The 55368-nt window shown below is 73.2% G+C and carries 55 protein-coding genes (1 of these 55 only partly in view); 22 read left to right on the forward strand and 33 right to left on the reverse strand.

What is annotated here, in order from left to right:
- Window positions 1-14: 14 nt before the first annotated feature.
- The 3 genes from thrS to OUY22_RS08205 are packed head-to-tail and all read right to left on the reverse strand — an operon-like array spanning window position 15 to window position 3585.
- Window positions 15-1979, reverse strand: a complete 1965-nt coding sequence (thrS, locus tag OUY22_RS08195) for a threonine--tRNA ligase (protein WP_270154203.1) — start codon at window positions 1977-1979, stop codon at window positions 15-17.
- 43 nt (window positions 1980-2022) lie between these two features.
- Window positions 2023-2643, reverse strand: coding sequence for a glycoside hydrolase family 25 protein (locus OUY22_RS08200; protein ID WP_270154204.1), 621 nt, complete (start codon window positions 2641-2643; stop codon window positions 2023-2025).
- Window positions 2644-2673: 30 nt separating this feature from the next.
- Window positions 2674-3585: a TIGR03564 family F420-dependent LLM class oxidoreductase gene (locus tag OUY22_RS08205; protein ID WP_270154205.1), complete on the reverse strand. Its 912-nt coding sequence runs from the start codon at window positions 3583-3585 to the stop codon at window positions 2674-2676.
- A 99-nt stretch (window positions 3586-3684) separates the two neighbouring features.
- Here OUY22_RS08205 and pgm point away from each other — a divergent pair, with 99 nt between their 5' ends.
- Window positions 3685-5322, forward strand: a complete 1638-nt coding sequence (pgm, locus tag OUY22_RS08210; RefSeq protein WP_270154206.1) for a phosphoglucomutase (alpha-D-glucose-1,6-bisphosphate-dependent) — start codon at window positions 3685-3687, stop codon at window positions 5320-5322.
- Here the strand turns inward: pgm and OUY22_RS08215 are convergent, their stop codons facing one another.
- A complete protein-coding gene (locus OUY22_RS08215) occupies window positions 5323-6564 on the reverse strand; it encodes a hypothetical protein (protein ID WP_270154207.1) in 1242 nt (413 codons plus the stop codon). It abuts the gene before it with no gap.
- Between the two features lie 478 nt (window positions 6565-7042).
- Here OUY22_RS08215 and OUY22_RS08220 point away from each other — a divergent pair, with 478 nt between their 5' ends.
- Entirely contained in the window at window positions 7043-8179 is a 1137-nt protein-coding gene (locus OUY22_RS08220) for a cytochrome P450 (RefSeq protein ID WP_270154208.1), read from the forward strand.
- A gap of 16 nt (window positions 8180-8195) precedes the next feature.
- Complete coding sequence (locus OUY22_RS08225; protein WP_408638126.1) at window positions 8196-8609, forward strand: DUF4031 domain-containing protein; 414 nt, start codon at window positions 8196-8198, stop codon at window positions 8607-8609.
- Here OUY22_RS08225 and OUY22_RS08230 read toward each other — a convergent pair.
- A complete protein-coding gene (locus tag OUY22_RS08230) occupies window positions 8586-10052 on the reverse strand; it encodes an AAA family ATPase (protein ID WP_270154209.1) in 1467 nt (488 codons plus the stop codon). The genes OUY22_RS08225 and OUY22_RS08230 overlap by 24 nt on opposite strands.
- A 112-nt stretch (window positions 10053-10164) precedes the next feature.
- Entirely contained in the window at window positions 10165-10770 is a 606-nt protein-coding gene (locus OUY22_RS08235) for an HD domain-containing protein (protein WP_270154210.1), read from the reverse strand.
- Between the two features lie 122 nt (window positions 10771-10892).
- Between OUY22_RS08235 and OUY22_RS08240 the strand changes: the two genes are divergently transcribed.
- The gene (locus OUY22_RS08240) at window positions 10893-12053 is read left to right on the forward strand and encodes an alpha-hydroxy acid oxidase (RefSeq protein WP_270154211.1); all 1161 of its coding nucleotides are present in this window, start codon (window positions 10893-10895) and stop codon (window positions 12051-12053) included.
- Between the two features lie 43 nt (window positions 12054-12096).
- Here OUY22_RS08240 and OUY22_RS08245 read toward each other — a convergent pair whose 3' ends face one another.
- The 8 genes from OUY22_RS08245 to OUY22_RS08280 form a co-directional block, all read right to left on the reverse strand.
- Complete coding sequence (locus OUY22_RS08245; protein WP_270154212.1) at window positions 12097-12756, reverse strand: 3-oxoacid CoA-transferase subunit B; 660 nt, start codon at window positions 12754-12756, stop codon at window positions 12097-12099.
- Window positions 12753-13427, reverse strand: coding sequence for a 3-oxoacid CoA-transferase subunit A (locus OUY22_RS08250; RefSeq protein WP_270154213.1), 675 nt, complete (start codon window positions 13425-13427; stop codon window positions 12753-12755). The genes OUY22_RS08245 and OUY22_RS08250 overlap by 4 nt, the downstream gene beginning before the upstream one ends.
- A complete protein-coding gene (locus OUY22_RS08255) occupies window positions 13424-14608 on the reverse strand; it encodes a thiolase family protein (protein ID WP_270154214.1) in 1185 nt (394 codons plus the stop codon). Before OUY22_RS08255 ends, OUY22_RS08250 begins: the two co-directional genes overlap by 4 nt.
- A gap of 215 nt (window positions 14609-14823) precedes the next feature.
- Entirely contained in the window at window positions 14824-16368 is a 1545-nt protein-coding gene (locus OUY22_RS08260; protein WP_270154215.1) for a FadD3 family acyl-CoA ligase, read from the reverse strand.
- Window positions 16365-17540, reverse strand: a complete 1176-nt coding sequence (locus OUY22_RS08265; protein WP_270154216.1) for a lipid-transfer protein — start codon at window positions 17538-17540, stop codon at window positions 16365-16367. Before OUY22_RS08265 ends, OUY22_RS08260 begins: the two co-directional genes overlap by 4 nt.
- A complete protein-coding gene (locus OUY22_RS08270) occupies window positions 17537-17962 on the reverse strand; it encodes a MaoC family dehydratase (protein WP_270154217.1) in 426 nt (141 codons plus the stop codon). The genes OUY22_RS08265 and OUY22_RS08270 overlap by 4 nt, the downstream gene beginning before the upstream one ends.
- Complete coding sequence (locus tag OUY22_RS08275) at window positions 17959-18903, reverse strand: bifunctional MaoC family dehydratase N-terminal/OB-fold nucleic acid binding domain-containing protein (protein WP_270154218.1); 945 nt, start codon at window positions 18901-18903, stop codon at window positions 17959-17961. The genes OUY22_RS08270 and OUY22_RS08275 overlap by 4 nt, the downstream gene beginning before the upstream one ends.
- Window positions 18904-19001: 98 nt before the next feature.
- Window positions 19002-19610 (reverse strand): TetR family transcriptional regulator, encoded by a 609-nt coding sequence (locus OUY22_RS08280; RefSeq protein ID WP_270154219.1) that lies wholly within the window; start codon window positions 19608-19610, stop codon window positions 19002-19004.
- Between the two features lie 150 nt (window positions 19611-19760).
- Here OUY22_RS08280 and OUY22_RS08285 point away from each other — a divergent pair, with 150 nt between their 5' ends.
- A complete protein-coding gene (locus tag OUY22_RS08285; RefSeq protein WP_270154220.1) occupies window positions 19761-20318 on the forward strand; it encodes a flavin reductase family protein in 558 nt (185 codons plus the stop codon).
- Window positions 20319-20381: 63 nt separating this feature from the next.
- Here the strand turns inward: OUY22_RS08285 and OUY22_RS08290 are convergent, their stop codons facing one another.
- The 5 genes from OUY22_RS08290 to OUY22_RS08310 form a co-directional block, all read right to left on the reverse strand.
- Window positions 20382-21185 (reverse strand): IclR family transcriptional regulator, encoded by an 804-nt coding sequence (locus tag OUY22_RS08290; RefSeq protein ID WP_270154221.1) that lies wholly within the window; start codon window positions 21183-21185, stop codon window positions 20382-20384.
- A gap of 150 nt (window positions 21186-21335) precedes the next feature.
- The gene (locus tag OUY22_RS08295) at window positions 21336-22160 is read right to left on the reverse strand and encodes an acyl-CoA thioesterase domain-containing protein (RefSeq protein ID WP_270154222.1); all 825 of its coding nucleotides are present in this window, start codon (window positions 22158-22160) and stop codon (window positions 21336-21338) included.
- On the reverse strand, window positions 22157-23869 hold the full coding sequence (locus tag OUY22_RS08300; protein ID WP_270154223.1) for a UGSC family (seleno)protein: 1713 nt from the start codon (window positions 23867-23869) through the stop codon (window positions 22157-22159). The genes OUY22_RS08295 and OUY22_RS08300 overlap by 4 nt, the downstream gene beginning before the upstream one ends.
- Window positions 23866-24111, reverse strand: coding sequence for a hypothetical protein (locus OUY22_RS08305; RefSeq protein ID WP_270154224.1), 246 nt, complete (start codon window positions 24109-24111; stop codon window positions 23866-23868). The genes OUY22_RS08300 and OUY22_RS08305 overlap by 4 nt, the downstream gene beginning before the upstream one ends.
- A 172-nt stretch (window positions 24112-24283) precedes the next feature.
- Window positions 24284-25030 (reverse strand): FadR/GntR family transcriptional regulator, encoded by a 747-nt coding sequence (locus OUY22_RS08310; protein WP_270154225.1) that lies wholly within the window; start codon window positions 25028-25030, stop codon window positions 24284-24286.
- A 35-nt stretch (window positions 25031-25065) separates the two neighbouring features.
- Between OUY22_RS08310 and OUY22_RS08315 the strand changes: the two genes are divergently transcribed.
- The 4 genes from OUY22_RS08315 (at window position 25066) to OUY22_RS08330 (ending at window position 29311) form a co-directional block, all read left to right on the forward strand.
- Window positions 25066-25632, forward strand: a complete 567-nt coding sequence (locus tag OUY22_RS08315) for a VOC family protein (RefSeq protein ID WP_270154226.1) — start codon at window positions 25066-25068, stop codon at window positions 25630-25632.
- Between the two features lie 103 nt (window positions 25633-25735).
- On the forward strand, window positions 25736-28036 hold the full coding sequence (locus OUY22_RS08320) for a xanthine dehydrogenase family protein molybdopterin-binding subunit (RefSeq protein ID WP_270154266.1): 2301 nt from the start codon (window positions 25736-25738) through the stop codon (window positions 28034-28036).
- Window positions 28026-28493, forward strand: coding sequence for a (2Fe-2S)-binding protein (locus OUY22_RS08325; RefSeq protein WP_270154227.1), 468 nt, complete (start codon window positions 28026-28028; stop codon window positions 28491-28493). Before OUY22_RS08320 ends, OUY22_RS08325 begins: the two co-directional genes overlap by 11 nt.
- On the forward strand, window positions 28490-29311 hold the full coding sequence (locus tag OUY22_RS08330) for an FAD binding domain-containing protein (RefSeq protein WP_270154228.1): 822 nt from the start codon (window positions 28490-28492) through the stop codon (window positions 29309-29311). Before OUY22_RS08325 ends, OUY22_RS08330 begins: the two co-directional genes overlap by 4 nt.
- A gap of 50 nt (window positions 29312-29361) precedes the next feature.
- On the opposite strand, the gene OUY22_RS08335 is transcribed toward OUY22_RS08330, so the two are convergent.
- Together OUY22_RS08335 and OUY22_RS08340 are read right to left on the reverse strand one after the other, a co-directional pair.
- Window positions 29362-29751, reverse strand: coding sequence for a nuclear transport factor 2 family protein (locus tag OUY22_RS08335; RefSeq protein WP_270154229.1), 390 nt, complete (start codon window positions 29749-29751; stop codon window positions 29362-29364).
- Entirely contained in the window at window positions 29748-30959 is a 1212-nt protein-coding gene (locus OUY22_RS08340; protein WP_270154230.1) for a cytochrome P450, read from the reverse strand. The genes OUY22_RS08335 and OUY22_RS08340 overlap by 4 nt, the downstream gene beginning before the upstream one ends.
- A 200-nt stretch (window positions 30960-31159) precedes the next feature.
- Between OUY22_RS08340 and OUY22_RS08345 the strand changes: the two genes are divergently transcribed.
- The 4 genes from OUY22_RS08345 (at window position 31160) to OUY22_RS08360 (ending at window position 34339) form a co-directional block, all read left to right on the forward strand.
- Complete coding sequence (locus OUY22_RS08345) at window positions 31160-32380, forward strand: cytochrome P450 (protein ID WP_270154231.1); 1221 nt, start codon at window positions 31160-31162, stop codon at window positions 32378-32380.
- Window positions 32377-32595, forward strand: coding sequence for a ferredoxin (locus OUY22_RS08350; RefSeq protein WP_270154232.1), 219 nt, complete (start codon window positions 32377-32379; stop codon window positions 32593-32595). The genes OUY22_RS08345 and OUY22_RS08350 overlap by 4 nt, the downstream gene beginning before the upstream one ends.
- Before the next feature lie 87 nt (window positions 32596-32682).
- Window positions 32683-33423, forward strand: coding sequence for an SDR family oxidoreductase (locus tag OUY22_RS08355; protein ID WP_270154233.1), 741 nt, complete (start codon window positions 32683-32685; stop codon window positions 33421-33423).
- A 136-nt stretch (window positions 33424-33559) separates the two neighbouring features.
- The gene (locus tag OUY22_RS08360; protein ID WP_270154234.1) at window positions 33560-34339 is read left to right on the forward strand and encodes an SDR family NAD(P)-dependent oxidoreductase; all 780 of its coding nucleotides are present in this window, start codon (window positions 33560-33562) and stop codon (window positions 34337-34339) included.
- Window positions 34340-34395: 56 nt separating this feature from the next.
- Here the strand turns inward: OUY22_RS08360 and OUY22_RS08365 are convergent, their stop codons facing one another.
- The 4 genes from OUY22_RS08365 to OUY22_RS08380 form a co-directional block, all read right to left on the reverse strand.
- A complete protein-coding gene (locus OUY22_RS08365) occupies window positions 34396-35091 on the reverse strand; it encodes a ThuA domain-containing protein (protein WP_270154235.1) in 696 nt (231 codons plus the stop codon).
- A gap of 65 nt (window positions 35092-35156) precedes the next feature.
- Complete coding sequence (locus tag OUY22_RS08370; RefSeq protein WP_270154236.1) at window positions 35157-35849, reverse strand: SDR family NAD(P)-dependent oxidoreductase; 693 nt, start codon at window positions 35847-35849, stop codon at window positions 35157-35159.
- Between the two features lie 52 nt (window positions 35850-35901).
- Window positions 35902-36957: an amidohydrolase family protein gene (locus OUY22_RS08375; RefSeq protein ID WP_270154237.1), complete on the reverse strand. Its 1056-nt coding sequence runs from the start codon at window positions 36955-36957 to the stop codon at window positions 35902-35904.
- Window positions 36950-38311, reverse strand: coding sequence for a metal-dependent hydrolase family protein (locus tag OUY22_RS08380; RefSeq protein ID WP_270154238.1), 1362 nt, complete (start codon window positions 38309-38311; stop codon window positions 36950-36952). Before OUY22_RS08380 ends, OUY22_RS08375 begins: the two co-directional genes overlap by 8 nt.
- Window positions 38312-38430: 119 nt before the next feature.
- Here OUY22_RS08380 and OUY22_RS08385 point away from each other — a divergent pair, with 119 nt between their 5' ends.
- From OUY22_RS08385 to OUY22_RS08410, 6 genes are all read left to right on the forward strand, one after another.
- Complete coding sequence (locus OUY22_RS08385; protein WP_270154239.1) at window positions 38431-39327, forward strand: TrmB family transcriptional regulator; 897 nt, start codon at window positions 38431-38433, stop codon at window positions 39325-39327.
- Between the two features lie 243 nt (window positions 39328-39570).
- Entirely contained in the window at window positions 39571-40431 is an 861-nt protein-coding gene (locus tag OUY22_RS08390; protein WP_270154241.1) for a branched-chain amino acid ABC transporter permease, read from the forward strand.
- A complete protein-coding gene (locus tag OUY22_RS08395) occupies window positions 40431-41441 on the forward strand; it encodes a branched-chain amino acid ABC transporter permease (RefSeq protein ID WP_270154242.1) in 1011 nt (336 codons plus the stop codon). Before OUY22_RS08390 ends, OUY22_RS08395 begins: the two co-directional genes overlap by 1 nt.
- On the forward strand, window positions 41438-42208 hold the full coding sequence (locus OUY22_RS08400) for an ABC transporter ATP-binding protein (protein WP_270154243.1): 771 nt from the start codon (window positions 41438-41440) through the stop codon (window positions 42206-42208). The genes OUY22_RS08395 and OUY22_RS08400 overlap by 4 nt, the downstream gene beginning before the upstream one ends.
- A complete protein-coding gene (locus OUY22_RS08405) occupies window positions 42189-42896 on the forward strand; it encodes an ABC transporter ATP-binding protein (RefSeq protein ID WP_270154245.1) in 708 nt (235 codons plus the stop codon). The genes OUY22_RS08400 and OUY22_RS08405 overlap by 20 nt, the downstream gene beginning before the upstream one ends.
- Window positions 42897-42993: 97 nt before the next feature.
- Window positions 42994-44223, forward strand: coding sequence for an ABC transporter substrate-binding protein (locus OUY22_RS08410; RefSeq protein ID WP_270154246.1), 1230 nt, complete (start codon window positions 42994-42996; stop codon window positions 44221-44223).
- Between the two features lie 45 nt (window positions 44224-44268).
- Here the strand turns inward: OUY22_RS08410 and OUY22_RS08415 are convergent, their stop codons facing one another.
- Complete coding sequence (locus OUY22_RS08415) at window positions 44269-45033, reverse strand: SDR family NAD(P)-dependent oxidoreductase (protein ID WP_270154247.1); 765 nt, start codon at window positions 45031-45033, stop codon at window positions 44269-44271.
- A gap of 184 nt (window positions 45034-45217) precedes the next feature.
- On the reverse strand, window positions 45218-45514 hold the full coding sequence (locus tag OUY22_RS08420) for a hypothetical protein (protein WP_270154248.1): 297 nt from the start codon (window positions 45512-45514) through the stop codon (window positions 45218-45220).
- Window positions 45515-45649: 135 nt separating this feature from the next.
- Here OUY22_RS08420 and OUY22_RS08425 point away from each other — a divergent pair, with 135 nt between their 5' ends.
- On the forward strand, window positions 45650-45880 hold the full coding sequence (locus OUY22_RS08425; RefSeq protein WP_270154249.1) for a hypothetical protein: 231 nt from the start codon (window positions 45650-45652) through the stop codon (window positions 45878-45880).
- Window positions 45881-46020: 140 nt separating this feature from the next.
- Here the strand turns inward: OUY22_RS08425 and OUY22_RS08430 are convergent, their stop codons facing one another.
- A complete protein-coding gene (locus OUY22_RS08430; RefSeq protein WP_270154250.1) occupies window positions 46021-48585 on the reverse strand; it encodes an ATP-dependent Clp protease ATP-binding subunit in 2565 nt (854 codons plus the stop codon).
- Window positions 48586-48705: 120 nt separating this feature from the next.
- Between OUY22_RS08430 and OUY22_RS08435 the strand changes: the two genes are divergently transcribed.
- Window positions 48706-49863 carry a low temperature requirement protein A gene (locus tag OUY22_RS08435; RefSeq protein WP_270154251.1) on the forward strand — a complete coding sequence of 386 codons (1158 nt, stop codon included), beginning with the start codon at window positions 48706-48708 and terminating at the stop codon, window positions 49861-49863.
- On the opposite strand, the gene OUY22_RS08440 is transcribed toward OUY22_RS08435, so the two are convergent.
- The 3 genes from OUY22_RS08440 to OUY22_RS08450 all read right to left on the reverse strand — a co-directional run bounded on the left by OUY22_RS08440 (window position 49864) and on the right by OUY22_RS08450 (window position 52843).
- Window positions 49864-50640, reverse strand: coding sequence for an enoyl-CoA hydratase/isomerase family protein (locus OUY22_RS08440; protein ID WP_270154252.1), 777 nt, complete (start codon window positions 50638-50640; stop codon window positions 49864-49866).
- A gap of 24 nt (window positions 50641-50664) precedes the next feature.
- Entirely contained in the window at window positions 50665-51693 is a 1029-nt protein-coding gene (locus OUY22_RS08445; RefSeq protein ID WP_270154253.1) for a TIGR03617 family F420-dependent LLM class oxidoreductase, read from the reverse strand.
- 229 nt (window positions 51694-51922) lie between these two features.
- A complete protein-coding gene (locus OUY22_RS08450; RefSeq protein ID WP_270154254.1) occupies window positions 51923-52843 on the reverse strand; it encodes an SDR family NAD(P)-dependent oxidoreductase in 921 nt (306 codons plus the stop codon).
- 339 nt (window positions 52844-53182) lie between these two features.
- Here OUY22_RS08450 and OUY22_RS08455 point away from each other — a divergent pair, with 339 nt between their 5' ends.
- Entirely contained in the window at window positions 53183-53815 is a 633-nt protein-coding gene (locus OUY22_RS08455; RefSeq protein ID WP_270154256.1) for a TetR family transcriptional regulator, read from the forward strand.
- Window positions 53816-53819: 4 nt separating this feature from the next.
- On the opposite strand, the gene OUY22_RS08460 is transcribed toward OUY22_RS08455, so the two are convergent.
- Together OUY22_RS08460 and OUY22_RS08465 are read right to left on the reverse strand one after the other, a co-directional pair.
- Window positions 53820-54578, reverse strand: a complete 759-nt coding sequence (locus OUY22_RS08460) for an SDR family NAD(P)-dependent oxidoreductase (protein WP_270154257.1) — start codon at window positions 54576-54578, stop codon at window positions 53820-53822.
- 137 nt (window positions 54579-54715) lie between these two features.
- On the reverse strand, window positions 54716-55368 hold the 3' portion of the coding sequence (locus OUY22_RS08465; protein WP_270154258.1) for an acyl-CoA dehydrogenase family protein. It continues 457 nt past the right edge of the window; only the last 653 of its 1110 coding nucleotides appear in the window; the start codon falls outside the window, past its right edge; it ends in the stop codon at window positions 54716-54718.

Here is a 55368-nt window from a genome sequence, read left to right on the forward strand (position 1 = left end):
GCCGGACCGGCCGGTCAGACCTGGATGCGGCGCTCGACGGCGTCGACGATCTCGGCGACCGCCTGGTCGACCGCGACCCCGTTCTTCTGCTCGCCGTCGCGGTAGCGGAAGGACACCGCCCCGTTGGCGATGTCGTCGTCGCCGGCCAGCAGCATGAAGGGCACCTTGGCCTTCTGCGCGTTGCGGATCTTCTTCTGCATGCGGTCGTCGGAGGCGTCGACCTCGACCCGGATGCCGCGCTCGCGCAGCTTCTTGGCGACGTCCTGCAGGTAGGGCACGTGGGCGTCGGCGATCGGGATGCCGACCGCCTGGACGGGCGCGAGCCAGGGCGGGAAGGCGCCGGCGTAGTGCTCGGTCAGCACGCCCAGGAAGCGCTCGACCGAGCCGAACAGCGCCCGGTGGATCATGACCGGGGTCTGGCGGCTGCCGTCGGCGGCCTGGTATTCGAGCCCGAACCGCTGCGGCTGGTTGAGGTCGAGCTGGATGGTGGACAGCTGCCAGGTGCGGCCGATCGCGTCCTTGGCCTGGACGGAGATCTTGGGGCCGTAGAAGGCCGCGCCGCCCGGGTCGTCGACCAGCTCCAGGCCCGACTCCTCGGCCGTCTCGCGCAGCGCCTGGGTGGCCTCGTCCCAGGCGGCGGGGTCGCCGATGAACTTCTCGGAGTCGTCGCGGGTGGACAGCTCCAGGTAGAACTCCGACAGGCCGAAGTCGCGCAGCACGCTGAGCACGAAGCCGAGCAGGCTCTTGATCTCGCCGACCATCTGCTCGCGGGTGCAGTAGATGTGGGAGTCGTCCTGCGTCATGCCGCGCACCCGGGTCAGGCCGTGGACCACGCCGGACTTCTCGTAGCGGTAGACGCTGCCGAACTCGCACAGCCGCAGCGGCAGCTCGCGGTAGGAGCGCCCGCGCGCCCGGAAGATCAGGTTGTGCATCGGGCAGTTCATCGGCTTGACGCGGTACTCGACGCCCTCCAGCTCGAAGGGCGGGAACATGTCGTCGGCGTACCACGGCAGGTGGCCGGAGGTTTCGAACAGCGTCGACTTGGTGATGTGGGGCGTGTTGACGAACTCGTAGCCCGCCTCGGCCTGGCGGCGGCGCATGTAGTCTTCCATCTCCTTGCGGATGATGCCGCCCTTGGGGTGGAAGACGGGAAGGCCGCTGCCCAGCTCCGGCGGGAAGCTGAACAGGTCGAGCTCGGCGCCGAGCCTGCGGTGGTCGCGCTTCTCGGCCTCCTCCAGCAGCTTGAGGTAGGCGTCCTGCTGGTCGCGGGACTCCCAGGCGGTGCCGTAGATGCGCTGGAGCTGCGGGTTCTTCTCGCTGCCGCGCCAGTAGGCGCCGCCCGAGCGCATGAGCTTGAACGCGGGGATGGACCGGGTGGACGGCACGTGCGGGCCGCGGCACAGGTCCTTCCAGCGCAGCGCGCCGGTCTTGGCGTCGAGGTTGTCGTAGATCGTGAGCTGGCCCGCGCCGACCTCGACGGACTCCTCGTCGGCGGCGCCGCCCTTGAGGCCGATCAGCTCCAGCTTGTAGGGCTCGCCGGCCAGCTCCTCGCGGGCCTCGTCGTCGCCGACGGGGCGGCGGGAGAACAGCTGGCCCTCCTTGACGATCTCGCGCATCCGCTTCTCGATGCGCTTGAGGTCGTCGGGCTGGAAGGCCTCGGGCACGTCGAAGTCGTAGTAGAAGCCGTTGTCGACCGGCGGGCCGATGCCGAGCCTGGCCTCGGGGAACAGCTCCTGCACGGCCTGGGCCATGACGTGCGCGGTGGAGTGGCGGACGATCGCCCGGCCCTCCTCGCTGGAGATCTCGATCGGCTCGACCGCGTCGCCGTCGGCCAGCGGGCAGGCCAGGTCACGCGCCTCGCCGTTGACCCGGGCGGCGATCACGGTGCGGCCGTCGGCGTCGAGCGCCTGGCCGGCCGTCGTGCCGGCCGCGACCACACGCTCGGCTCCGGCGAGGGTGATGCGTAGCTCGGCTGACACGATGGCTCCCTTGGATGACGTCGGCGGGTGACGAAAATCGATGCTATCGCGGGTCGAACCCCATCCTGGTCAGCCTTTTGCGCCCGCCCCTGAACACGTTCCGGTCGATGGGGCTGTTGGCGTGCTGGTGGATCGTCCAGTCATGCCACGGCCGGGGCACGACCGGCCGGCCGCGGGGCCGGTGCGGGCTGGCGATCCACAGCGGGTAGTCGCTCAGGCCCGCGCAGTTGCCGTCCTCGGCGAAGTTCTGGAAGGTGTAGACGAACGGCCGCACCCCGGTGCGCCGCTCCACGATGCCGCACCAGTAGCGGGCGAAGCGGGCGACCCGGTCGGGTCTCAGCCCGTCGTCGGTCTCGAGGTCGAGCGCGAGCAGGTCGCCCCGGCGCAGCCCGCCCGACGCCCTGATCGTGCCCAGGAAGTGGCGCGCCTGCTCCTCGGGATCGCCCTTGGGGCGTGCGAAGTGGTACGCGCCGCAGACGATCCAGTTCGCCCGCATCCGGTCCCAGTTGCGGGCGAACCAGTGATCGGTCCAGTCGCCGCCCTCGGTGGCCTTGACGAAGGCGAAGGCCACGCCCTTGCGGGCATGTTCGGCCCAGTCGACCGAGCCCTGCCAGTTGGACACGTCGATGCCGTGCAGCAGGCCATTGTCCCTGTCGGAGTACACCCTGCCGGAGTTTATGGGGACCTCTCCGGATCACCCCTTCGACGCGCCGATGAGCAGCTTGTGAGCACGCTCGCGGTCTCCGTACACCGCGGCCACGAAGTCGGTGACGCCCGCCCGGGCCAGGGCGTCGAGCTGGTCGCGCACCGCGTCCTCGTCGCCGACCACGGCGACGCCGCCGGGGCTCTCGACGCCTTCGCGGTCGAGCATGGCGCGGTAGGACGGGAGCTGGCCGTACATGACGAAGAGCTCGTCGGCCCTGGCCCTGGCGGCCTGCGGTTCGTCGGTGACGCAGACGGGGAGGGTGCAGACGACGCGCGGGGCGGGCCGGCCCGCCGCCTCGGCGGCGGCGTTGATGGTGGGCGCGATGTGCTCGGCGACGGTCCTGCGGCCGGTCATCCAGAGCACGGTCCCGTCGGCGACGGTGCCTGCCAGCTTGAGCATGCGCGGGCCGAGCGCGGCGACCAGCACCGGCAGGCCCGTCCCCGGCGTGCCGAGCCCGAGGCTGGCCCTGAGCGTCTCGCCGGTGTGATCGACCTGCTCACCGCGGGTGAGAGGCAGCAGGATCTCCAGGTACTCCTTCATGTGCCGGGCGGGGCGGTCGAAGCTGTAGCCGTACATGCCCTCGATGACGATCTGGTGCGACAGGCCGATGCCGAGGGCGAGCCGCCCGCCGAGCGCGGCGTTGACGGTCATGGCCTGCTGGGCGAGCACGGCGGGGTGGCGCGGGTAGGTGGGCACGACGCCGGTGCCGAACTCGATGTCCCGGCCGCCGGCCAGGGCGGCACTGCCGGCCACGGCGAGCGCGGTGAGCGCGTCCAGTCCGAAGATCTGGGACATCCAGACCGAGTCGAAGCCGTCGTCCGCGGCGCGGGCGATCCTGTCGCGCAGCGCGGGGAACGGGTCCTGGCCGGAGGGCTCGTTGATCAAGAGTCCGAATCGCATGCTTACAGAACTCCATTCTGGTCGGCTGGGGCGAGTGTAACCCCGGCGGCCCCGGGTGGCTCCGGAGCCGGGCCGGACCCCCGTTTGTAAAGTGGTCCCATGACCCACGAACGCGCGGGGCAGCCCGCTCAGCCCGAGGACCTGGTGGACGTGGCCCGGCTGGTGACCGCCTACTACGCGCTGCGCCCCGACCCCGCGGACCCCGGCCAGCGGGTCGCCTTCGGCACCTCGGGCCATCGCGGGTCGTCGTCGGCCTCGGCCTTCAACGAGCACCACATCCTGGCCACGAGCCAGGCCATCTGCGAGTACCGCCGGATGCAGGGCACCGACGGGCCGCTCTTCCTGGGCATCGACACGCACGCGCTGTCGGAGCCCGCGCGGGTGTCGGCGCTGGAGGTGCTCGCGGCCGGCGGCGTGGAGGTGCTGATCGACTCCCGCGACGGCTACACGCCGACGCCGGCCGTCTCGCACGCGATCCTGACCCACAACCGAGGCAGGACGTCGGGGCTGGCCGACGGCGTGGTGATCACGCCGTCGCACAACCCGCCGTCCGACGGCGGCTTCAAGTACAACCCGCCGCACGGCGGCCCCGCCGACACCGAGGCCACCTCGTGGATCCAGGACCGCGCCAACCGGCTGCTGGCCCAGGACCTCGACGGGCTGCGGCGGGTGCCCTACGCCGAGGCGCTGCGCACGGCCGGACGCTACGACTTCCTCGGCGCGTACGTGGACGACCTGCCCTCCGTCGTGGACCTCGACGCCATCAGGTCGGCCGGCGTGCGGATCGGCGCCGACCCGCTGGGAGGCGCGAGCGTGGCCTACTGGGGCGAGATCGCCGAGCGGCACCGCATCGACCTGACCGTGGTCAACCCGCTGGTCGACCCTGCGTGGCGGTTCATGACGCTCGACTGGGACGGCAGGATCCGGATGGACTGCTCGTCCCCGTACGCGATGGCGTCCCTGATCGGCGGCCGTGACCGCTTCCAGATCGCCACCGGCAACGACGCCGACGCCGACCGCCACGGCATCGTCACCCCCGACGGGCTGATGAACCCCAACCACTACCTGGCGGTCGCGACCTCCTACCTGTACGGCCACCGTGACGGCTGGCGGCGTGACGCCGGGGTGGGCAAGACCATGGTCAGCAGCGGCATCATCGACCGGGTGGCCGCGTCACTGGGACGGCGGCTGTACGAGGTGCCGGTGGGCTTCAAGTGGTTCGTGCCGGGGCTGCTCGACGGCTCGCTGGGGTTCGGCGGCGAGGAGAGCGCGGGAGCGTCGTTCCTGCGCCGCGACGGCTCGGTGTGGACCACCGACAAGGACGGGATCATCATGGCCCTGCTGGCGGCCGAGATCCAGGCGGTCACGGGGCGCTCGCCGGGCGACCACTACCGGGACCTGACCGAGCGGTTCGGCGAGCCCGCCTACGCCCGGGTGGACGCGCCGGCCACCCGCGAGGAGAAGGCGGTGCTGGGCAGGCTGTCGGCCGAGCAGGTGACGGCGTCCAGTCTGGCCGGGGAGCCGATCACCGCGGTCCAGACGGCCGCGCCGGGCAACGGGGCGTCGCTGGGCGGCGTCAAGGTCTCCACCGAGAGCGCCTGGTTCGCCGCCCGCCCGTCGGGCACCGAGGACGTCTACAAGATCTACGCCGAGTCGTTCCGCGGCCCGGACCACCTCGCCAAGGTGCAGGAGGAGGCCCGGTCGCTGGTCTCGGCGGCGCTCGGCCGCGACTCCTGATCAGGACTTGGCGAGCACCCGGCCGTCGTCGGCGATGGCCGGGAACGCGCCGGTGTCGACGATGCCGTGCTGCTGGTAGAGCTGTTCGATGAGGGCGTGGGCCGCGGGCTCCAGCTTCCACAGCGCCCGCCACTCCCGGGCGAGGGGCAGCGGGATGCCGACCTCCTGGGCGATGTCCACGGTGCGCGGCACCATCCCCTTGGCGATCCGCCGATCCCAGTAGGCGCGGGCCTGCCGCAAGAGCACGGCCCGCTGGGCGGTGTCGACGACCTGCGGGGCCGGGTCGATGACCGGGATCTCCTCGTCGTCCTCCTCCCGCACCAGCTCGGCGAGCGCGGGCGGCAACTCGGGCCGGGCGGGCACCGGCCGGTGGTCGCGCTCGGGCTCCCACGGCACCCGCGGGTCGGCGTCGATGAGCGCGGTGGTGTTGTAGAGGGCGGCGATCTGGGCCAGCAGCGCCTCCTGGCGGCCCGCGTCGACGGCCAGGCCGGTGTGCTCGACGGCCTGGTCCATGGCCTTGTCGAGCTTGGCCAGCGCGGCGCGCATCTTGCGGTCGGGGGCGCCCGCCTCGCGCAGCGCCTTGGCGCGCTTGGCCGCCAGCGCGACCCGGGTGAGCCTGCGGTGCGCGTCGACCTCGCTCGTGGTGCGGTCGCTGACCTCGGCCAGGCCGAGCCGGACCAGCAGCCGCTCGGGGGTGAGCCGCCAGTTGATGCGGCCGGTGCCGCGGATGCGGTGGCGCTCGATGGCCATGCCGCGCTCCCACAGCCAGGCGGCCACCAGCGGCGCGGCGAGCCGGAAAACCGCCTCGGGGAAGCTGCCGGCGTCCATGCTGGACAGCACCGCCGTCAGGCAGGTCAGCGCCCACACGGCGATGCCGTCGATGCCGGCCGAGAAGTTCTCCCGCATGTTGCGGCGGGCGCGCACGGCCGACGTGATGATGGCCACTTCGATGAAGGCGAACAGCAGCAGCCTCAGCGGGCCGTCCAGGCCCAGCACGTCACCGGAGAAGCGCCACATGCCCTGCGCGGACACGCCGGTCGCGATGGAGGCGGCCACGATGGTCAGCACGTCCTCGATGGGGCGGGGCGCGACGTAGCGGGAGAACAGCCAGGCGGTGGCCCGCCAGATGACGCGGAGCACCAGGAAGGCCAGGGCCAGCGCGGCCAGGCTCGCCAGCGCGATCACCGCGGTGGCGAGGGGCTTCTCGGTGATGAAGGTAGTGATTTCCTCAAATGTAGGCATCAGTCACTATCCGTGGAGGCTCAGTCTTGGGCTAACGATGACGAGATCATTGCAGACGGTAGCGGGCTTGTACGCCGAACTCCGGCTGCCGCACCGTTAGCCCCTGATTCCTCGTACGTCCCGGCGGCACTCCCGCCCTCACCCGCGGCGCACCCGCCGGTGACGGTCCGTCGCGACTCCCGGAGGGCGGGGCCGCAAGCCCGCGAATCGGGGGACCCTACCCGGCAGCCGGGGCGAGGGGCTCGAACCCGCCCGTCTACTCTCATCACCGGACGGTTCCGCCAGCAAGGTGGATGACCAGGGCGCTTACAGGAGACCGCGTACCTGAGACGGGATCTCATCTCGTCCTTCAGGAGGTCACCCGCACGGCCGCCGAGGTGGGACCATCTAGCCGGTGGATTATCCCAACGTGGTGTGATGCCTCCCAGCAGGACGGAATTTGATGTCAATCTCAGATGAGTTCCCCCTCGTTCAGTTCATGCGCGAGAAGTTCGACCCGGCGGAGGAGCTGCTCCGCATCCAGGCCGAGCATCCCGTCTACCCGATGAAGATCCCCGGTGACCAGACCGTCTACCTCATCACCCGCTGGGACGACGTCCGCGGCGTGCTGGGTGACCACGAGCGGTTCAGCAACGACTTCGCCGGCGTCATCGGCCTCGGCTCCAACCAGGAGGACCCCGGCGGCCTCGGCTTTCGCGACCCGCCCGAGCACACCCGGCTGCGCCGCTTCCTGACGCCCGAGTTCACCATGCGACGGCTGCGCCGGCTGGAGCCGCGCATCGAGGCGCTGGTCGCCGAGTGCCTGGACCGGATCGAGTCCAAGGGCTCGCCCGCGGACCTCATGGAGGACTTCGCGCTCCCCATCCCCTCGCTGGTGATCTCCGAGCTGCTCGGCGTCCCGTACGAGGAGCAGGCGGACTTCGTCAAGGTGAGCACGGACCGGTTCGACTTCACCGCCGGCCCCGAGGCGGCGCTGCAGGCGGTCAACGAGGCGATGACGTACCTGACCGACCTGGTCGCCCGCGAGCGGCGCCACCCCGGCGACGGGCTGCTCGGCCAGCTGCTGCAAGACCACGGCGACGAGCTGGACGACCGCACGCTGGCCAGCATGGCCGACGGCATGCTGACCGGCGGGCACGACACCAGCACGAGCATGCTCGCGCTCGGCAGCCTCTGGCTGCTGGAGAACCCCGAGCACGCCGCCAAGGTCCGCGAGGTCGACGGATACGTCGACGGGGTGATCGAGGAGCTGCTGCGCTACATGACCGTGGTGCAGGTGGCCTTCCCGCGCTTCGCCCGCCACGACCTGGAGCTGCACGGCCAGGAGATCAAGAAGGGCGAGCTGGTGCTGTGCTCGCTCGCCGCGGCCAACCGCGACCCGAACCTGGGCGAGGACATGGACCAGATCAAGCCGGGCCGCCAGACCGGCGGCTCCCATCTGGCGTTCGGGCACGGCATCCACCGCTGCATCGGCGCGCCGCTGGCGCAGATGGAGCTGCGCATCGCGTACCCGATGCTGCTGCGCCGCTTCCCGACGCTGCGGCTGGACGGCGAGCCGTCCTGGCGCAAGCTGGCCATCATCTACGGCGTGGACAAGCTGCCCGTGGCGTGGTGATGCGGTCACGTTCGGAGTGAGCCGGCCTGTCATCGGCCTGAGTGTGATCGTCGCCGTCGACCCCGGCGGCACGGTCACCGACACCGCGCCTACCCCGGCCGACGCCTACACCGGCCGACGCCTACCCCGGCCGACGCCTACCCTGGACGACGTGACGGTGCTCATCGATCCCCCGCAGTGGCCGGGGCCGCGCGGCCTGATGTGGTCGCACCTGGTCAGCGACGCGTCCCTGGACGAGCTCCACGCCTTCGCCGACCGGCTGGGCGTGCCCGGCCGGGCGTTCGACCGCGACCACTACGACGTGCCCGAGACCGTGCACGCGTTCGCCGTGTCGCTGGGCGCGCAGGCGGTCAGCTCCCGCGAGCTGCTCCAGCGGCTGATCGCCGCCGGGCTGCGGCGCCGTAAGCTACCCGCCCGGGCCGTGAAATGACGCCCCGCTGACGTACGGGAGGGCGTAGGCGCCCTCCGGCGGCGGCTCGTCGTCGGCGCCCGGCTCTCCCGAGCCGAGCAGGGTGCGGGTGAGCGCCGCGCGTTCGTGCAGCATCTCGTCCAGCGCCCGGTTCAGGTGGTCGTCGGTGATCGCCGGCAGGCCGGCGTCGTGCGCGAGCGCCTCCAGCGCCGCCCGGCGCAGCAGCTCCTTGAAGAACGAGGCGGTCGCGCCTTCCGTACGCGTCACGACGGGATCGAGGTCGGCCCGCAGCGGCAGGTCGCGCGCGTAGAGGCGCAGCAGCGCGGCCCGCCCGGCGGCGTCGGGCCTGGGGATCTCCACGGCCAGGTCGACCCGGCCGGGCCGATCGGCCAGTGCGCGTTCGAGCACGTCGGCCCGGTTGGTGGTGAGCACGAACGTCACGTCGGCGTCGGAGCCGACCCCGTCCATGGCGTCGAGCAGCGCGAACAGCACCGGATTGCCGTCGTCGGCGAACGCCCGGTCGCGCGCCACCAGGTCGACGTCCTCCAGCACCACGATGGCCGGCTGGAGCCTCCTGGCGAGCCCGGCCGCCTGCGACACGTACTGGATCGCCGTGCCGGTCATCACGATCACGGTGCAGCCGGTCATCCTGGCCAGGAGGTAGCGGACGGTGTGGGTCTTGCCGGTGCCGGGCGGGCCGTGCAGCAGCAGGCCGCGCTTGAGGTGCTGGCCGTGCGCGCGCAGCCGCGCGGCCTGCTCGGCGATGCCGACGATGTGGCGTTCGATCGTGTCCAGCACGCCGTCGGGCAGCACCACCTGGTCGGCCCCCAGCCGGGGGCGGGGCAGGAAGGTCACCAGGTCGTTGCCGCGGTGCTCGCTCCACGCGAACGACAGGACCTGCCCGCGGTAGATGTCGTGCTCGCGCATCAGGCGCTCGATCTCGTCGCGGGTGTCCTTGGCCGCCTGCCTGCCGGGCGCCAGCACGACCACCTGGCAGTGCGTCGGCAGGTGCTCCTGCGGGCCGCGCAGCGCCAGGACCACCGGCGTGCCGCCGGGGGCCCGGGTGAGCACCAGCCCCAGCGAGATCACCTCGGTGGTCTCGTCGGGGCCGATCGCGGCGGTCTCGTAGTCGACCGCGCCCGGCTCGTACTGCTCCCAGCCGCGGGCGGCGCGGGCCAGCATGTTGACGATGTCGTCGTGCTCGCGGCCCTGACCGGCGATGCCGAACCACTCCGCGTCGGGGGTGCGCGCGGCGAGATAGGCGTCGACGCCGCGCTGCAGGTTGACGTGCTCCCAGCCGGGGAAGCCCGCCACCACGTTGACCACGTGCTTCAGCTCGCAGCCCAGGTGGGCGGTCACGCGGGTCACCAGCTCGGGCTGTTCGTCGCCGGCGAGGGCGCGGTGGGCGTCGTGGATCAGCTCTTGCAGCGCCCGGGCGAGTGACCGGGCGTCGGCGATGTCCATCCCCCCACCCTGACAGACGGCGGTGCCGCGTGCCCCTGGTTGGCGGCAGGCTCTCCTCAGCGCTCCAGCCTCAGCGCTCCAGCCTCAGCGTTCCAGCCTCAGCGTTCCAGCCTCAGCGTTCCAGCGCGGCCAGCTCCGCGCTCATGGCCCGCCGGGCGCGCGCCTCCCACAGCTCCCGCGCCGGGGGCGTCCGGTAGAGGCGGGGCGCGGCGAGCAGGCGGCGCAGCACCCCGGCCCGGCCCCGCCTGAACAGCTCGTCGGGCACGTGCGCGTACTCCTGCCGGATCCTGGCCGCGTAGCCGGCGTAGCCGTCCGCGCCCAGCACCGCCAGGTCGGCGTCGCAGAGCACGGCCCCGTCGCGGTCTCCTTCGGCCAGGGTGTCGTGCGCCGCGGTCAGCCGTACCAGCCTGGCCACCTGCGCCACCCGGCCGGCGGGCACGCCGCAGCGGGGCAGGCGGGCCTGGGCGAGCTGGGCGCTGCGCTCCTCGTCCCATCCGGGCCTGCCGTCGTAGACGGCGTCGTGGAACCAGGCGGCCAGCCGCACCGTCACGGGGTCGCCGGCCCACTCCTCGATGAGGTCGACGGCGCGCAGCACGGCCCGCAGGTGATCGAGGTCGTGGTAGCGCCGGTGCGGCTGCGACCACCGGGCCACCAGCTCCGCCCCCACCGCGTCGCCGGCCCGGGACTCGCCGACGAGTTCGCGCCATCCGTCCAGCACGCGGCCCACTCTAACCGTGCCGATCGGTTCACCTGTGGCCGCGGGCTTGTTAGCGTGGCGGCATCGAGCATGGGCCGGGCGCGGGTCGGCGGCTGCCGCGGTGGCGGGAGCTGCGGGCCTTCGTGCCCAGGAGGCGGGCGGGGGGCGGGCCGGCCGGGGTGTCCGGGGCGGCCGACCTGGCGGACGTCCGGCGGCTGGCGCGGCGGCGGGCGCCTCGGGTGGTGTTCGACTACGTCGACGGCGCCGCCGAGGGCGAGCTGTCGGCGGCGCGTGCGGCGGAGGCGTTCGCGCGGGTGGAGTTCCGGCCGCACGTGCTGCGTGACGTGGCGCGGGCCGACACCGGGACCCTCGTCCTGGGGCGGCGGGTCGCGATGCCGGTGGTGCTCGGGCCGACGGGGTTCACCCGGATGATGCACCGGGCCGGTGAGCCGGCCGTGGCCAGGGCCGCGGCCCGCGCCGGAGTCCCGTACACGCTGTCCACCATGGGCACCACGAGCGCGGCGGACGTGGCCGCGGCGGCGCCCGGCGGGTGGAACTGGTTCCAGCTGTACGTGGTGCGTGACCGGGGCCGGGTCAGGGAGTGGCTGGCGCAGGCCCGCGCGGCGGGCATGGACGTGCTGGTGGTCACCGTGGACGTGCCGGTGGCCGGCGGGCGGCTGCGTGACGTGCGCAACGGCATGACCATGCCGCCGTCGCTGCGCTGGAGCGGGCTGGCGCAGGCGCTGACCCGGCCGGCCTGGTGGTTCGACTTCCTGACGAGCGAGCCGTTGCGGTTCGCGACGGTGGAGGGGGCGCCGGAGGACCTGGCGGGGATCACGAACCTGATGTTCGACCCGACGGTGACGGTCCGCGACCTGGAGTGGATCCGCGCGGAGTGGGGCGGGCGGCTGCTGGTGAAGGGGGTGCAGCGGGTCGACGACGCCAAGGAGCTGGCGGCGGCGGGGGTGGACGGCCTGGTGGTGTCCAACCACGGCGGCCGGCAGCTCGACCGCGCGCCCACGCCGCTGGAGCTGCTGCCGGAGGTGGTGGCGGCGGTGGGCGACAGGACCGAGGTGTTCCTCGACGGCGGCGTCCGCAGCGGCGCGGACGTGGCCGCGGCGGTGGCGCTGGGCGCGCGGGCCTGCCTCGTCGGCCGCGCCTACCTGTACGGCCTCATGGCCGGGGGCGAGGCGGGCGTGGACCGGGTGCTCGCGATGCTCCGCGCCGAGCTGGTCCGCACGCTCCAGCTGCTGGGCGTCGGCGGGGTGGGCGAGCTGGACCGGGACGCGGTCCGGCTGCGCTGAACCCGGCTGCGCTGATCGCGACGCCGGTCCCGGCCGCCCGCGGTCAGCTCCGGCGGACGGGGATCTCCAGCCGCTCGGCCAGCTCGTCGAAGCCGATGCCGTACGTCTCCGCCACCGTGACGCCTTCTGGGCCGAGATGGAAGATCGCCCGGTCGGTGTAGAGGCGGCTCACGCACGCCAGCCCGGTGAGCGGGTAGGTGCACGCGGGGACGAGCTTGGGCGTGCCGTCCTTGGCGAACAGCGTCATCATGACGAACACGTTCTTGGCGCCGATGGCCAGGTCCATGGCCCCGCCGACGGCGGGGATGGCGTCGGGGGCGCCGGTGTGCCAGTTGGCCAGGTCGCCGCGCTGTGACACCTGGTACGCGCCGAGCACGCACACGTCGAGGTGGCCGCCGCGCATCATGGCGAAGGAGTCGGCGTGGTGGAAGTAGGACGCGCCGGGCAGCTCGGTGACGGGGATCTTGCCGGCGTTGGTGAGGTCCGGGTCGACGTCGTCGCCCGTGGCGGCGGGGCCCATGCCGAGCATGCCGTTCTCGGTGTGCAGGATGACGCCCGAGTCGGCGGGCAGGTGCTCGGCGACCGTGGTGGGCTGGCCGATGCCGAGGTTGACGAAGGCGCCGCGCGGGATGTCGCGGGCGACCACGGCCGCCAGTTCCTCGCGGCCGAGCGGCCCGCGGTCCAGGTGCTCGACGGTGCTCATGCGACCTCCTCGGCCTTCGTGTCCAGGATCCGGTCGACGTAGACGCACGGGGTGACGACCGCCTCCGGGTCCAGGTCGCCGACCTCGGCCACGCGGCGCACCTGTGCGATCGTCAGGGCGGCCGCGGTCGCCATGACGGGGCCGAAGTTGCGCGCGGTCTTGCGGTAGACGAGGTTGCCGAGCCGGTCACCGACGTGCGCGGCGATGAGCGCCACGTCGCCCCTGATCGGGTACTCCAGCACGTGCTCGCGGCCGTCGATGACGCGCGTCTCCTTGCCCTCGGCCAGCGGCGTGCCGGCGCCGGTCGGGCAGTAGAACGCGCCGATGCCGGCCCCGGCGGCGCGCAGCCGTTCGGCGAGCGTGCCCTGCGGCACCAGCTCCAGCTCGATCCGGCCCGCGCGGTAGAGGCCGTCGAACACCCACGAGTCGCTCTGCCTCGGGAACGAGCAGATCATCTTGCGCACCCGGCCGGCGGCGAGCAGCGCCGCCAGGCCGGTGTCGCCGTTGCCGGCGTTGTTGCTGACCACGGTGAGGTCCTCGGCGCCCTGCCGGATCAGCGCGTCGACGAGCGTGACGGGCATGCCGGCCATGCCGAAGCCGCCGATGAGGACGGTCGAGCCGTCCTGGACGCCGGCGAGCGCCTCGTCCGGGTCGGTGAAGATCTCGGTCATGCGGCGCTCACGTTCTCCAGGACGACGGCCAGGCCCTGGCCGACGCCGATGCAGATGGCGGCGACGCCCCACCGCTCGCCCCGCTCGCGCAGGACGTGGGCCAGCGTGCCGAGGACGCGCCCGCCGGAGGCGCCCAGCGGGTGGCCGAGGGCGATGGCGCCGCCCTTGACGTTGACGATCTCCGGGTCGATCCCCCAGGCGTCCACGCAGGCCAGCGACTGCACGGCGAAGGCCTCGTTCAGCTCGACCGCGCCGACGTCGTCCCAGCCGATCCCGGCCCGTCTCAGCGCCTGGTTGGCCGCCTCGACCGGCGCGTACCCGAAGGCCTGGGGTTCGAGCGCGGCGGCGCCGCGTCCGGCGACGCGCGCGAGCGGCGCGCCCAGCCGGTCGGCGGCCCGCTCGGAGCCGAGCACGAGCGCGGACGCGCCGTCGCTGAGCGGCGAGGCGTTGCCGGCGGTGATCGTGCCGTCGGGCCGGAACGCGGGCTTGAGCCTCGCCAGCACCTCGGGCGTGGACCCGGGCCTGATGCCCTCGTCGCGGGCCAGGTCGGCGCCCTCGACCGGCGTCACCAGGTCGTCGTAGAACCCGGCGGCCCAGGCGTCGTCGGCCAGCGCGTGCGAACGGGCCGCGAAGGCGTCCTGGCGCTCCCTGGAGATGGAGAACTTCTCCTGGAGCTGCTCGTTGGCCTCGCCGAGAGAGACCGTCCACTCCTTCGGCATGCGCGGGTTGACCAGCCGCCAGCCGAGCGTGGTGGACACGGCGGTGACGTCGCCCGCGGGGAAGGCCCGCGACGGCTTGGGCAGCACCCACGGCGCCCGCGTCATCGACTCCACCCCGCCGGCCACCACGACGTCGGCGTCGCCGCTCTCGACCGTGCGCGAGGCCGCCATGGCGGCGTCCAGGCTCGATCCGCACAGCCGGTTGACGGTGACGGCGGAGATCGTCACCGGCAGTCCCGCGAGCAGCACGGCCATCCGGCCCACGTTGCGGTTGTCCTCGCCGGCGCCGTTGGCGTTGCCCCACACCACGTCCCCGATGTCCGCCGGGTCCAGGCCGGGCACCTTGGCCAGGACGCCGCGCAGCGCGGCGGCGGCCAGATCGTCCGGCCGGACACCGGCGAGCGCGCCGTCGAACCTGCCGAACGGCGTCCGGGTGGCGGCGTAGACGAAGGCCGAACCCATCACGTCCTCCCCTTCTGTTCGCTATGCGAACAAGGGTTCCTTATGCGAACAATCTGTAGCCTACTCGGCCAACACCCGTGCCCGCATCCGCCGTACAGTCACACCACCCCGAACGGAGGCCGCATGGGCGGGCCGGGTGGTGGGCGGGTCGGGCCGGCGGCACGTGATCGACGAGCGGGGGGCGCGGCTCGTCGATACGGATTCGTCTGAGGCGGTCAGGACTTCGCCAGGGCCGCCTTGTCTATCTTGCCGGTGGCGTTGCGGGGCAGGCCGGCGAGCAGGACGACCTCGCGGGGCACCTTGAAGTTGGCCAGCCGCTCCCGGCAGTGGCCGATCAGTTCCTCCGGCGTGACCGCCGCGCCGGGGCGGGGCACCACGTAGGCCCGGCCCACCTCGCCCAGACGGGCGTCCGGCACGCCGGTCACCACGGCCTCGGCCACCGTGCCGTGCGCGGCCAGCACCTGCTCGACCTCGGCCGGGTAGACGTTGAAGCCGCCGGTCACGTACATGTCCTTCGAGCGGCCGGTGATGGTGAGGTAGCCGCGCCCGTCCAGCCGGCCCCGATCGCCGGTGATCAGCCAGCCGTCCCTGACGGCGGCGGCCGTGGCGGCCTCGTCGCCGAGGTAGCCGAGCATCACGTTGTGGCCCCGTACCAGGATCTCGCCGTCCTCGCCGGCCGGGAGCGGCTCGCCTCCGGGGCCGGCGACGCGCACCTCGACGCCCTCGATGGGCCGGCCCGAGGTGGTGGCCACGGTCAGGTCGTCGTCGTCCACGGAGCAGGCGGTGACCGTGCCGCACGACTCGGTGAGCCCGTACGCGGTGACGACCTCGGGGAACAGCTCGGCCCGCATCCGCCGCACCAGCGCCACCGGCACCACCGAGGCGCCGGTGACCGCGAGCCGCAGCGACGACAGGTCGTGGCGGGCCCGCTCGGGGGCGTCGAGCAGGGTGATGTAGACGGTCGGCGCGCCGGGCAGGACCGTGATCCGCTCGGCCTCGATCAGCCGCATCGTCTCGCCCGCCTCGAACACCGGCTGCAGCACCATGGTGGCGGCCCTGATCAGGCAGGAGAAGACCCCGGCCTTGTAGCCGAAGGAGTGGAAGAGCGGGTTGACGATCAGGTAGCGGTCGCCGTGGCGCAGCCCGGTCCTGTCGGCCCAGGCGCGGTTGGTGCGGACGTCCTGGCGGTGGGTGCACATGGCGCCCTTGGACCGGCCGGTGGTTCCGGAGGTGAACAGGATGTCGGCCACGTCGTCGGGCCGCACGGCGGCGGCGCGGGCGTCCGCCTCCTCGTCGGTGACGGCCGCGCCGGCCGCCAGGAAGTCCTCCCAGGCGGTGGCGCCGGGGCGGGGTTCGGCGTCGTACGTGACGGCGGTCAGGCCGGGAGCGGGGCCGAGCATGGCGAGATAGCCATTGCCGAGGAAGCCGTCCTCGGTGAAGACCAGCCGCACGCCGGCCCGGCCCAGCATCCAGCGGGCCTCCTCGCCCTTGTAACGGGTGTTGACCGGGACGACGACGGCGCCGGCGGCCAGCGCGCCGAGCGCGGTCACCACCCAGCGGTGGCTGTTGGGCGCCCAGATGCCGATCCGGTCGCCGTGCCGGACGCCGGCGGCGGCGAAGGCCTTGGCCGCCTCGCGCACCCGGGCCCGCAGCCGGGCGTAGGTGAGCCGGACCGCGCCGTCGACCAGCGCCTCCACGTCCGGGTGCGCGTCCGCCGCGTGGTCCAGGAGTGCGGGGATCGTCAGCGGCTCCGGGCTCATCGGCCGGCTCCCAGGATCAGGCCGCTGGTCGGCACGCCGGTGCCCGCCGTGACGAGGACGTGCCGTACGGAAGGAGGCTGGTTCACGGAGGTGCCCCGGACCAGGCGCACCGCCTCGGCGATGCCGTTCATGCCGTGGATGTACGCCTCGCCGAGCTGGCCGCCGTGGGTGTTGACCGGCAGCCGTCCGCCGACCTCCAGATGGCCGTCGGCGATGAAGTGCCTGGCCTCTCCCCTGCCGCAGAACCCGAGCTCCTCCAGCTGCGGCAGCACCAGCGGCGTGAAGTGGTCGTAGAGGATCGCCGCGTCGACGTCGGCGGGGCCCAGCCCGCTCTGCCCGTAGAGCTGCCGTCCGACCAGGCCCATCTCCGGGATGCCGGTGATGTCCTGCCGGTAGTAGCTGGTCATCATGTGCTGGTCGGCGCCGGAGCCCTGGCCGGCCGCGAGGACCAGCGCGGGCGGGTGCGGCAGGTCGCGCGCGCGTTCGGCGGAGACCACCACGAGGGCCTGCCCGCCGTCGCTCTCCTGGCAGCAGTCGAGCAGCCGCAGCGGCTCGGCGATCCAGCGTGAGGCCTGGTGGTCGGCCAGGGTGATCGGCCGCCCGTGGAACCAGGCCGCCGGGTTGACGGCGGCGTGCTTGCGGTCGACCACCGCCACCCGGCCGAAGTCCTCGGTGGTCGCCTTGTACTCGTGCATGTAGCGGCGGGCGAACATGGCCACCCACTGCGCCGGGGTGAACAGCCCGAACGGGCTGACCCAGGAGAACGCGGCGTCGTCGGCCCCGGCGCCGGAGGGCGCGTCCGCCCGGCCGAGGCCGAACCGGTGCCCGGACCGCTCGTTGAAGGCCCGGTAGCAGACGACGACCTCGGCCACCCCGGTCGCCACCGCCATCGCGGCCTGCTGGACGGTGCCGCAGGCCGCGCCGCCGCCGTGCGGGACGCGGGAGAAGAACCGCAGCTCGCCGATGCCGGTGCTGCGGGCGATGTGGATCTCGGAGCTGGAGTCGGCGGTGAACGTCACCATCCCGTCCACGTCGGACGGCCGCAGCCCGGCGTCGGCGACGGCGGCGAGCACCGCCTCGCAGGCCAGCCGGAGCTCGCTGCGGCCGGAGTCCTTGGAGAACTCGGTGGCGCCGATCCCGGCGATCGCCGCCCGCCCCGACAGCCCGCTCACGGCTCCTCCCCGCGGGGCAGCCGCACCGCGACGACGCCGGTGACGTGCGCGCCGAGGCCGTTGTCGCCGCGCACCGCGATCTCGACCCGGTGGTCCTCGTCGTGCTTGGCGGTGACCGCGCCGGTCAGCACCATCGTGTCGCCGGGATAGTTGGGCGCGCCGAGCCTGATCTTGATCGCCTTGACCTCGGCCGCCGGCCCGGCCCACTCGGTGACGTACCGGTCGATGAGGCCGTTGGTGGTCAGGATGTTCATGAACACGTCCTTGGAGCCCCGCTCGACGGCCAGGCCGGGGTCGTGGTGCACGTCCTGGTAGTCGCGGCTCGCGATCGCCGTCGCCACGATGAGCGTGCGGGTGAGCGGGACGGGCAGCACGGGCAGCGTCTCACCGACCGTCACCTCCTCGTACGTACGGCTCCTCATGGCGTCACCGGCCGGAACGCCGGCAGCGTCAGGCCGGGGTCCGGGTCGAGCCATTCCAGGGCGACCGGCATGTCGATCACGACCTCCTCGGGGGTGACGCCGACCAGGTTGGCGACGAGCCGGGTGCCTTCCTCCAGCTCGACGAGCGCCACCAGGTACGGGGACTCGAAGGCCGGGTGGCGGGGGTGGTGGCTGACCACGAAGCTGTGGACCCGGCCCCGGCCGGACGCCTCGGCGGTGTCCCAGTCGTACGAGCCGCACCGCGGGCAGCACGGACCGGGAGGGTGGCGCAGGGCGGCGCAGCCGGAGCAGCGCTGGATGACGAGGCGGTGCTCGCGCGCGGCCTCGAACCAGAACGCGTTGTCCCGGTTGACGGCGGGCCTCGGCCGCAACGCCTTCGGGGCCTGGGGCTGTTCGGGGCGGAACCACAGCATGCGCCAGCGCTGCTCGGCCACGACCTCGCCGTGCTGGTCCAGGTACGTGCGCCGGGTGGTCACGAAGCGCCCGGCGCCCAGCGCGGTCCGCTTCTCCGGCGAGATCGACTCGACGGTCTCCCGCACCCCGACGTGGTCGCCGACGACCAGCTCGCGGTGGAACGCGAACTCCGAGTCCGTCGCGACCACGGAGGTGTAGCCGCCCTCGGCCAGCAGCGCGATCAGCCCGCCCAGGCCCGATCCGTCGTCCTGCCGGGCCGCGGTGGCGGCGTATCCCGGCATGGTCCAGGCCTGGGTCATCGAGGCGGGGGCGACGATGCCGGCGCGGCCGGTCTCGCGGGCGGCCGTCTCGTCGAGGTAGATCGGGTTGCGGTCCCCCATCGCCTCGACCCAGTGACGGATCATCGGCACGTTGACCGGGTCGGGGCCGGGGCGCGGCTGGAGCACCTCCCGTCCGGTGAACTCCTGCAGCCGCTCGTCGTAGCCATCCTGCTCTGTCAGGGCCAACGGGGTCCTCCCTGGGCATGCCTGCCGGTCTCAGACGTTAGCCACGCGGCGTCCCGGCGAGGAGTGCCGATCCCGCTGAACGGGAGCGATCAGCGGGGTCAGGCGTTCGACCGCCCGGCGAGCAGGAGCCGGCAGGCGATGCGCAGGTCGTCCTCCATCTGGTGGATCGGCAGCCGCCCGTTGAGCGCCGACTGCAGCACCCCGTACCAGCACTGCACCAGCAGCCGCACCAGCGTGACGTCCGCCGGGGCGGGCTCGGGCAGGGCGAGCGTGCGCAGGATGAGGTCGCGGGAGGTGTCCTCGATCCGGGCGGCGTCGGCGACCACGGACGGGTTGGCGGTCGCGGCGGCCTGGAGCATCGCGGCGGCGAGCACGGGCCGGCGCAGCAGCTTGCAGCTGGCCTGGACGAGCACGTCGGCGACCGCGTCCTCCGGCGGCGTGCCGGGCGGCGGGCCCGCGACGCCCCGGCCGAACCCGTCGATCTGCTCGGCGAGCACCGCCGTGAACAGATGGATCTTGGAAGGGAAGTAGCGGTAGAGGGTGGCGATGGCCACCCCCGCCTCCTTGGCCACCTCGTGCATCTGCACGCGCTCCAGGTCCCTGTCGGACCCGATGCGCGCCGCCGCCCCGAGGATGCGCAGGTGGCGCGCCCGCTGCTCCGGCGAGCTGGGCTCGGCCGGTGTCCTGACCTCGGCGATCCGCGGCACCCGCTCCCTCCGCCCGGTCCGTGGGATGGGACGACGATACCCGCCTCCGGCCGCCCCCGGCCCCGGCCTTCCGCTCAACGGGATACCGGTCGCGGAATGCCGGGCCGGGGTTTGGTGGTTCGATGGGTCAAGCGTGTGTGAGGGGAAGTCATGACAGCCGAGTTCGCCGACGACGAGCCCACGGCGGACCCGCCCGCGCCGGCGGAGTTCCGCCGGGCGATGGGGAGGTTCGCCAGCGGGGTGACCGTGATCACCGGGCTCGACGAGGGCGGGCCCGTCGGTTTCGCGTGCCAGTCGTTCGCCTCGGTGTCGCTGGAGCCGCCGCTGGTCCTGTTCTGCGCCGATCATCGCGGGCGGGCCTGGCCGCGCATCAGGAAGAGCGGCCGGTTCTGCGTGAACGTCCTCGGCGAGGGCCAGACCGAGCTGTGCCGGCGGTTCGGGTCCAGCACGGGCAGGAAGTTCGACGGCCTCGGCTGGGACCTGTCCCGCTGGGGCGTCCCGGCGCTGCGCGAGGTGCTGCTGCGGGTGCACGGCGAGGTGCGCGACGTGCACGCGGCGGGCGACCACGACGTGGTCATCGGGCTGGTACGGGAGCTCGAACCGGTCAGGGAGCAGCGGCCGATGCTGTTCTACCGCGGCCGGTTCGGCGTGGGCGAGCGGCCGCCCGGCGAGCCGGGCGCCCACCTGTGGAGCTGGGGCGACTACTGACCGGGGCGCCCGCCTGCGGAGCCGGCGGCTGCTGAGCCGGACGCCCGCCTGTGGAGCCGGCGGTTACCGAGCCCGGTCTCGGCCGGTGGTGAGCAGCCGCAGCTCGGGTGCCCGTCCCCGGTGCGGCGCCTCGGGCGCGGGGGCCAGCGCCCGTGCGGCCTGCCGTGCGGCGTCCGCGACCAGCGGCGCCACCCGCTCCAGCGGCGCGCGGGAGTCTCCCGCCAGTGAGATGGCCGCCAGCGGCCCCCGGGGGCCGCGGATCGCCGCCGCGACCGAGGTGACGCCGGGGAAGCAGTCGCCGCGTTCGAAGGCCAGCCCGCGGCGCTGCCGGATCCGGTGCAGCTCCTGGTGCAGGGAGCCCGGGTCGCCGACGAGCGCGTGCGCCCGCTCCGGCGCCAGCCAGGCGAGGATCGCCCTGCCGAGCGCGGTGGCGTGGGCGGGAGACCGCCCTCCGACCCGCGTCGGCACCGACCGGGCGGACCGGCCGCCGGCCTTGTCCAGGTAGTGGACGTCCGCGCCGTCGAGGACGGCGAGGTGGGCGACCAGGCCGGTGTTCAGCTGGAGCTCGTGCAGCAGCGGCGCGGCGGCCTCGCGGATCTCGCCGTGACCGCCGCCCCCGCCGCCGAGGCCGAGCGCGCGCCGGCCGAGCCCGTAGCCCGAGGAGGTGTGGTCCAGCCAGTCGAGCCGGACGAGCTGGTCGAGGATGCGGTGCGCGGTCGAGCGCGGCAGCCGCGTGCGGCGGGCCACGTCCTCCAGGGTGAGGCGGGCGGACCGGCCGGCGAACGCGTCCATGATGAGCGTCATCCGCTCCACCATGGACGGCGGCGGCCCGGGGTCGGTGCTGAGATCGGTGCTGAGAGAGGTCATCGCACCCGCCAAAGCTGAAATGAATTCTTGTGTGGACACTAACAAGGCGGCATCCCCGGTGGGAAGCCGTACGAGGTTCGCCGTGTCACCCACGCGCGCCGAGACCGGGAGGAGCTTTCCGCGCCGGGACGTCGAGGGCCTTGCCGGGGTTCAGGCGCTGAGCCGCATGGTCTGCTCGGCGACCCCGGCCAGGGTCTCGCCGTCCTGCCAGAGGCCGACCCGGCCGGCGGCGATGCGGCCGGCGCGGGCCACCAGGCTCACGTCGAGCAGGACCCACTCGGCGACCGGCCCGCCGAACAGCCGCAGCGACGCGCTGACGGTCGTCACCCGGGGCCTTCCGGGCAGGGTCCGGCGCAGCAGGTAGGGGACGTGGTCGCTGACCACGGCGAGCCGTACCTCGTCCGGCACGTCGCAGAGCACCCGCGCCCACAGCAGGGCCGAGCCCGGCGACCGGCCGGCGACGCGCACGTCGAGCATCATCGCGGCGCCCGGCCCCGACTCGTACGAACGCTCCGGGCACTCCAGCGGCCCGGGAACCCGGGGCGGCGGGACCGCGCGCTGCCCGGGAGCCACCTCTGCGGACACGACCGCCCCCGCGAGCACAGCCGTCCCTGCGGCGGTGACCGTCCCCTCGGCTGCGGCCGGCGCCTCGGGGGCGGCCGGCGCGGCGGTGGCCGGGGTCTCGACGACGGCGGTGGCGGTGAGCGCGGTGCGGCCGTCCTCGTCGGCGTCGAGCCGGCAGTGGGCCAGCGCCCGGCCCTCGGCGAGCACGTCGCACCGTACCGAGAGCCGCGAGCCGAGCGTGACGGGCCGGACGAAGGCCGCCGACAGGTCGCGCAGCCGCCGCCCGGTGGCGTGCTGGGCGGCGTCGGCGAGCAGGCCGAGCCCCCAGCCGCCGAAGAGCGCGCCGGTCCCGGAGCACAGCTCGCGGGACACGGGCACGTCGAACGGCCGGCCGTCGAGCGGCCAGGTCATCGCCTGATCACGGGCTTGGTCACCGAGTTGGTGCCGCCGAAGCAGAACTGGCTGCGCCCGGCCTTGGCGCCGACCACGAACAGCTCGAAGCAGTCGGCGGACGGGTTGACGGTGACGGGGGTCTCCGGCGCGTCGAGCAGCCAGCGCAGCTCGGGGTGCGAGGTCTCGAACGCGGGCATCGACTGGTTGAGCATGAGCTGGCGGAACGGCAGCTTGGTGCGCCGGTGGATGGCCTCGCGGATGTCGGCCGGGGTCCATCCGGCGGCGGCGAACACGGCGGCGTGGTCGGGCGACATCAGCAGCAGGTTGGCGAAGGTGCCGTGGAACGGGTAGCCGGCCTCCAGCGGCGCGTCCTTCTTGATCAGCCAGGCGCCGGCGGACGGGGTGCCGACGGCCTGGGAGGTGAGCGTGGACCAGCTCTCGATCAGCTTCTCCGGGTCGCTGTTCTGGAAGTCGAAGAACTCGGTCATCCCGTACGGCACGTTGACCGTGACCGTGGAGTCCTCCAGCGCGTAGCCCTGCTGCACCCGCCACGGCTCCCACGGCGTGCGCTCCTCGTTCTCGGCGACGCACGCGGAGAACTTCATCGGCGTGCCGATGGTGTCCAGGTCGGTGATGCCGGGGTAGGACAGGCCGACGTTCATCATGATCAGCCGCAGGGCGCGGCCGATGGCGACGTTGACCTCGGAGATGGAGCCGGGGCCGAGCGCGCACATGCCGCGGTTCATGCCGATCTCGTCGGCGATCGGGCCGGACACCAGCACCACGGGCGCCTGCGGGCCGGTGGACATGGCCCAGGTGCGCAGCCCGATGGACGGGTCCAGCACGCACTCCATCATGGCCATGATGACCGGCATGGTCTCGGGCCTGCAGCCGGCCATGACGGCGTTGGCCGCGATCTTCTCGACCGTGCCGATGCCGAAGCCGGGGGCGAAGTCGCCCACCACGTGCCCGCCGTCCAGCCCGGACGCCGCGACCATGGCCTCGACCTTGGCCCGGGTGGGCGGCACCAGCGGCATGCCGTCGCTCCAGCCGTTGGCGATGAAGCGGCGCTGCATCTCGTCGAACGCCTCCAGCAGGTCGCCGCCGTCGAAGCGCAGCTCGGGGGCGCTCTCCAGGACCATCGAGGCGAACTCCGGCAGCTCGTCGAACACCGCCCGCGGCTTGGTCAGGCACTCCACCACCTCGGCGAACGAGTCCTCGACCATGCGGTGGATCTCGGCGGTGTCCTTGTTGGAGAAGCACTCGGGCACGATGACCGGGCAGGCCTCGGGCACGCCGAAGGTCTTGGCGCTGAAGCGGGCGTCCTCGTCGAAGACCTCGGCGGTGTAGCCGACCGCGGGCACGCCGCGCCGCTCCACCTCGCACAGGTCGCGGATGAGCCACGAGGTGCAGCTGCCGCAGTCGGCGGAGGTGCCGACCAGGGCGTCGACCTTCTCCTCGATGAAGCGGAGCTGCTCCTCCGACAGGTAGCGGGTGGTGCCGCCGAGCGCGCCGGTCATCTCGACGAACGTCACGCCCTCGTAGGCGTCCTCGATCAGTTCGCGCGCCCTGGCCAGCGCGTCGAGGCCGTTCTGCTTGCCGTTCCAGTAGAGCGCCACCGTGGCGCCGTCGAGCGTGCCGGGCCGGGGCGCGGGCGGGAAGCGGTCGCCGTCGGCGTGGGATCGGGGCGTGGCCACCGGGTTGACGATGCTCAGCTGGGCACTCATGACAGGACCTCCACCACGATCTCCGTTCCTGGGCTGCGGCGGCGCAGCGTCTCCGCCATGAGCTGGCGCAGCTCGTGCTGCGGCAGGATGCAGACGTCGTCCTTGCAGTCGGGGCCCGCGTCGCCGGGCCGGTATCCGACCCGGATCGTGCCGGCGTCCTCCGCCAGCAGCACGAGCTCGCCGCCGTCCCGGCGGACCATCCGCTCGAACTCCGCCACCAGCCTCGTTCCTGTCGACTCCACCGCCATCACCACCCTTGTTTCCGTAATCAGGTACCTAGTTTTACAGCCGATCCAGACGGTCACAAGAGGTCTGGGCCCAATTCAGGTACCTAGTTTTTCCCAGCTATGATTTCTATCATTACTAAGATAAGCTGAGACAGTGGCAAGGCTCAAGCGGGTGTCCGCGGGAAGGTCAGGACGGCTCGCGCACGTCCGACCAGTCGATCACCTGGGCGAGCTGACGCGGATACCCCTCGCGCAGCCGCCGGCCGAACTCCTCCTCCAGCTCCCGCATGGCCTCGCGGGCGAGGCCCGCCTCGCGCGCCGCCACCGCCGCGTGCACGGCGCGCAGCCGGCCCAGCACCTCGGCGCGATACGGCTCGTCGGGCGCGAACCCGGCGCTGTTGACGATGGCCCGCAGGGCCGGGCTGAGGAAGGCGAACACCTCGTTGTGGCTGCTCTCGGCCAGATGCCGCCAGTAGGTCTCGTACGCCGCGGAGAAGGCCCGGTAGGAGCCGAGCCCCCGCTCGATCGCGTCGAGGTCGCCGGCCATCGCGGCCACCTCCTCCTCGGTGGCGTTCAGCGCGGCCAGCTCCGCCATCCCGGGCTCGATCATCACCCGGGCGTCCAGCACCGCCCGCAGCGGCGCCCCGGCGAACTGCAGCAGCAGGGCGATGGTGGAGGCGAGGTTGGACCAGCCGGGCTGGGCGATCTCCGGCCCCCCGTTCGGCCCCGGCCGCATGACGATCAACCCCTGGTGCTCCAGGAACCGCAGCGCCTCCCGGTAGGTGCCCCGCCCCACGCCGTGCCGCCGCATCGCCTCGGTCTCCGGCAGGTAGCGGTCGCCGGGGCCCATGCCGCCGGCCCGCATCGTCTCCACGATCTGCCGGGCCACCTCCAGGGACAGCTTGGGGCGGCGCTCCCCGGATTCGACTCGCATCCGCAGATTGTACGCAGCACCCACGGGAGGACCCGATGACCGATCTCGGCCTGCTGAACCTGTGTCACGTGGGCATCGCGGTGCCCAGCATCGCGGAGTTCACCCGCTCCTGGGGCGCGCTGCTGGGCGTCTCCGGCTGGCTCGTCCAGGAGATCGAGCAGCCTGCCGGCCTGCTGCAGCTGCACGGCGAGCGGCAGGGCCCGTCCCGGTCCAGGATCGCCATGGGCCGCCTGGCCGACACGGCGATCGAGCTGGTCGAGCCGCTGGACGGCCGCACCCGCACCTCGGCCTGGCTGGAGACGCGCGGCCCCGGCATCCACCATCTGGCCTTCTGGGTAGCCGACCTGGACCGCGCCGTGGCCGCGCTCGCCGATCACGCCGACATCACCTACTCCCCCGCGGCCCGCACGCAGCCGGTCTCGGCCGTGGCCCGCGGCCGGGGCCCCCTCCCCCTCGGGACGCAGGCCCCGGACCCGGACTTCTGGCTGTACGCGGAACCGCGCGGCGGCCAGGCCTCCTGGTGCCTGGAGCTCCTCGACGCGCGGCGCGCCGACGTCGTGCGCGCGACCTTCGGCGACCACCTCGTGTACCCCGCGTCATGATCGGCCGCCCCTAGGTCTTGCCGAGGAAGTGACACAGGCGACACTATAAGTCGCTATACGTCTAACGACGCGCCCCTGGCACCAACGGAGGTGGCCTGTGACGATGATCGGCTCGGCAGTACCACGCAAGGAGGACGCCGCGCTGCTGACCGGGCGCGGCACGTTCGTGGACGACATCCATCGTCCCGGGCTGCTCCACATGGTCTACGTGCACAGCACGCAGGCCCACGCGCTCATCACCGGCATCGACGCCGAGGAGGCCCGGTCCCTGCCGGGCGTGCTCGGCGTGTGGACCGCGCGGGACTTCGCCGGGCTCCCGCCGCGCCCGTCCGTGCCCGGCCTGGAACGCGGCTATCTCGCCGGCGACAAGGTCCACTACGTGGGCGAGCCGGTGGCCGTGGTCGTCGCCGCCGACCGCTACACCGCCGCGGACGCGGCGCGCGCCGTGCGGGTGTCGTACGAGCCGCTGCCGGTGATGGCCACGGTGGAGGCCGCACTCGCACCGGACGCCGTGCCCATCTTCGCGCCCCTGCCCGGCAACCTGGCGCTGGAACAGCCCGTGACGCCGGACGTCGCCGACGACCTGGCGGCCGCCCCGCACCGCCTGCGCGCCCGGCTGGTCAACCAGCGCTGCGCCGGCGCGCCGCTCGAGCCTTACGGCGTGCTCGCGGACTGGACCGGTCCCGGCCCGACCGTGTGGGCCACGGTGCAGGCGCCGCACCGGGTCCGCGCGGAGATCGCCGAGCGGTTCGGCCTGGCCAGGCACCTGGTCCGGGTGATCGCACCCGACGTGGGCGGCGCCTTCGGGGTGAAGTCGTCGTTCATGCCCGAGCTGTTCCTCGCGCCCGAGCTGTCGCGCCGGCTCGGCCGCCCGGTCAAGTACGTCGAGACCCGCGGCGAGCACATGGTGCACACCTACCACGGGCGCGACCAGGTGCAGGACATCGAGGTCGGGTTCGACGCCGAGGGCCGCCTGCTCGCCCTGGACGTGACGATCACCGTCAACATCGGCGGCGTGCCCGACCCGGTGGGCATCGGGCTCGCCACGCTCACCTCGTACATGCTGGGCGGCTGCTACAAGATCCCGAAAATCGCGGCACGCTACCGCAGCGTCGTTACGAACACCACGCCTACGGCGTCCTATCGGGGGGCGGGACGTCCCGAGGCGAGCTTCCTCATCGAGCGGGTGGTCGACCTCGTCGCCCGTGAGCTGGGCAGGGACCCCGCCGACGTGCGGAAGGTCAACCTGATCCAGCCGCAGGAGATGCCGTACCAGACCCCGTTCGAGGGGATCGTGTACGACGAGGCCGACTATCCGGCGGCGCTGGACCTGCTGCTGAGCGAGCTGGACTACGCGGGGCTGCGCGAGGAGCAGGCCCGGCGGCTGGCGGACCCGGCCGCGCCGCTGCTCGGCGTCGGGCTGTCCACGTTCGTGGAGATGGGCGGGTTCGGCCCGACGCCGCTGTTCGAGCAGTTCGGCTACCTCGGCGGCTGGGAGTCGGCGAACGTCCGGCTGCAGCCGGACGGCTCGGTGATCGTCCTGGTCGGCACCGCCCCGCACGGGCAGGGCCACCAGACCGCCCTGGCCCAGATCGTCGCCGACCAGCTCAACGTGCCCTTCGACGACATCAGCGTGCTGTACGGCGACACGGCGGTGGTGCAGGAGGGCACCGGCACCATGGGCAGCAGGGGCATGCCGGTCGCGGGCAACGCCGTCCATCAGGCCGCGGCGGAGGTGGCCGCCAAGGCCAGGGCCATCGCCGCGCACATGCTGGAGGCCGACGCCGACGACGTGGTGCCGATCGGCGACGGGTTCCAGGTCAAGGGCGTGCCCGAGGTGACGGTGACGCTGGCCGAAGTGGCCGAGCGGTCGTTCAAGCCGCACCTGCTGCCCGAGGGCACCGCGCTCGGCCTGGAGAACACCGCGTACTTCGAGCCGAAGAACCTCAGCTACCCGAGCGGCGCGCACGGCTGTGTGGTGGAGATCGACCGGGACACCGGCCGGGTGTCCATCCTGCGCTACGTCTGCGTGGACGACTGCGGCACGGTCATCAACCCGCTGACGGCACGCGGGCAGATCCACGGCGGCGTCGCCCAGGGCATCGCGCAGGCGCTCATGGAGAAGGTCGCCTTCGACGCCGACGGCCGGCCGCTCACCGCCTCGCTGGAGGACTACCTGGTGCCCGGCCCGCTCGACCTGCCCCCGTACGAGACGCACCACATCGAGACGAAGTCCAGCTTCAACCCGCTCGGGGCCAAGGGGCTCGGCGAGGCGGGGGCGACGGCCGCGCCGCAGGCCGTGGTCAACGCCGTGGTGGACGCGCTGGCGCACCTCGGCGTGCGCGACGTGGAGATGCCCTGCACGCCGGAACGAGTCTGGAAGGTCATGCACGATGCGAGTTGAGATCACCGTCAACGGGCAGCCGCACAGCAGGGAGATCGAGCCCCGGCTGCTGCTCGTCCACTTCCTGCGCGACACGCTGTCCCTGACCGGCACCCACGTCGGCTGTGACACCTCCAGCTGCGGCGCGTGCACGGTCCTGCTCGACGGTGAAGCGGTGAAGTCCTGCACCGTCCTGGCGGCGCAGGCGGACGGCTGCGCGGTCACCACGGTCGAGGGGCTGGCCGGCGCGGACGGGCTGTCGCCGGTGCAGCAGGGCTTCCGTCAGTGCCACGGCCTGCAGTGCGGGTTCTGCACGCCGGGCATGGTGATGGCGGCCACCGCGCTGCTGGCCGAGCAGCCCGACCCGACGGAGCAGGAGATCCGCAACGGGCTCAAGGGCAACATGTGCCGGTGCACCGGCTACCAGATGATCGTCGAGTCGGTCCAGTGGGCGGCCGCGAACGGAGGCGCGAAGTGATCCCGGCGGGCTTCTCCTACGTGCGCGCGGGCTCCGTGGAGGAGGCGCTCGACGAGCTCTCCCGGCACGGCGGCGCCGCCAGGGTGCTGGCGGGCGGCCATTCGCTGCTGCCCGCGATGAAGCTGCGGCGGACCGAGCCCGGCGTCCTGGTCGACATCGGCAGGCTCCGCGAGCTGTCCTACGTCAGGGCGGACGGCGACCGGGTCGCGGTCGGCGCGCTCACCAGCCACCGGACGCTGGAGCGCGACCCGGTGGTGGCCGCGCAGGCGCCACTGCTGGCCGCCGCCGCCCGCCGGATCGGCGACCCGCAGGTGCGCAACAGGGGCACGATCGGCGGCTCGCTGGCGCACGCCGACCCGGCGGCGGACCTGGCCGCGGCGGTGCTCGCGCTGGACGGCGTGCTGGTGGCCCGCGGCCCGTCGGGCGCGCGGGAGATCCCGGCGCGGGAGTTCTTCACCGGGCGGCACAGCAACGCGCTGGCGCCGGGCGAACTGCTCACCGAGATCCGGCTGCCGGCCGCTCCCGGCCGGGCGTACGCGTTCGAGAAGTTCAGCCGCCGCGCCCTGGACTGGGCCGTGGTCGGGGTCGCCGCTCAAGCGCGGCCCGGCGGCGGCGTGGCGGTCGCGCTGATCGGCATGGGGCCGACGCCGGTGCGGGCGACGGCGGTGGAGGAGGCGCTGGCGGCGGGCACGCCGGCCGCCGAGGCCGCCCGGCTCGCCGCGCGGGGCTGCGAGCCGCCGGACAACGCGGTGGCGAGCGCGTCCTACCGCGCCCACCTCGCCGAGGTGCTGGTGACACGCGCCCTGGCGGCGCTGTAGGCGCCCGCCTGGAGAGAACGCCGGAGGCCGGCCGCGATCGCCGCGGCCGGTCAGCCCGTCAGCACGGGGCCGATCCGCGCCCGCCAGGGGCCGAGATCGGCGTAGTCGCGGAAGGCCGTGATCAGCTCGCGGTCCGGGTCCACCTCGGCGACGCCGTTGCAGGCCACGCGGTACTCACGGCCGTCGATCCAGAACCGGTCGACGCGTTCGAGCCACGCGCGGTCCTCGGCGTAGCTGGCGCTCACCAGGTCCCAGCGGACCCGTTCGGAGCGGCGCAGGATCGGCCCGAGCAGCGCCGCGACGGCCTCGCGGCCGACCGCGGGCGGATGCGGGACGTTCGCGTACGTGCCGTCCCCGGCGAAGCACGCCGCCGCCGCGGCCGCGTCCCTGGCGTGCACCGCGGCGAGGAGGCGTTCGGTCACCCGGCGGGCGGCCGTCATCCGAAGACCACGGGGTAGGAGGCGAAGTGGTCGCGCGAGGAGTGCGGGTCGCGCTGCGGCGGCCTCTGGGGGTCGGGCCTGGCGCCGGCGGCCAGCAGCGCCGACAGCATGAGCGTGACGGTGCCGAGGACCTGCTCGTGCGCCTGCTCGGCGCCATCGCTCTCGGGGACGCTCTCGGGGACGCCGCCGGCGAGCTCGGTGCCGATGCACGCGTGCATGCCGCCGCCGAAGGCGTGGCCCCACCGGGGGACCCCGGCCGGGACCTCGCGCAGCGGGTCGAACTCGTCCGGCCGCTCGAACACCCGCGGGTCGCGGTTGGCCGCCGCGAGGTCGAGCACGACCAGCGCGCCTTCGGGGATCTCGGCGCCGCCTCGCAGCACGGCAGGGGCGAGCGCCCGGCGGTGCGCGACGGGGCTGGCCGGGTGCAGGCGCAGGGTCTCGTGGACGCAGCGCTGCAGCAGGGCCGGGTCGTCGAGCGCCTTCTCGGCGGCGGCGGGGTCGCGGCGGACCCAGGCGAAGAACTCGTCGGCCGAGTGGGTGAACGCGTCGGCCGTGCTGTGCGAGCCCGCCTGCAGGTAGAAGGCGCATTCGCGGAGCAGGATCTCCTCGTCGATGTCCAGCTCGTCCCAGTGCCGCAGCAGGCCGGTGAGCACGTCGCGGGGCAGGTCCCGCTCGTCCAGCTCGCCGGCGGCGTGCCTGGCCAGCAGGTCGCGGCGGCGGGCCAGCGACGGCCGCAGGAACGCGGCGTCGAACTCCTCCAGCGCCGCCCGCACCTCGGCCCTGACCGCGTCCGGGTCCCGGGTGGTGTGCACGAGGGTGGCGCCTTCGGAGAAGACCTTGGCGTAGCGGTAGAGCGCGTCCGCCTCGGCCGCGCTGCCGGTGGGCCGGTCGATGCCGGCGACCAGGGCGGTCAGGCTCATGATCGTGCGGTAGCCGAGCTCGACCAGGTCGGCGTGGCCCTCGGCGGCGAACGGCGCGAGCGTGTCGCGGACGACGTCGTGCAGGAACGCGCGCTCCCAGTGGCGGAAGGTGCCCCGGCGGAACAGCCGGTTCTCCACCCGGCGCCGCACCCGGTGGTCGTCACCGTGCAGCACCAGCAGGCAGCCGGCCATGACGACCCCGCCCTCGTCATAGAGCGCCTGTTTGAGGTCGCGCAACCGGAATGCCTCGCGTACGTCGGCGTAGCCGTCCAGGGTGATCGTCGTCATCGCCTCGCGCTCTCTGCTCCACACGGGGTTAGAACGCTAACGACGCTACCAGTGACCGCCTTCCTGGGAAAGATCCGACCTCAGGGACGGCCCTGGGATTCGTCGTTAGGGTCTTGACGCCGTTCAGGACGTCGCGAGACGCTCAGCAGGGACCGGCACCCCCCCGATCCGGTCGTGCGCCAACGGAGGAGCAAGTCCAGATGACAGCCGTCGCCGAAGAGACAACCATTGTCCTCACGACGTTCGCGGACGCCAAGGACGCCTACCGCAGCAAGGATCTGCGTCAGTCCCTCTACGACGAGGGCGAGGTCGTCATGGCGGACGTGCTGGTGAACCTGCACGGCGAGGAGCACCGGTCCCGGCGCCGGGTGGAGAACCGGATGTTCCGGCGCGAGGTGTTCGAGCGCTACGAACGCGAGCTGTTCCCGCAGGTGATCGAGCAGACCCTGGCCCCCCACCGGAGCGAGGGCCGGGTCGACCTGGTCCATCTGGGGCACGAGCTGATGCTCAACCTCGCCGCCCTGACCGCGGGCGTCGACCGCCCGGCGGGCACCGCCGAGGAGACCCGGCGGCTCTACGACTACATGATGAAGTTCATCGAGGGCGCCACGCTCGCGCACTCCACCAAGGACAAGGACGAGCAGCGGCGCGTGATCGCGCGGGCGCTGGAGGACTGGGACGCGGAGTTCCTGGCCCCGTCCATCGCCCGCCGCCGCGCGCTGCTGGAGCGGGAGGCCGCCGGCGAGGACGCCGACGTGCCCAGCGACGTGCTGACCACGCTGCTGCGCCACACCGGCGAGCTGCGGCTGCCGCCCGAGGTGATCCGCAGGGAGGTCGCGTTCTTCCTGCTGGCCGGCGCCCACACCAGCGCCACGGCGTTCGTCCGCTCGGTCGACCACATCCTGGGCTGGATCGAGGAGCACCCCGAGGACGCCGGCCTCGCCGCCACCGACCCGCTGTTCGTCCAGCGCTGCGTGCACGAGACCGTACGGCTCAATCCGTCGAGCCCGGTCGGCAGGCGGCGCGCACTGGCGCCGATCACGCTGCGCTCCGGCATCGAGATCCCCGAGGGCGCGACCGTGGTGATCGACCTGCAGTCGGTCAACCGCGACCCGGAGGTCTTCGGCGCGAACGCCGGCGCGTTCGACCCGCACCGCGAGTTCCCCGCGAACGTGGCCCCGTTCGGGCTGAGCTTCGCCGCCGGGATGCACGTGTGCATCGGCCAGGACCTGGCCGCCGGAGTCGTGCAGCGCGCCGGCGCTGACCCGGACGACCACCTCTTCGGCCTGGTCACCGGCGTGGTGCAGCGGATGTTCGCGGCGCGGGTGCGGCGCGACCCGGACAACCCGCCCCAGCGTGACGCCAACACCCAGCGGCCCTACTGGGGCTCCTACCCGGTGCTGTTCGGAGGGGACGAGTGACGTATCGGATCGAGCTCGACCGGGACGTGTGCATCAGCTCAGGCAAGTGCGTCGCCGAGTCGCCGGAGGTGTTCCGGTTCGACGACGACGAGGTCGTGGCGCTGGTGCCGGGCGGGCCGCGGCTGTCCGACGAGGAGATCTTCGCCATCGCCCGCGACTGCCCTTCCGGCGCCATCCGCGTCTTCGACGGGGACGAGGAGATCGATGTCTACTGAGGGGGACGCGGGCGCGCCGCCGGGCCCGCCCGTCCCCGGCGCCGCCGGGCACCGCTCACGCACCGCTCCGCGGCCCGGGCCGTAGCCGTGGACCTGGGGATCCGGGGCCGGCGGGCCGCCGTGGCCGCGGCGAGCGCGGGGCTCGGTCACGCGAGCGCGGCCGCGCTGGCGGCCGAGGGGGCGCAGGTCACGATCTGCGGCTCCGACGAGGGGCGGGCGCGCGCCGCGGCGGAACGGCTGGGCGCCGGCGTGCGGTGGCTGCGCGCCGACGTCTCCGGGCCGGACGGCGCCGCGGCGTTCGTCGAGGAGGCCGCGGCGCTGATGGGCGGCCTCGACATCCTGGTGGTCAACGGGCCCGGCCCGCCGCCCGGCACGATCGCGCAGACCCCGCCGGAGGCGTACCAGCCGGCGCTCGAACGCAGCCTGCTCGCCGTCGTGCGGATGTCCCTGGCCGCGCTGCCCCACATGCGGGAGCGCGGCTGGGGCAGGATCGTCGCGATCACCTCGCTCGGGGTGCGCCAGCCGTACCCGAACCTCGCGCTGTCCAACACCGCCCGCGCGGGCGCCACGGGTTTCCTGCGCACGCTGGCCCGCGAGGTGGCCGCGGACGGGATCACGGTGAACTCCGTGCAGCCGGGGCTGCACCGTACCGAGCGCGTCACGCAGGTGTACGGCGACAGCCCGCCGGTCGGCGACGTCCCCGCGGGGCGGCTCGGCGAGCCGGCCGACTTCGGCGCGGTCGTCGCCTTCCTGTGCTCGGCGCAGGCCGGGTACCTCACCGGCGCGGCCGTGCCCGTCGACGGCGGGGCCTACCAGGCGCTGCTGTGAGCGTGTGTCCCGCCGGTTAACCGTGGTGAACATCGGGTGAAAAGCACGCCGCCGACCTCCGCATCTCGTAGCGTCGTTATAGTTATGACGACGCTTGGGCAGTACGGCAAACCAGGCTGACAAGGGGAGAGACGCAATGACGAAATGGGCCGTGGTCACCGGGGCGGCGCACGGCATCGGAGCCGTCATCGCCGAGCACGCGGTGAAAGAGGGCTACCGGGTCGCCGCATGGGACGTCGACGGCCCCGCCGTCGAGCAGACGGCCCGCGACATCGGGGAGGCGTGCGTGGGCTCGGCCGTCGACGTCTCCGACGAGGAGGCGGTGCGGGAGGCCGCGGCCCGGCTGCCCCAAGCGCCGCACCTGGTGGTGAACAACGCCGGCATCGTCCGGTTCGGGCCGCTGCTCGACCTGCCGGTGACGGAGTGGGAGGCGGCGCTGCGGGTCAACCTGACCGGGACCTTCCTCGTGGCCAGGACGCTGGCCAAGGTGATGGCGGAGGCGGGCGGCGGCGCGATCGTCAACCTCGCCTCGATCAACGGCATCGCCGCCGCCCCGCACGCCGGCGCCTACTCGGCCAGCAAGGCCGGGGTGGTCCGGCTGACCGAGCACATGGCGATGGAGTGGGCCAGGCACGGCATCCGGGTCAACTGCGTGGCTCCCGGGCTGATCCACGCGGGCATGTCGGACGCCATCTACGCCGATCCCGAGGTCCGGCGGGTGCGCGAGGGCGCGGTGCCGCTGGGACGGCTGGGCTCGGCCGAGGACATCGCCGCCGCGGTGCTCTTCCTCGGCTCGGAGAAGTCGGCCTACGTCAGCGGCCAGACCCTCGCCGTCGACGGCGGCCTGATCAAGAGCACGCTGGCCTCACTGCCGCGGCCGGCGTCGGTGGACTCCGTCGGCTTCGCCGAGGCCTGACGACTGCCGGGAGTGCGTCACGGCGGCGTGACGCACTCCCTCCTCGCGCGTACGGATCAGCCTCGGGTGGTCCACCGGATGGCGCGGCGGAGGATCTCGCGGTGCTCGGGCACCTCGTACGACGGCGGGTGGTGGCCCAGCGCGTCGTAGACCACGCGGCCGCCGCCGTGCTCGCGGGCCCACAGCAGAGGGCGCCGGGGCCCGGCGCCGGGCCCGGAGGGCTGACGGGCGGTGAGCAGCGGGACGATCCCCGGCGCCAGGTCCAGGTCGCCGTACACCTCGTCGACGAGCGTGAACGGATCGAGGCCGTCGACCAGCTCGTGCCCGCCCTCCGGCCGCACCTCGACGGCGGGGCCGATGGGCGGGTGGTGGGAGCGTCCCCACGCCCAGGCGCCGCCGAGCGTCCGCCCCCACTCCGGCCAGTCGTCGAAGCAGATGCTCGCCGTGTGCAGGCCGAGCACGCCGCCGCCCGCCTCCAGGTGGGCCGCCAGCGCGGCCCTGGCGCTCTCGGACGGGCTGGCGCCCTCCGCGCCGGCGAGCTCCCGGTAGCGGGCGGGGGTTCCGGGCCCGGTCATCGTCCACCGCAGCGCGTTCACGACCAGCAGCGCCGCGCCCGGCAGGGCGTGCAGGGCCGCGTCGACCGCGATGTGCACCTCGGCCTCCAGGCCCTGGCCGGCGAGCAGCTCGGTCAGGCAGGCGGTGGTGGCGGGGAAGTCGTGGGTGAGCCCGCCGGACAGCACAACGGCACGCATGGCACGTCCTTCTCAGGTAGGGGGTCGGTCAGCCTGGCGCTCCGGCGGAACGGGCCGCGGGGCCGTCAGGTGGCGGTCCAGGCGCCGTCCACGGGGATCACCGCGCCCGTGAGGTAGGACGCGCCCTCCGAGAGCAGGAACGCCACGGCCGCCGCGATCTCCTCCGGCTCGCCCGCGCGCGCCATCGGGATCCGGTTCATCAGCCACGCCGTCTGCTCGGGAGAGCCGAGCCGGTCCGCCGTCATCGGCGTACGGATGACGCCGGGCGCGAGGGCGTTGACCCGGATCCCGGCGGGGGCCAGCTCGGCCGCCGCCGCCCGGACCAGCCCGGCGACACCGGCCTTCGCGGCCACATAGTGCGGCTGCCCGGTGACGGCGTGGGTGCCGGTCACCGAGCTGATGGTGACGACCGCGCCGCGGACGCCGCCGGCCAGCCAGCGCCGGGCGCAGCCCTGGATGCCGAGAAACGTCCCGGTGACGTGCACGGAGAGCATGCGCTCGAACTCCGCGACGTCGAGCTCGGTGATCGCGCCCCGGCTGCGGTGACCGGCGCAGTTGACCAGGGCGTCGAGCGGCCAGGCCGCGTCCAGCACCCGCTCCCAGGAGTCCCGGCCGGCGACGTCGAGCTCGTGCCCGCCGGGGCCGGGGCGCAGGTCGGCGACCTCGACCTGCCAGCCCTGCGCGGCGAGCAGCTCCGCGCAGGCGGCGCCGATGCCGGAGGCGCCGCCGGTGACGAGGACGCGGCCGGGTGCGGTCATCAGAGAACCTCCGGGAAGTCAGGCGGACAGGTCGTTCAGGCGGACACGTCGTTCAGGCGGACAGGTCGTTCAGGCGGAGGAGCCTGGCGGCGTTGGCCGAGAGGACGGCGGGGTCCAGCCCCGGCCCTTCGTGGGCGCCGGAGTCCCAGCCGGCGAAGTTCGTGCCGAACACCAGCCGCTCGGTGCCCGCGTGCTCGGCCAGCAGGTTCAGCGCCCGCTCGTCGTGCACGTGCGTGTCGAACCACAGGCGGCGGTAGTAGTGCTCGAAGCCGTTCTCCCGCAGCTTCGCCCCGGCCCACGGGCGCTTGACGACGGCGCGGGCGAACCGCCCGGCGACGAACGCGGCCGCGCCGCCGCCGTGCGAGACGCACACGTCCAGGCCGGGATGCCGCTCCAGCACGCCGCCGAAGACCAGCGCGGCCACGGCCAGCGTCTCGTCGCGGGCGAACCCGAAGAGCAGGTCGAGGTCGAAGCGCCGGAGCCGGGGATCGGCCGGCGGCCCGTCGGGGCCGAGCGGCGACGGGTGCACGAACAGCGGCACGTCCAGGTCCACGAGAGCCTCGTAGAGCGGGTCGAGCTCAGGGTCGTCCAGGGTCCGTCCGGCGGGGTCGGTGTCCACGTACACGGCCGCCAGCCCCAGCTCGCGCACCGCGCGCCGGGCCTCGGCGATCGACGCGCCGACGTCCTGCACCGGCAGTTGGGCCGCGCCGAGCAGCCGCCCCGGGTACGCGGCCACCGTCGCGGCCAGCGCGTCGTTGTGGGTCCGCGCGTACGCCAGCGCCGGGCCGGCGTCCAGCCGGTCGAAGTAGGTGAGCGGGTTGGGCGACAGCAACTGGACGTCGACGCCGGCCTCGTCCATGGCCGCGACGCGGACGTCCACGTCCATGAACGGGCTTCCCGCGTAGCGCACGCCGCGCAGCACGTATCCGCCGACGCGGTAGAAGGGCGTGCCGTCGTCCGCGACGCCCAGTTCCGGCCCCGCGGCCCCGGCCGCGCCCAGGCTGACCTCCAGCACGGCGTGCGCGTGCACGTCGATCACCGGCGCGCGCCGCCCGCCCGCGCCCTCGGACGACCCGGTGGCCGGGGGGCCGTGGCGCTGGTCAGACACGGGCCAGTTTCTCCAGCTGCTCCTCCGTCAGGGCCAGGCCGCGGGTCAGTGGGCAGGAGGCGAGGAAGCGGACCTGGTCGGTGGAGCGCATCCGCCGCTCGGGGATCGGGGTGGTGAGGTCGATCCGGCGGCCGCCCTTGACGACCTCGGCGATGCGGGCGCGGTCCTGCAGGATCGTGATGTCCCGCAGCGGGTCGCCGTCGATGACGAGGACGTCGGCGAGCCGGCCGGGCTCCAGCGTGCCGACCTCGCCCTCCATCCGCAGCGCGAAGGCGCCGTTGCGGGTGGCCGCGACGATCGCCTCCATCGGCGTCATGCCCATGTACTGCACGAACATCTCCAGTTCGCGGGCGTGCCACTCGCCGACCGGGGTGACGGCGAAGCCGGTCTCCGAGCCGGTGAGGAACGGCACGCCGGCGGCGTGCGCCTTGGCCATCTGCGCGGCGGTGATCTCGATCTCGGCGCGGAACACGTCGAGCAGCTCGGGCGCGCTGCCGATCTTCTGGCCGTAGTCGGCGAGGTTGCCGAGGAGCGTGAAGGTGGGGCACAGCGCGCTGCCGGACTCGATCACGGCTTCGAGCGCCTCGTCGTCCATGTAGGAGGCGTGGTAGATCAGGTCGACGCCGGCCCGGGCGGCGTCGCGGGTGCTCGCGGAGTTGCGGCAGTGGGCGACGACCTTGGTGTTGAGCTCGTGCGCGGTGTCGCAGACGGTACGCAGCTCGTCGAGGTTCCAGACCTGGACCTCGGGGCCCTTCATGGACGGGATCAGGCCGGTGACCATGATCTTGATCCAGTCGACCCCGTACTTGATCTGGCGGCGCACCTCCTTGACCATCATGTCGCGGTTGTGCACGACGGTCGCGTAGCCGGTGGTGCCCTCGTCGGCGATCATCCGGCCGGCCGTGCCGCCGAGCATGGTCATCAGGGCCTGTCCCCCGGCGCGCATGCGGGGGCCCTCGACGATGCCCGTGTCGATGGCGTCGCGCAGCTCGACCCCGATGGACCACAGGCAGTCGGCGTCGAGCACGCCGGTGACCCCGGCGCGCAGCACCTTGCGCGCGTGGTAGGCCGACAGCATCGAGCTGTAGCCCTGCGTCCTGTGGTGGAAGAGCTCGTCGTTCCCTGTCGGCTCGCCGAAGCTGAGGTGGGTGTGGGCGTCGATCAGGCCGGGCATGACCGTGCGGCCGGTCGCGTCGATCCGTTCGTCCACGCCGCCCGACTCGGCCTCGGCCACCGCCTCGGCGCCCAGGGCGGCGATCCGGTCCCCCCGGATCAGCACCGCCTCGCCCGCTCGCGGCGCGGCGCCGGTCCCGTCGATGACGGCGCCTCCGGTGATCAAGATGCTGTCAGCCATCGGCTCTCCTCGAACCTCGGTATGCGTGTGAAGGTTAACGACTATTCGAGGTCCTGGCTAGACTGCCCGGTGGTGATCGGAATTCGTCCCGGACCCCGAGGTGATGCGACGATGGCAACGTGTCTCAGCAGAGAGTGATCGAAGAGCTTCAGCGCCTCGGCATGTCCGGCTACGAGGCCAAGGCCTACGTCGCGCTGGTGGCCGCCGGCGCCCCGCTCAACGGCTACGAGGTGGCCAAGCGCTCCGGGGTGCCGCGCAGCACGGTCTACGAGACGCTGGGCAAGCTCGTGGGCCGGGGGGCGGCCTACGAGGTGCGGCTGGGCGACGCGGGCGTGGGCTACATCTCGCTGCCCCCGGCGTCGCTGCTGGACCGGATGCGGCGCGAGTTCGACCAGTCGATCGACAGTCTGCGCGAGGCGCTGCCCGAGGTGGCCTCGCCCACCCAGGTGCGGCTGATCCACAACCTCACCGACCGGTCGTCGCTGCTCACCCGGGCCGAGGACGTGGTCGCCGCGGCGCGCAGGGACCTGTTCCTGTCCGGCTGGCCGGCCGAGATCGAGCCGCTCAAGGCCCTGGCCCGCCGGGCCGAGGCGGACGGCGTCGACGTCTCCGCGGTCGTCTTCGGCGACGACCCCGACCCGGTGGGCCACACCACCCAGCACCGCTTCTCCAGCCCCAAGGTGGCGCTGGAGAACCTGGGCTGCCGGCTGCTGGTCGTCGTGGCCGACCGCGAGCAGGCCGTCATCGGCGGCGTGATCAACGAGGAGGCCTGGGGCGTCTACACCGACGACCCGGCGGTGGTCCTGGTCGCGGTCGAGTACGTACGGCACGACATCGCCATGCACCTGATCGTGGAGAAGTTCGCCGCCGAGGACTTCGAGTCGTTCTGGAAGTCCGACCCGGCGCTGCTGCGCCTGCGCGCCGACCACGGCGCGCCAGCCACGCTGCTCAAGAGGGGGGCCCGCGAGACCCCGGGCGGCTCCGGGCGGCGCCGCGGCGCCGACGGCCCGCGCTGACCCTGGGCGGTCACAAGCCGGCTCGCGCTGATCACGGGCTGACCCCGAGTTGATCGGGGCGGGTCCGCCTGCCCTGGCACGGCGTCCACCGGTTCGGCGGACGCCGTTTCCGCATGCCCGCAGGCCGTGCGCCCCCGGTCACTCTCCGCCGACCGCGCCGATCCGCGTCGTTGCCAAATCGGGACTGTCGCACTCTCTCGTTGGACGTTAGCATCCTGACGACTAGCGGTAGGAGGCATCACCGTGTGGCAACAGATCATCAGCGGGTTGCAGGCGGGAAGCTGGTACTCGCTCATGGCGCTCGCCATCGTCCTCGTTCTCAAAGCGACCGATGTACCCAACTTCGCCATGGCTGAGCTGGGCTTATTCCCGGCCTTCTGCACCTGGGCGCTCATCGACGGAGCGCAGCTGTCGTGGTGGGTGGCGGTGCCGATCGGGTTGCTCATCGGCATCGCCCTTTCCGTAGTGGTGGAACGCACGGCTATCCGGCCGATCCTGGCGGAGAACCATTTCGCCACCGTGTTGATGACGATCGCGGTCTTCGTCGTGATCAACGCGGTGGTCCAGCTCGTCTGGGGCTCCGAGCCCCGCAAGATCGACTCCCCGTTCGCGGGCTCGTTCACCGTGGCGGGGCAGATCGTGGCCTACGAGCAGCTGGTCAGCATCGCGGCGGGGCTCGCGGTGATGGTCGGGCTCATCCTGTTCTTCCGTACGCCGCTCGGTGTGCAGATGCAGGCCATCGCGGAGGACCGCGTGACGCCGCGGCTGCTCGGCGTCTCGGTCACGACGGTGTTCCGCACCTCCTGGGCCCTGGCCGGGGCGATCGCCACGATCGCGCTGCTGCTGCAGGGGCAGGCCTCGCTGCTCACGGACCAGAACGGGTCCGGGCTGCTCATCAAGGGTTTCGTGGCGGCGACGCTGGGCGGGTTCTCCAGCATCACCGGGGCCTTCGTCGGCGGGCTGGCGCTCGGCGTCGCGGAGAACCTCGCGGGCGCGTACATCTCGACGTCGAGCAAGACGGCCATCGCGCTGCTGGCCATCGTCGTGGTGCTCTCGATCAAGCCGCAGGGGCTGTTCGGCCGCCACCAGGTCAGGGAGGTCTGATGAGGCGGCTCCCCCTGCCGGCGCCGTGGCGGATCGCCGGCGCCGCCGGCGCCCTGGCGGCCGCGCTCGTCCTGCTGGCCCTGCCCGGCCTGGTCAACCCGTACCTGCTCTTCCAGGCGTGCCTGGTCATGGTGACGGCGACGGCGGGGCTCGGACTCGTCCTGATCATGGGGTGGTCGGGGCAGATCGCCCTGTCCCAGGCCGGTTTCCTCGGCGTGGGCGCGTACGCGACCACCTTCCTGGTCGGCCAGGGCTGGGCCTGGCCGGTCGCGACGCTCACCGCCGGACTGGTCGCCGCGCTGTTCGGCGTGCTCATCGGGCTGCCGGCCACCCGGCTGCGCGGCTTCTACCTCGCGATCGCCACGCTCGCGTTCGCCGAGCTGATGATCCGCGTGTTCGTGGAGGCCACGCCGATCACCGGCGGCATCGCCGGCACCGCCGTGCAGCCGATGGTCCTGCCCGGCCTCGACGTCGACGGCAGCCGCTGGTACCTGTGCCTGGGCGTGGCCGCCCTCACCACGGCCGTCGTCATGCGCATCGGGCGCGTCGGGCTCGGCCGGCGGCTGCGGGTCGTGCGCGACGCGGAGATCGCCGCCCCGTCGCTGGGCGTGAGCCCGACGCGCACGAAGCTGCTGGCCTTCGCGCTGTCGGCGTTCATCGGCGGGATCGCCGGGGCGCTGTACGCGCAGTGCCTGTCGTACCTGACGCCGGAGATCTTCGACATGGGGCTGCTCATCGAGTTCCTGGTCGTCGCGTTCCTCGGCGGCGTGGGCTACGTCGCCGGGCCGTTCCTCGGCGCCGTCGTGGTGGTGGTGCTCCGCGACCTGCTGCAGGACCTCGGGAGCTGGCAGCGGCTCGTGTACGGGCTGATCCTCGCGCTGGCGATCGCGTTCCTGCCGCGCGGGCTGGCCTCGCTGCCCGCCCGGCTGCGGGCCAGGCGCCCGGCCCCGCCCGCCTCCGAACCGCCGCCCGTGTCCGGGCAGGCCGACCTGACGGGAGCCGCCCGATGAACACCCTCGAACTGTCGGGGATCGCCGTGCGGTTCGGCGGCAACGAGGTGCTGAAAGGCGTCGACCTCGCCATCGGCCCCGGGTTCACCGGGCTGATCGGCCCGAACGGCGCCGGCAAGACGACGGTGTTCAACGTGGTCACCGGCTACGTCCGGCCGGTCGAGGGGACGGTGCGGATCGCGGGCGAGCCGGTCCCGTCCGGCCGTCCGGCGGTCGTGGCCCGCAGGGGCGTGCGCCGCACGTTCCAGACGCCCCGGCTGGTGGCCGAGCTGACGGTCGAGGCGAACGTGCTCGCCGGGCTGGACGCCGAGGTGGCCCGCGGCGGCGGGCTGGCCGACTTCCTCGGCGTATCGCGGGCGGCTCGCGCGGCCCGGGAGCGGGTGCGCGAGCTGCTCGACGCCTTCGGGCTCGCCGACCGCGCCGCCGAGCCGGTCGGGAACCTGCCGCTGGGCAGCCAGAAGATCGTGGAGGTGGCCCGCGCGCTCGCGCCCCGGCCGCGCATCGTGCTGCTGGACGAGCCCGCCGCGGGCCTGTCGGCCGCCGACGTGGACCGGATGGTCGCGCCGCTGGCCGAGATCGGCGCCCGCGACGAGCTGTCCATCCTGATCATCGAGCACGACCTGGAGCTGGTCTCGCGGCTGTGCCCGCGGGTCGCGGCGTTGCACTTCGGGCGCATCCTGGCGGACGGCACCCCGGCCGAGGTCGTCGCCCACCCCGATGTCGTCAAGGCCTACCTGGGAGCCGGCGTTGCTACTGTCGATACGTGAGCTGACCTCCGGCTACGGCCGGATCCCGGTGCTGCGCGGGGTCGACCTCGACGTGGCGGAGGGCGAGATCGTCGCGCTGCTCGGGGTCAACGGCGCGGGCAAGTCCACGACGCTGCGGGCCGTCTCCGGCGTGCTGCCCACCTGGTCGGGCACCGTCAGCTTCGACGGCACGACCCTCGGCAGGCGCACCCCCGAGGCCAGGGCCAGGCTCGGCCTCGGCCACGTCCCCGAGGGCCGCGGCATCCTCTCCTCGCTCACCGTCCGGCAGAACCTGCGCCTGGGCGCCACCGCTCGCGGGCGCGGCGCCCGGGACGTCGCCCAGGACGAGGAGCGGCTGCTGGAGGTGTTCGACGCGCTGCGCGACAAGCTGGGCGCGCCGGCCGGCTCGCTGTCCGGCGGCCAGCAGCAGATGCTGGCCGTCGCCAGGGCGCTCATCGGCCGGCCGCGCCTGGTGATGGTCGACGAGATGTCGTTCGGTCTCGCGCCGATCCTGGTCACCCAGCTGCTCGGGCTGGTCGCGCGGCTGCGCGCGGAGTCGGGCACCGCGTTCCTGCTCGTCGAGCAGCACTCGGCCGTGCTCGACATCGCCGATCGCGCGTACGTGCTCTCCGGCGGAGCCGTGCACACCTCGGGCCCCGCCCACGAGCTCGCGCAGTCGGAGAACCTCGTCCGCGCCTATCTGGGCTGAACGCCTATCTGGGCTGAACGCCTATCTGGGCCGAACGCCTATCTGGGCTGAACGCCTACCTCGGCTGAACACTCGCACCATCTCACTGGAGGGTCCCATGAGGCCACGACGGTTCACGCTCACCGCCCTGCCCGCCCTGCTGACCGCGCTCGCCGTCGTGGGCTGTTCGTCCCAGGCCGCCGCTCCGGCCGGTGGCGACGCGGCGGCAGCGGCGGTCCAGGGTGTCACGGACGACACGTTCACCATCGGCACGACCCTGCCGCTGTCCGGCGGCGCGGCCACCTCGGGCAAGGGCTTCGAGGCCGGGCTGAAGGCGGCGGTCAAGGAGATCAACGACAAGGGCGGGCTGCGGGGCCGCCAGGTGAACCTGGTGGTGCTCGACGACGGGTTCGAGGCGGCGCGCAGCGTCGCCAACATCCGCCGCCTGGGTGACCAGGAGAAGGTGTTCGCGGTGGTCTCCCCCGCCGGGTCGGCCAACATCCCGGGCAGCTACCCGTACCTGGCGCAGAAGGGGATGCCGCTGTTCGCGCCGGTGCTGCCGCCCGACCCGAAGCAGGACTCGGTGTTCCTGCTCGGCACCAGCCAGCGCGACCAGGCCAGGGTGATCGTGGACTTCCTGGCCGGCAAGGGCGTCAAGAAGGTCGCCGTGATCGGGCAGGACAACGAGCTCGGCCACGCGATCCGGGACGGGGTGAAGGAGGAGGCCGCGACCGTCGGGGTCGAGGTCGTCGCGAACGAGACGACCGAGCCGAACTCGACGGAGGTGAGCTCGGCGGTGCTCAAGGTCCGTGAGGCGAAGCCGGACGCCATCGTGCTCGGCACGGACAACACGCAGTCGGCCCTGATCATGAAGGCGGTCGACGAGCTGGGCTGGGAGCCCGCCATCATGGGCACGTCCTCGACCGTGACCACGGGCAGCGCGGGCACGGTGGGCCCGGCGGGGGCCGCGGCGAAGGGCATCTACGGCACGTTCATCTCCGAGCTGCCCACGTCGGAGTCGCCCGAGGCGGTGGCGTGGCGCACCGTGCAGCAGGCCGTCGCGCCCGACCAGGTCGGCAGCGCCTACGCGTTGCAGGCGTACGCGAGCACGAAGATCTTCTTCGAGATCGTGACGCGCATGGGCGACGACCTGACCTGGGCGAACTTCCAGAAGACCGCCGAGTCCCTCAAGGGGCACGAGTCCGGCATCTACCCGCCGATCACCTTCGGCCCGGCCGCCGACGGCGGTCACGTCGGGACGACCGGCGCGAAGGTGGCGGAGTGGGACGGTTCCGCGTGGAAGCTCGTCAGCGAGGACTGGCTGGAGCCCGGCAAGATCGTGTCCTGAACCAGGTCCGCCGGCTGTCTCCCTCCTGGACAGCCGGCGGACCCGTCAGGCGTGGGTGACGCCGAGGCCGAGGCCGCCGTCGATGGTGAGCACGGCTCCGGTCGCCCACTCGGCGGTGATCAGGTACTCGACCGCCTCGGCGACCTCGTCGGGAGTGCCGGCGCGACCCAGTGCGTGGGCCGGGCCGAGCGAGCGCATCCGCTCGGCGGCGGTGGCGTAGTCCATGAGCCCGGCCCGCTGGTTGATCTCGGTCAGCACCCCGCCCGGCCGCACGCAGCCGACCCGCACGCCCTGCGGCCCGAGCTCCGCCGCCAGGACTCCGGTGAGGGTCTCCAGCGCGCCCTTGGTGGCGGCGTACGGCGAGACGCCGGGGAAGGCGCGCTGGGTGTGCACGGAGCCGAAGAGGACCACCGCGCCCGAACGCTCCCGCAGGTGCGGCAGGGCGAGCGCGGTCAGCATCATCGGGCCGATCGTGTTGGAGGCGAACACGTCGTGCAGCGCCCGCTCCTCCAGCTCCTCCAGCGGGCCGCGGTACATGTTGCCCGCGGCGTGCACCACCGCCTCCAGTCCGCCGCCGTGCTCCACCGCCCGGGCGACCAGCCGCTCTCGGTCCGCGGCGACGGTCACGTCGGCGACGACGCCGCACGCGCCCGAGCCCGCCCGCCGGGCGACCGCCTCGACCTTCTCCGCGCGCCGGCCGGCGAGGGTCACCTTCGCGCCGGCCTTGACCAGCCGGTGCACCACCGCCTCGCCGATGCCGGAACCGCCCCCGGTGACGAGCACCGGCATCCCTTCGAGCGAACGCCCCACGGAAGCCTCCTGACCTGATTCCTTTAGACGGGATGCTAACGACGACTACAGAGCCACAGGTAGCTCCGCCGCCCTTCTTCTAGACGTTATAAGCCTAGCGACTATCCGATGGTGCCGGCCACCCGCGCCTTTAGTTCGCCGACGGGCTGGCCGAGATCGTCGTGGTCGAGGAGCTGTTCCCGGCCTACGGGGAGCTGGACGTGGACGCGATCGTCCCCCGGCTGCGCCGCAGGCTGCTCGCCAACGGCGTCCCGGTGACGCCCGAGCCGCGCCAGGCCCGCCCGGAGGCGAGCCGCCGGCTGCCGCTCCTGCGGCGTGCGCCGTACTTCTGCTCGGACTGCCCGCACAACACCTCCACCAAGACGCTGGAGGGCAGCTCCGCCGTGGCCATGACCGGCGGGCAGGCCCCGGTCGGCGGGATGGGTGTCAGGCGGGCCGTGGACGTGCTGCTGGCCGAGGGCGTCTCGAAGATCATCATCACCGCGGAGGACCTGCGCAGGTACCGCCGGATCCGGCTGCCGCGCGGCGTCAAGGTCTGGGACAGGTCCCGGATCGAGGAGGCGCAGCGGATCCTCGCCGGCGCCCCGGGCGTCGCCGTGCTCCTGCACGACCAGGAGTGCGCGACCGAGACCCGGCGCAAGCGCAAGCGAGGGCCGGCCCCCGGCCCGCCACGCGGGTCTTCGTCAACGAGCGCGTCCGCGAGGGATGCGGCGACTGCGGCCGCAAGTCCAACTGCCTGTCGGTGCGGCCGGTGGCCACCGAGTACGGCCGCAAGACCCGCATCCACCAGGCGTCGTGCAACCTGGACACCAGCTGCCTGGACGGCGACACCTGGCGCATCGGCTGAACCCCGTCCACATCCGAGGCGTCGCCGGTGAGCACTCGCGTACGGTCCGGTCGTCGCCCCGGATGGGCACCAGGCAGACGTCGGCGCTGCGCAGCCCGGTGTCGTCGGCATGGTCACGATCTGATCACTGAGGCCGCCGGTCAGAGGTAGAGGCCGGTGTCGTCCTCCCGTTTCCGGTCCGGGCGGCGGGGCTCGGGGCTGGTCAGGACCTGCGGTTCGGTGTCGGGGCCCGGCTCGGCGCCCGGGTCGAGCACCGTGATGGCCAGATCGCCGTCCCTGACGCCGATGTGCGCCCGCTGGCCCTGCTGGAGCGTCCCGTCCAGCAGCAGGCGCGACAGGGTGTTGTCGAGCTTGCGCTGGATGGTGCGGCGCAGCGGCCGGGCGCCGAAGTGCGGCTGGTAGCCCTCCTTGGCGAGCCAGTCGACGGCCTCCTGCTCGATCTCCAGGGTCACCCCCTGGGCGTGCAGCCGCCGCCGCGTGTCCTCCAGCAGCAGGCCGGTGATCTGGCGCAGTTGCTCGGTGTCGAGGCCGCGGAAGACGATGATCTCGTCGATCCGGTTGAGGAACTCCGGGCGGAAGCGCATCTGCAACAGCCGCGAGAGCTGGCCGCGCAGCGCCTGCGGGTCCTCGCCCGGGTGCTTCATGATCACGTCGGCGCCGAGGTTCGACGTCATGATCAGCACGGTGTTCCTGAAGTCCACGGTCCGGCCCTGGCCGTCGGTCAGCCGGCCGTCCTCCAGCACCTGCAGCAGCAGGTTGAACACGTCCTGGTGGGCCTTCTCGATCTCGTCGAGCAGGATCACCGCGTACGGCTTGCGCCGCACCTGCTCGGTGAGCTGGCCCGCCTCCTCGTAGCCCACGTAGCCGGGCGGCGCCCCGACGAGCCGCGAGACGGTGTGCCGCTCCTGGAACTCGCTCATGTCCAGCCGGATCATCCGCTCCTGCTCGCCGAAGAGCGCCTCGGCCAGGGCCCTGGCCAGCTCGGTCTTGCCCACGCCGGTGGGGCCGAGGAACAGGAAGGAGCCGATCGGCCGGTTCGGGTCGCTCAGGCCGGCCCTGGAGCGGCGCACGGCCTCGGCCACGGCCGCCACCGCCTCGTCCTGGCCGATCACGCGCTGGTGCAGGTGTTCCTCCAGGCCCAGCAGCCGGTCCCGCTCCTCCTGGGTGAGCTGGGCGACCGGGATGCCGGTGGCGCGGGAGACGACCTCGGCGATGTCGTCCACGGTCACCTCGGCGACCCCCGTGGGGCCGGCGCGGGCCTGCTCGATCCGGGACTGCAGCTCGGCGATCTCGTCGCGGAGTTCGCGGGCGCGTTCGTAGTCCTCGCGCGTCACCGCCTGTTCCTTCTCCCGCTGGCGGCGGTCGAGCTCCTCCTCCAGCTCGCGGGTGCCGGTGGGGACGGTGCCGCTCCGCAGCGCCACCCGGGCTCCGGCCTCGTCCACCAGGTCGATCGCCTTGTCGGGCAGGAACCTGCTGGAGACGTACCTGTCGGACAGGTCGGCCGCCGCGACCAGCGCCTCGTCGGAGAACTTGACCTGGTGGTGCGCCTCGTACCGGTCACGCAGGCCGCGCAGGATCTCGATGGTGTCCGCGACGCTCGGCTCCGGGACCAGGATGGGCTGGAAGCGCCGTTCGAGCGCCGCGTCCTTCTCGACGTGCCTGCGGTACTCGTCCAGCGTGGTGGCGCCGATCACGTGCAGCTCGCCTCGGGCCAGGGCGGGTTTGAGCATGTTCGAGGCGTCGATGGCGCCCTCGGCGCCGCCCGCGCCGACGACCGTGTGCAGTTCGTCGATGAAGACGATGAGCTCCTCGCTGTGCGCGCGGATCTCCTCCATGACCTTGGTCAGGCGTTCCTCGAACTCGCCGCGGAACTTGGTCCCCGCGACCAGGCCGGGCAGGTCCAGCTGGATCACGCGCTTGCGCTTGAGCGCCTCGGGCACCTCGCCGTCCACGATGCGCTGCGCGAGCCCTTCCACGATCGCCGTCTTGCCCACGCCGGGTTCGCCGATCAGCGCGGGGTTGTTCTTGGTCCGCCGCGACAGCACCTCCACCGCCCGCAGGATCTCCTCGTCGCGGCCCACCACCGGGTCGATGCCGCCCTCACGGGCCGCGCCGGTGAGGTCCCGCCCGTACTGGTCCAGGGTCGGAGTGCTGCTCGGAGGCTGCTGCGGCCCGGTCAGCGTCTCCCCCTCGCCCGCTCCCTCCTGTACGAACGACTGCGGGGTGACGTGCGCCTCCCGCAGCATCCGGCCGGCCGTCGAGCGTGGGTTCGCCGTCAGGGCGAGCACCAGGTGCCGGGCGTCGATGTAGGACGCGCCGGTGGCGTGCGCCACCTGCCGGGCGTCCAGCAGGGCGCGCTTGGCCGCCGGGGCGAGCGACATCGGGCCCTGCTTCGGCTCGCGCTTCTCGACGTTCTCCTCGACCTCCCTGGCCAGCGCGGCCGGGTCGGCCCCGGCCTGCTCCAGCACCTGCCGCGCGGTGCCGACCTGGGTGGCCGCCCACAGCAGGTGCTCGGTGTCGACGTAGTCGGCGCCCCACGCCGCCGCCTGCTCCGTCGCCATGCGCAGGAGCTCGATCGCGTCCTCGCTGAGCAGCCGGGCGATGTCCACCCGCCGGGAGTAGGCGGGCTGGCCGTACCCGAAGAACCTGGCGAGCAGATCGTCCATGGGGCCGAAGCCGTAGTTCCAGAACTCACCCGTTGTCATGAACCCTCCCCCGAAGGTGACGCCGGTTCCTGGCCGCCTACCCCCGACATCCGGAGGTAACCAACACCCCCGGAGGCGTCCACCGTGGTAAATTCCTCGGCCGATCAAAGGAGTGCGGCCATGACAGGGATGCTCCGACCACGTGACCGGACCGCCCAGGTCACCCCCATCGAGCTCTTCTTCGACCTCGTGTACGTGTTCGCCATCACCCAGCTCTCCCACCTGCTCCTCGATCATCTCGACCTGGCGGGAGCGGCCCAGGCCCTGCTGCTGACCCTGGCCCTGTGGTGGGCCTGGATGTACACCACCTGGGCGACCAACTACTGCGACCCGGACCATCCGGCGATGCGGCTGACGCTGGCCGGGCTGATGCTGGCGGGACTGGCCATGGCGGCGGCGCTGCCGCAGGCGTTCGGCGACCGGGCGCTGTGGTTCGCTCTCGCGTACGTGGTCATCCAGGTCGGGCGGACGGCGGTGGTCGCGGTCGCGGCAAGGGGTGAGCCGATCGGGCACACGTTCCGGCTGGTCCTGGCCTGGCACTCCATCAGCGGCGTGCTGTGGATCGGCGGCGCGCTGGCCGGCGGTACCGCGCAGGCGGCGCTCTGGGTGGTGGCGCTGCTGCTGGAGTACGCGGCGCCCTGGCACGGGTACCGGATGCCGTTCCTCGGCAGGGCCACGACGGCCGACTGGACGATCGACGCCGACCACATGGCCGAGCGCTGCCGGCTCTTCGTGATCCTCGCGCTCGGCGAGTCGATCCTGGTCACCGGGCTGACGCTGGCCAAGGGCGACCATCTGTCGGTGGCGACCGTGGCGGCGTTCACCGTGGCGTTCCTGTCCAGCGTGGCCATGTGGTGGGTCTACTTCGACCGGACGGCGGACGCGGCGGCCGAACGGGTGGCCGACTCCGACGACACCGGGCGGCTCGGCAGGTCCGCCTACACCTACTGCCACATCCCGATCGTGGCCGGCATCATCGTCGCGGCCGTGGGCGACGAGCTGTCGATCGCGCATCCGCTCAGCGGCAGCACGGCCGGCACCGTGCTCACCGTGCTGGGCGGGCCGGCCCTGTTCCTGGCCGGGCACGCGCTGTTCCAGCGGGTGGTGTTCGGCGCCCTGCCGGCGGGCAGGCTCGCCGCCATCGGCCTGCTCGCGGCGGCCGGGGTGGCCGCGCTGCTGGTGCCCGCGCAGGTCCCCCCGCTCGCCCTCGCCGTCCTGGCCGCGCTCGTCGTCGCCGGCGTGGCCGTCCGGGACTCGCTCCGCGGTGGGCTCGCGTAGCTACCGGTTCCGGAACACGGGCTCCCGTTTCTCCAGGAACGCCTGGATCGCCTCGCGGGTGTCCTCGGTCGTGCCGTTGAGGTTCTGCGCGGCCGCCTCGCGCAGGACGCTGTCGTGGAAGCTCCCGGCGGCGGCGAGGTTGAGCATCTCCTTGGTCTGGGCCAGGGCGAGCGGGGCGAGGGCCAGCAGGTCGCGGGCCCACGCGTACGCCTCCGCCAGGGCCTGTCCCTCGGGCACGACCTTGTTGAGCAGTCCGAGGGCGTGGACCTCGGGCGCGGTGAGCACCCGGCCGAAGAACGCCAGCTCCTTGGCCCGGTGCAGGCCGATCATGTGCGTCAGGAACCAGGTGCCGCCGAAGTCGACGGAGAGCCCGCGCCTGGAGAAGATCTGGGAGAACCTCGCGTTCTCCTCGGCGATCGCCAGGTCGCAGGCGAGCGCCAGGTTGAACCCGCCGCCCACCGCGACCCCGCGCACGGCGGCGATCGTGGGCTGGGGCAGGTCGCGCAGGGCGAACAGCGCCGCGTTGACGACCTGCATGGCGCGGCGCGGCGCCGCTGAGCCGCCGCCGCGCAGGTCCGAACCGGCGCAGAAGTCGCCGCCGGCGCCGGTGAGCACCACCACGCGGTCGTCGGCGCGGCCGGCGATGTCGCCGAGCACGCCGGCGAGCTCGGTCCAGCCCTGGGGCGGCACGCTGTTCTTGGTCCCGGGCCGGTTGAGCGTGACGGTGACGATGCCGCTCCCGTCACGGTCGGCCAGGACGACGGGGTCGTCGGACATGGACGCCGCTCCTCTCTTCCGCTGTCAGCGGTCGCCGGCGTCGGCGCCGCGCAGCGAGGCCAGCGCGGCGCGCAGCTCCGCCATCGGCACACCCTCGGACGGCTGCAGGAACACCTGGTCGACCAGGCCGCCGAACCGGCGGGAGACCTCCGCCGTCACCTCCGCGAGCGAGCCGCTCACGCAGAACGTGTCGAGCACCTCGTCGTCGACGAGGTCGGCCATCCGGTCCCACCGGTCCTCGCCGGACCCGACCGACAGGGCGTGCAGCCGCTCGTGCAGGTCCTGCCAGCCGTGCAGCGCCAGCACGCCCCGGTAGGCCGGCGTGGAGCCGTAGAAGGCGACGCGGCCGCGGAGCATCCGCCGCTGCGCCTCGACGTCGTCCCCGGGGCCGTGGACGTGGACGAACCCGGGGCAGTGCACGGTGACCTCGGAACGGTCCCGGCCGGCGCGGGCCAGGCCCTCCTCCAGGGCCGGTACGGTCACCTCGCGGAAGTAGCGCTCGGTGCTGAAGCCGTGCGGGATGAGCCCGTCCGCCACCTCGCCGGCCAGCCGGGTCATCAGCGGGCCGACCGCGGCCAGGTGGATCGGCGGGTGGCCGTGGCCGTGCGGCGCGGGGCGGAAGGTGGCCGTCATGAGCGTGTGCCGGTAGTGCTCCCCCTCGTGGCGCAGCGGGCGGCCGGTGTTCCAGTCGTCCCAGATGGCGCGCAGGGCGGTGACGTACTCCCGCATCCGCGCCGCCGGCCTGCCCCACGGCATGCCGAACCTGCGGGTGATGTGCGGCTTGGTCTGGGTCCCCAGACCGAGGACGAACCTGCCGCCCGACAGCGCCTGCAGGTCGTGGGTGACGTACGCCATCGCCATCGGGGTGCGGGCGAAGGCCACCGCGATGCCGGTCGCCAGCCGCACCCGGCTCGTCGCCCCGGCGGCCAGCGCCAGCGGCAGGAAGGGATCGTGGTCGACCTCGGCGCTGGCGACGGCGTCGAACCCGGCCTCCTCCGCCCACGCGGCGAACGCGGCCACGTCGCCGGGACCGGCGTGCACGGCGGCTCTCACCGCCTGCCTCCTTCGCGCGCCTCGGGGGCCGAGGGCGTGCGGCCGGGGGCTGGAAGCGTCGGGTCCGTGGCAGAGGACATGGCAGGGGACATGGCAGGGGACATGGCAGGGGACATGGCGCGTCTCTCCTGTCGGCGTGGATGGAGCAGGACGGGCCCGCCCCGGATGGAGCAGGACGATCCGCCGGCCCCCCGGGTACGGCAGGGCGGGCCTGCCGGGGCGGCGCGGGTCACGTGGGGGGAAGCTGCGCCATGAAGATCGAGGGGTGCAGGCCGTCCGCCTTGGGCCGGAAGGACGCGGTCAGCTTGGCCGCGAGGTCCTGCGGGTCCCACGGCCCGTCGGAGCTGATGGTCTCGATGACCTCGGGCGAGTTCCACAGCCGGACCTCGTAGCCGGCGGCGCCGATGGTGCGGCCGGACAGCCAGTCGGACTCGGTGCCGGCGAGGTAGGTGACGATCGGCGCGATGTTGTCGGGCGACATGACGTCGGCCCGGCCGGGCTCCGCGCCGAGCTTCTTGTCGTCGGGGACGGTGGCGGTGAGCCGGGTGGCGGCGCCGGGGGCGATCGCGTTCGCCGTCACGCCGTACCGGGCCAGGCCGTTGGCGAGGGAGGCGGTCAGGCCGATGATGCCCATCTTCGCGGCCGCGTAGTTGGGCTGGCCCGGCGAGCCCTGGAGGGCGGAGTCGGAGGTGAAGTTGATGATGCGGTAATGGCCGTCGGGGTTGCGCTGCTCCCGCCAGTAGGCGGCGGCGGGCTTGATGGTGCTGAAGTGGCCGCGCAGATGGACCCGGATGACCGCGTCCCAGTCCTCCTCCGGCAGATTGAAGATCATCTTGTCGCGGAGGATGCCGGCGACGTTGACGACGACGTCGAGCCGGCCGTAGGCCTCCAGGGCCAGCTCGACGAGGCGCCTGCCGGTCGCGGTTTCGGCGATGTCGCCGCCGTCGGCGACCGCCTCGCCGCCGAGGGCGTTGACCTCCTTGGCGATGTCCTGGGCGGGGCCGGCGTCGCCGCCGGTGCCGTCCGGGCCGGCGCCGAGGTCGTTGAGCACGAGCCTCGCGCCCTGCTGGGCGAAGGCGCGGCTGATGGAGGCGCCGATGCCGCGCCCCGCGCCGGTGATGATGGCGACTCTGCCGTCGAGAGAACCCATGGATGCCCTTCCCGATCTGGAGGAATGGGAGGAGTGGGGCGCGGCGGCGCCGCGCCGGTCAGCCGACCGAAGGATCCACCCCGGCCCCAACTGACGCTAAGTAGAACACGTTACGGCTAGTACGACAAGAGCGGTTCTCCCTTGACAGGCGCCGCTCGGCCCTCGATCCTGCCGATAAGGAGAACAGGTTGTCTTTGCTCGGACAGGGCTCCCCCGCGGAGTCGACGGGAGCCGGTCCGGCCTCGATAACGGGTACTCTTTACTTCCAGCTTTCCCCGTTGACCCCCCGCCGAGCGGGGTTGCGGTCGCGTCCGCCACCGGCCGGGAAGGGAGTCCCACGTGGGCCGTGTCAGCAGGAAGGGCCGGACACCCGAGGCCCGGGCCTTCCGGGCGGAACGCGTTCTGGACGCCGGGATGGCCCTGGCCACCAGAGGCGGCTACGAAGCGGTCCAGATGCGCGAGGTCGCCCGCATCGCGGACGTCGCCCTGTCGACCCTCTACCGCTACTACCCGTCGAAGGACGCCCTGCTCAACGCCGCCACCATCATGCAGCTCGACCAGTTGCGCCAGGACCTCCTGCGACGGCCGCCGCGGCAGCGCACCCCCGAGGGGCGGGCCGCCGAGGTGCTGCACCGCGCCTTCCGGGCGATGCAGTACAACCGCGGCTGGGCCCACGCCGCGCTCAGCGCCTTCCACATCCCCAAGCCGCTCGACCGGCGGCCCGACGACGCGGCGCCGCTGGTGGAGACGTCCCTGCCCACGACGCTCGCCGACCTCATCGCGCTCGCCGCCTGGGGCCCGTCCCACCGCACCACCTCGGCCGAGTACCGCGCGCTGCACATGCTGGAGTCGCTGTGGAGCAGCAGCGTCATCAGCTGGCTCAACGACCAGATGACGCCCGAGTACGTCGAGGAGCGGCTGCGGTTCGCCGCCAAGCGCCTGCTGATGCCGGAGCCGGAGGCCGGCAAGTAGGCGCTCAGCGCCCGCCCTGGCCGTCGTCGACCTTGATCACCGTACCCGTGATGAACTCGGAGTGCGGCGAGACGAGGTAGAGCAGCGTGCTGTCGAGCTGCCGGGGGTCGCCCATGCGGGCGCGCGGGAAGTAGCCGGTGGGGTCGCCGGTCCGCCGCACCATGCCGTCCATCATCTCCGAGGCGAACGCGCCCGGCGCGATGGCGTTGACGTTGATGTGGAACTTGGCCCATTCGACGGCGAGCACCTCGGTCATCCTGACCACGGCGGCCTTCGTCACCGAGTACAGCGCGGCGCCGCCGCCCCGGTACTCGAAGGCGCCCATGGAGGAGATGTTCACCACCCGGCCGCCGGTCCCTGCCTTGATCAGGCGGCGGGCGAAGTCGCAGGAGAGCAGCCAGGGCGCGCGCAGGTTCGTCCCCAGCACCCGGTCGACCAGCTCGGTGGGCATCTTCGTCGCGTACTGGGCGTCCGGGACGCCGGCGTTGTTGACCAGGATCGTGGCGGTGCCGAACCGCTCCTCGGCCGCGTCGAGCAGCCCTTCGAGCTGGGCGTCGTCGGTGAGGTCGGCGCCGAGCGGCAGGCAGGAGCCTCCGTCCGCCTCGATCTGGCCGGCGAGCTCCGCCAGCCGCTCCGCCCGCCGCGCCACGGCCACCACGTTCGCCCCGTGCTCGGCCAGCGTGACGGCGAAGCGCCGCCCCAGGCCGGAGGAGCAGCCGGTCACGACGGCGGTCTGGCCGGTGAGGTCGATGTTCTGGGGCATGGCGGCGCCTTCCGCTCGGTGCTGGGTTCGAGGGTCCGCTCCAGGGTGCCCGACGCGGCTCCTTCCGCGGCCGCGGACCCGGTCCTTGAGGGAGAAAGGGGGCGTGGACCCGGCGGGGCGAGCCGCCGGGCCGCCGGTCAGAGGCCGAGCTTGCCGGCGAGCCGGTCCTGCTGGTAGTCGGCGTCGCCGGCGAGCACGTTCCCGGCGATCGCGTTCTTGTAGTAGAAGTGCGCGTCGTGTTCCCAGGTGAAGCCGATGCCGCCGTGCAGCAGCATGGTGTCCTTGGCCGCGGTGAGGTAGCCGGGCGAGGTGAGCGTGCGGGCCGCGGCGGCGGCCGCGCCGAGCTTCTCCGGCTCCTCGTCGGCCGCCCGCGTCGCCTCCCGCAGTGCCGCGTCGGACAGCGCCCACAGGACGTACATGTCGGCCAGCCTGTGCTTGACCCCCTGGTAGGCGCCGATGGGCTGGCCGAAGGCGTAGCGGACCTTGGCGTACTCGGTGGTCATGGTGAGGCAGGCGAGCATGGCCCCGCACTGCTCGGAGGCGAGGGCGAGGTTCGCCAGGTCGGCCACGTGGTCGAGGGCGGCGACCGCGTCCCCGGCGAGGTGCCTGGCCGGGGTGCCGTCGAACGTCACGGTCGCCGAGCCGCGGGTCGGGTCCACCCCCGGGTCCCTGCGCACGGTGAGGCCGTCGGCCGGGCTCCGTACGAGGTAGAGCCCGGTGCCGTGCGGGCCGCGGGCCTGCACGAGCAGGACGTCGGCCTCGGCGCCGTTCAGCACCGCGACCTTCGTGC

This window comes from Nonomuraea corallina, from assembly GCF_027620315.1.
In the GTDB taxonomy this organism is placed as follows: Bacteria; Actinomycetota; Actinomycetes; order Streptosporangiales; family Streptosporangiaceae; genus Nonomuraea; species Nonomuraea corallina.

What these genes read in the sequence shown, in the direction of transcription:
- OUY22_RS08380 (WP_270154238.1), bottom strand. Translation starts at nt 38,311, where the DNA reads ATGGCTGACAGCATCTTGATCACCGGAGGCGCCGTCATCGACGGGACC.
- OUY22_RS08340 (WP_270154230.1), bottom strand. Translation starts at nt 30,959, where the DNA reads ATGACGACGATCACCCTGGACGGCTACGCCGACGTACGCGAGGCATTC.
- OUY22_RS08460 (WP_270154257.1), bottom strand. Translation starts at nt 54,578, where the DNA reads ATGCCCCAGAACATCGACCTCACCGGCCAGACCGCCGTCGTGACCGGC.
- OUY22_RS08205 (WP_270154205.1), bottom strand. Translation starts at nt 3,585, where the DNA reads ATGCGATTCGGACTCTTGATCAACGAGCCCTCCGGCCAGGACCCGTTC.
- pgm (WP_270154206.1), top strand. Translation starts at nt 3,685, where the DNA reads ATGACCCACGAACGCGCGGGGCAGCCCGCTCAGCCCGAGGACCTGGTG.
- OUY22_RS08245 (WP_270154212.1), bottom strand. Translation starts at nt 12,756, where the DNA reads ATGAGCACCGTCGAGCACCTGGACCGCGGGCCGCTCGGCCGCGAGGAA.
- OUY22_RS08285 (WP_270154220.1), top strand. Translation starts at nt 19,761, where the DNA reads ATGACAGCCGAGTTCGCCGACGACGAGCCCACGGCGGACCCGCCCGCG.
- OUY22_RS08395 (WP_270154242.1), top strand. Translation starts at nt 40,431, where the DNA reads ATGAGGCGGCTCCCCCTGCCGGCGCCGTGGCGGATCGCCGGCGCCGCC.
- OUY22_RS08230 (WP_270154209.1), bottom strand. Translation starts at nt 10,052, where the DNA reads ATGGACATCGCCGACGCCCGGTCACTCGCCCGGGCGCTGCAAGAGCTG.
- OUY22_RS08430 (WP_270154250.1), bottom strand. Translation starts at nt 48,585, where the DNA reads ATGACAACGGGTGAGTTCTGGAACTACGGCTTCGGCCCCATGGACGAT.
- OUY22_RS08255 (WP_270154214.1), bottom strand. Translation starts at nt 14,608, where the DNA reads ATGGGTTCGGCCTTCGTCTACGCCGCCACCCGGACGCCGTTCGGCAGG.
- OUY22_RS08300 (WP_270154223.1), bottom strand. Translation starts at nt 23,869, where the DNA reads ATGAGTGCCCAGCTGAGCATCGTCAACCCGGTGGCCACGCCCCGATCC.
- OUY22_RS08440 (WP_270154252.1), bottom strand. Translation starts at nt 50,640, where the DNA reads ATGTCCGACGACCCCGTCGTCCTGGCCGACCGTGACGGGAGCGGCATC.
- OUY22_RS08315 (WP_270154226.1), top strand. Translation starts at nt 25,066, where the DNA reads ATGACCGATCTCGGCCTGCTGAACCTGTGTCACGTGGGCATCGCGGTG.
- OUY22_RS08400 (WP_270154243.1), top strand. Translation starts at nt 41,438, where the DNA reads ATGAACACCCTCGAACTGTCGGGGATCGCCGTGCGGTTCGGCGGCAAC.
- OUY22_RS08270 (WP_270154217.1), bottom strand. Translation starts at nt 17,962, where the DNA reads ATGAGGAGCCGTACGTACGAGGAGGTGACGGTCGGTGAGACGCTGCCC.
- OUY22_RS08220 (WP_270154208.1), top strand. Translation starts at nt 7,043, where the DNA reads ATGCGCGAGAAGTTCGACCCGGCGGAGGAGCTGCTCCGCATCCAGGCC.
- OUY22_RS08335 (WP_270154229.1), bottom strand. Translation starts at nt 29,751, where the DNA reads ATGACGGCCGCCCGCCGGGTGACCGAACGCCTCCTCGCCGCGGTGCAC.
- OUY22_RS08320 (WP_270154266.1), top strand. Translation starts at nt 25,736, where the DNA reads ATGATCGGCTCGGCAGTACCACGCAAGGAGGACGCCGCGCTGCTGACC.
- OUY22_RS08215 (WP_270154207.1), bottom strand. Translation starts at nt 6,564, where the DNA reads ATGCCTACATTTGAGGAAATCACTACCTTCATCACCGAGAAGCCCCTC.
- OUY22_RS08310 (WP_270154225.1), bottom strand. Translation starts at nt 25,030, where the DNA reads ATGCGAGTCGAATCCGGGGAGCGCCGCCCCAAGCTGTCCCTGGAGGTG.
- OUY22_RS08450 (WP_270154254.1), bottom strand. Translation starts at nt 52,843, where the DNA reads ATGGGTTCTCTCGACGGCAGAGTCGCCATCATCACCGGCGCGGGGCGC.
- OUY22_RS08365 (WP_270154235.1), bottom strand. Translation starts at nt 35,091, where the DNA reads ATGCGTGCCGTTGTGCTGTCCGGCGGGCTCACCCACGACTTCCCCGCC.
- OUY22_RS08250 (WP_270154213.1), bottom strand. Translation starts at nt 13,427, where the DNA reads ATGACCGAGATCTTCACCGACCCGGACGAGGCGCTCGCCGGCGTCCAG.
- OUY22_RS08360 (WP_270154234.1), top strand. Translation starts at nt 33,560, where the DNA reads ATGACGAAATGGGCCGTGGTCACCGGGGCGGCGCACGGCATCGGAGCC.
- OUY22_RS08345 (WP_270154231.1), top strand. Translation starts at nt 31,160, where the DNA reads ATGACAGCCGTCGCCGAAGAGACAACCATTGTCCTCACGACGTTCGCG.
- OUY22_RS08325 (WP_270154227.1), top strand. Translation starts at nt 28,026, where the DNA reads ATGCGAGTTGAGATCACCGTCAACGGGCAGCCGCACAGCAGGGAGATC.
- OUY22_RS08295 (WP_270154222.1), bottom strand. Translation starts at nt 22,160, where the DNA reads ATGACCTGGCCGCTCGACGGCCGGCCGTTCGACGTGCCCGTGTCCCGC.
- OUY22_RS08370 (WP_270154236.1), bottom strand. Translation starts at nt 35,849, where the DNA reads ATGACCGCACCCGGCCGCGTCCTCGTCACCGGCGGCGCCTCCGGCATC.
- OUY22_RS08410 (WP_270154246.1), top strand. Translation starts at nt 42,994, where the DNA reads ATGAGGCCACGACGGTTCACGCTCACCGCCCTGCCCGCCCTGCTGACC.
- OUY22_RS08290 (WP_270154221.1), bottom strand. Translation starts at nt 21,185, where the DNA reads ATGACCTCTCTCAGCACCGATCTCAGCACCGACCCCGGGCCGCCGCCG.
- OUY22_RS08260 (WP_270154215.1), bottom strand. Translation starts at nt 16,368, where the DNA reads ATGAGCCCGGAGCCGCTGACGATCCCCGCACTCCTGGACCACGCGGCG.
- OUY22_RS08435 (WP_270154251.1), top strand. Translation starts at nt 48,706, where the DNA reads ATGACAGGGATGCTCCGACCACGTGACCGGACCGCCCAGGTCACCCCC.